The 55,975-nt window shown below is 35.1% G+C and carries 58 protein-coding genes, 5 tRNA genes, 1 other RNA gene, 3 pseudogenes and 1 other annotated feature; of the genes and pseudogenes, 66 read left to right on the forward strand and 1 reads right to left on the reverse strand.

What is annotated here, in order from left to right; genetic code table 11:
• The first annotated feature begins 607 nt into the window (after positions 1-607).
• The 24 genes from tadA (at position 608) to rsmI (ending at position 17,716) form a co-directional block, all read left to right on the forward strand.
• Positions 608-1,084: a tRNA adenosine(34) deaminase TadA gene (tadA, locus tag U473_RS12735; RefSeq protein WP_068726987.1), complete on the forward strand. Its 477-nt coding sequence runs from the start codon at positions 608-610 to the stop codon at positions 1,082-1,084.
• Positions 1,085-1,152: 68 nt separating this feature from the next.
• The gene (locus U473_RS12740) at positions 1,153-1,950 is read left to right on the forward strand and encodes an undecaprenyl-diphosphate phosphatase (protein ID WP_068726989.1); all 798 of its coding nucleotides are present in this window, start codon (positions 1,153-1,155) and stop codon (positions 1,948-1,950) included.
• 54 nt (positions 1,951-2,004) lie between these two features.
• Positions 2,005-2,096: transfer RNA gene (locus tag U473_RS12745), tRNA-Ser, on the forward strand.
• A 147-nt stretch (positions 2,097-2,243) separates the two neighbouring features.
• An RNA gene (gene ffs / locus U473_RS12750) (signal recognition particle sRNA large type) lies at positions 2,244-2,508 on the forward strand.
• A 135-nt stretch (positions 2,509-2,643) separates the two neighbouring features.
• Positions 2,644-4,065, forward strand: a complete 1,422-nt coding sequence (locus tag U473_RS12755; RefSeq protein WP_082732539.1) for an ATP-binding protein — start codon at positions 2,644-2,646, stop codon at positions 4,063-4,065.
• A 96-nt stretch (positions 4,066-4,161) separates the two neighbouring features.
• Positions 4,162-5,847 carry a DNA polymerase III subunit gamma/tau gene (gene dnaX / locus U473_RS12760; protein ID WP_068726991.1) on the forward strand — a complete coding sequence of 562 codons (1,686 nt, stop codon included), beginning with the start codon at positions 4,162-4,164 and terminating at the stop codon, positions 5,845-5,847.
• A gap of 13 nt (positions 5,848-5,860) precedes the next feature.
• Positions 5,861-6,172, forward strand: coding sequence for a YbaB/EbfC family nucleoid-associated protein (locus U473_RS12765; protein WP_068726994.1), 312 nt, complete (start codon positions 5,861-5,863; stop codon positions 6,170-6,172).
• A gap of 15 nt (positions 6,173-6,187) precedes the next feature.
• Complete coding sequence (gene recR / locus U473_RS12770; RefSeq protein ID WP_068726996.1) at positions 6,188-6,790, forward strand: recombination mediator RecR; 603 nt, start codon at positions 6,188-6,190, stop codon at positions 6,788-6,790.
• Between the two features lie 84 nt (positions 6,791-6,874).
• Positions 6,875-7,852 carry a CPBP family intramembrane glutamic endopeptidase gene (locus tag U473_RS12775; RefSeq protein WP_068726998.1) on the forward strand — a complete coding sequence of 326 codons (978 nt, stop codon included), beginning with the start codon at positions 6,875-6,877 and terminating at the stop codon, positions 7,850-7,852.
• 82 nt (positions 7,853-7,934) lie between these two features.
• Entirely contained in the window at positions 7,935-8,108 is a 174-nt protein-coding gene (locus U473_RS14400) for a DUF2508 family protein (RefSeq protein ID WP_161937337.1), read from the forward strand.
• Between the two features lie 33 nt (positions 8,109-8,141).
• A complete protein-coding gene (locus tag U473_RS12780; protein WP_068727000.1) occupies positions 8,142-8,420 on the forward strand; it encodes a pro-sigmaK processing inhibitor BofA family protein in 279 nt (92 codons plus the stop codon).
• A gap of 758 nt (positions 8,421-9,178) precedes the next feature.
• Complete coding sequence (locus U473_RS12790; protein WP_068727005.1) at positions 9,179-9,625, forward strand: hypothetical protein; 447 nt, start codon at positions 9,179-9,181, stop codon at positions 9,623-9,625.
• Between the two features lie 20 nt (positions 9,626-9,645).
• Positions 9,646-10,371: a hypothetical protein gene (locus U473_RS12795; protein ID WP_068727007.1), complete on the forward strand. Its 726-nt coding sequence runs from the start codon at positions 9,646-9,648 to the stop codon at positions 10,369-10,371.
• A gap of 54 nt (positions 10,372-10,425) precedes the next feature.
• On the forward strand, positions 10,426-10,617 hold the full coding sequence (locus U473_RS12800) for a sigma factor G inhibitor Gin (protein ID WP_308789529.1): 192 nt from the start codon (positions 10,426-10,428) through the stop codon (positions 10,615-10,617).
• Between the two features lie 89 nt (positions 10,618-10,706).
• Positions 10,707-12,170, forward strand: coding sequence for an aminotransferase class I/II-fold pyridoxal phosphate-dependent enzyme (locus U473_RS12805; protein ID WP_068727010.1), 1,464 nt, complete (start codon positions 10,707-10,709; stop codon positions 12,168-12,170).
• Positions 12,171-12,186: 16 nt separating this feature from the next.
• Positions 12,187-12,837, forward strand: a complete 651-nt coding sequence (tmk, locus tag U473_RS12810; RefSeq protein WP_068727702.1) for a dTMP kinase — start codon at positions 12,187-12,189, stop codon at positions 12,835-12,837.
• Positions 12,838-12,839: 2 nt separating this feature from the next.
• Positions 12,840-13,169: a cyclic-di-AMP receptor gene (locus tag U473_RS12815; RefSeq protein WP_068727013.1), complete on the forward strand. Its 330-nt coding sequence runs from the start codon at positions 12,840-12,842 to the stop codon at positions 13,167-13,169.
• Between the two features lie 12 nt (positions 13,170-13,181).
• A complete protein-coding gene (locus U473_RS12820) occupies positions 13,182-13,628 on the forward strand; it encodes a YaaR family protein (RefSeq protein WP_068727015.1) in 447 nt (148 codons plus the stop codon).
• A 31-nt stretch (positions 13,629-13,659) separates the two neighbouring features.
• Positions 13,660-14,631 (forward strand): DNA polymerase III subunit delta', encoded by a 972-nt coding sequence (gene holB, locus U473_RS12825; protein ID WP_068727017.1) that lies wholly within the window; start codon positions 13,660-13,662, stop codon positions 14,629-14,631.
• A 13-nt stretch (positions 14,632-14,644) separates the two neighbouring features.
• Entirely contained in the window at positions 14,645-15,457 is an 813-nt protein-coding gene (locus tag U473_RS12830) for a PSP1 domain-containing protein (RefSeq protein WP_068727019.1), read from the forward strand.
• A 19-nt stretch (positions 15,458-15,476) separates the two neighbouring features.
• Positions 15,477-15,818 (forward strand): DNA replication initiation control protein YabA, encoded by a 342-nt coding sequence (gene yabA / locus U473_RS12835; protein ID WP_068727704.1) that lies wholly within the window; start codon positions 15,477-15,479, stop codon positions 15,816-15,818.
• A gap of 41 nt (positions 15,819-15,859) precedes the next feature.
• Complete coding sequence (locus U473_RS12840) at positions 15,860-16,582, forward strand: tRNA1(Val) (adenine(37)-N6)-methyltransferase (RefSeq protein WP_068727022.1); 723 nt, start codon at positions 15,860-15,862, stop codon at positions 16,580-16,582.
• The gene (locus U473_RS12845) at positions 16,579-16,863 is read left to right on the forward strand and encodes a GIY-YIG nuclease family protein (protein WP_068727024.1); all 285 of its coding nucleotides are present in this window, start codon (positions 16,579-16,581) and stop codon (positions 16,861-16,863) included. The genes U473_RS12840 and U473_RS12845 overlap by 4 nt, the downstream gene beginning before the upstream one ends.
• Positions 16,841-17,716, forward strand: coding sequence for a 16S rRNA (cytidine(1402)-2'-O)-methyltransferase (rsmI, locus tag U473_RS12850; RefSeq protein WP_068727026.1), 876 nt, complete (start codon positions 16,841-16,843; stop codon positions 17,714-17,716). Before U473_RS12845 ends, rsmI begins: the two co-directional genes overlap by 23 nt.
• Before the next feature lie 61 nt (positions 17,717-17,777).
• Here rsmI and U473_RS12855 read toward each other — a convergent pair whose 3' ends face one another.
• Complete coding sequence (locus U473_RS12855; RefSeq protein WP_068727028.1) at positions 17,778-18,029, reverse strand: AbrB/MazE/SpoVT family DNA-binding domain-containing protein; 252 nt, start codon at positions 18,027-18,029, stop codon at positions 17,778-17,780.
• A 163-nt stretch (positions 18,030-18,192) separates the two neighbouring features.
• Here U473_RS12855 and U473_RS12860 point away from each other — a divergent pair, with 163 nt between their 5' ends.
• The 42 genes and pseudogenes from U473_RS12860 (at position 18,193) to U473_RS13065 (ending at position 55,967) form a co-directional block, all read left to right on the forward strand.
• Positions 18,193-19,467 (forward strand): HD domain-containing protein, encoded by a 1,275-nt coding sequence (locus U473_RS12860; RefSeq protein WP_082732543.1) that lies wholly within the window; start codon positions 18,193-18,195, stop codon positions 19,465-19,467.
• Between the two features lie 61 nt (positions 19,468-19,528).
• Positions 19,529-19,720 (forward strand) — a binding site (T-box leader).
• Between the two features lie 55 nt (positions 19,721-19,775).
• Complete coding sequence (gene metG / locus U473_RS12865; RefSeq protein ID WP_068727032.1) at positions 19,776-21,782, forward strand: methionine--tRNA ligase; 2,007 nt, start codon at positions 19,776-19,778, stop codon at positions 21,780-21,782.
• A 16-nt stretch (positions 21,783-21,798) separates the two neighbouring features.
• Positions 21,799-22,563 (forward strand): TatD family hydrolase, encoded by a 765-nt coding sequence (locus U473_RS12870; RefSeq protein WP_068727035.1) that lies wholly within the window; start codon positions 21,799-21,801, stop codon positions 22,561-22,563.
• An 82-nt stretch (positions 22,564-22,645) separates the two neighbouring features.
• Entirely contained in the window at positions 22,646-23,692 is a 1,047-nt protein-coding gene (locus tag U473_RS12875) for a 3D domain-containing protein (protein ID WP_068727037.1), read from the forward strand.
• Positions 23,693-23,754: 62 nt separating this feature from the next.
• Positions 23,755-24,300 carry a ribonuclease M5 gene (rnmV, locus tag U473_RS12880; RefSeq protein WP_068727039.1) on the forward strand — a complete coding sequence of 182 codons (546 nt, stop codon included), beginning with the start codon at positions 23,755-23,757 and terminating at the stop codon, positions 24,298-24,300.
• Between the two features lie 7 nt (positions 24,301-24,307).
• Positions 24,308-25,184: pseudogene (rsmA, locus tag U473_RS12885) on the forward strand (16S rRNA (adenine(1518)-N(6)/adenine(1519)-N(6))-dimethyltransferase RsmA).
• A gap of 92 nt (positions 25,185-25,276) precedes the next feature.
• Entirely contained in the window at positions 25,277-25,552 is a 276-nt protein-coding gene (gene veg / locus U473_RS12890) for a biofilm formation stimulator Veg (protein WP_068727041.1), read from the forward strand.
• An 87-nt stretch (positions 25,553-25,639) separates the two neighbouring features.
• Positions 25,640-25,825, forward strand: coding sequence for a small, acid-soluble spore protein, alpha/beta type (locus U473_RS12895; protein ID WP_068727043.1), 186 nt, complete (start codon positions 25,640-25,642; stop codon positions 25,823-25,825).
• Positions 25,826-25,931: 106 nt separating this feature from the next.
• Entirely contained in the window at positions 25,932-26,786 is an 855-nt protein-coding gene (ispE, locus tag U473_RS12900; RefSeq protein WP_068727045.1) for a 4-(cytidine 5'-diphospho)-2-C-methyl-D-erythritol kinase, read from the forward strand.
• A 70-nt stretch (positions 26,787-26,856) separates the two neighbouring features.
• Positions 26,857-27,672, forward strand: coding sequence for a pur operon repressor (purR, locus tag U473_RS12905; RefSeq protein ID WP_068727048.1), 816 nt, complete (start codon positions 26,857-26,859; stop codon positions 27,670-27,672).
• A gap of 112 nt (positions 27,673-27,784) precedes the next feature.
• Entirely contained in the window at positions 27,785-28,066 is a 282-nt protein-coding gene (spoVG, locus tag U473_RS12910; protein WP_068727050.1) for a septation regulator SpoVG, read from the forward strand.
• 138 nt (positions 28,067-28,204) lie between these two features.
• A complete protein-coding gene (glmU, locus tag U473_RS12915) occupies positions 28,205-29,593 on the forward strand; it encodes a bifunctional UDP-N-acetylglucosamine diphosphorylase/glucosamine-1-phosphate N-acetyltransferase GlmU (protein ID WP_068727052.1) in 1,389 nt (462 codons plus the stop codon).
• 21 nt (positions 29,594-29,614) lie between these two features.
• Positions 29,615-30,562 (forward strand): ribose-phosphate diphosphokinase, encoded by a 948-nt coding sequence (locus U473_RS12920; RefSeq protein ID WP_068727054.1) that lies wholly within the window; start codon positions 29,615-29,617, stop codon positions 30,560-30,562.
• A gap of 68 nt (positions 30,563-30,630) precedes the next feature.
• Positions 30,631-31,272, forward strand: coding sequence for a 50S ribosomal protein L25 (locus U473_RS12925; protein ID WP_068727057.1), 642 nt, complete (start codon positions 30,631-30,633; stop codon positions 31,270-31,272).
• 130 nt (positions 31,273-31,402) lie between these two features.
• Positions 31,403-31,960, forward strand: a complete 558-nt coding sequence (gene pth, locus U473_RS12930; protein ID WP_068727059.1) for an aminoacyl-tRNA hydrolase — start codon at positions 31,403-31,405, stop codon at positions 31,958-31,960.
• Positions 31,961-32,049: 89 nt separating this feature from the next.
• Complete coding sequence (locus U473_RS12935) at positions 32,050-32,277, forward strand: anti-sigma-F factor Fin (protein ID WP_399168139.1); 228 nt, start codon at positions 32,050-32,052, stop codon at positions 32,275-32,277.
• A gap of 100 nt (positions 32,278-32,377) precedes the next feature.
• A complete protein-coding gene (mfd, locus tag U473_RS12940; protein WP_068727064.1) occupies positions 32,378-35,917 on the forward strand; it encodes a transcription-repair coupling factor in 3,540 nt (1,179 codons plus the stop codon).
• Positions 35,910-36,518 (forward strand): SurA N-terminal domain-containing protein, encoded by a 609-nt coding sequence (locus U473_RS12945; RefSeq protein WP_068727066.1) that lies wholly within the window; start codon positions 35,910-35,912, stop codon positions 36,516-36,518. The genes mfd and U473_RS12945 overlap by 8 nt, the downstream gene beginning before the upstream one ends.
• The gene (locus U473_RS12950) at positions 36,514-36,846 is read left to right on the forward strand and encodes a peptidylprolyl isomerase (protein WP_082732544.1); all 333 of its coding nucleotides are present in this window, start codon (positions 36,514-36,516) and stop codon (positions 36,844-36,846) included. The genes U473_RS12945 and U473_RS12950 overlap by 5 nt, the downstream gene beginning before the upstream one ends.
• Positions 36,847-37,018: 172 nt before the next feature.
• Positions 37,019-37,558: a stage V sporulation protein T gene (spoVT, locus tag U473_RS12955; protein ID WP_068727070.1), complete on the forward strand. Its 540-nt coding sequence runs from the start codon at positions 37,019-37,021 to the stop codon at positions 37,556-37,558.
• 118 nt (positions 37,559-37,676) lie between these two features.
• Positions 37,677-39,317, forward strand: a complete 1,641-nt coding sequence (locus U473_RS12960) for a putative polysaccharide biosynthesis protein (RefSeq protein WP_068727073.1) — start codon at positions 37,677-37,679, stop codon at positions 39,315-39,317.
• A gap of 13 nt (positions 39,318-39,330) precedes the next feature.
• Positions 39,331-40,790: pseudogene (gene yabN, locus U473_RS12965) on the forward strand (bifunctional methyltransferase/pyrophosphohydrolase YabN).
• 17 nt (positions 40,791-40,807) lie between these two features.
• On the forward strand, positions 40,808-41,080 hold the full coding sequence (locus U473_RS12970) for an RNA-binding S4 domain-containing protein (protein ID WP_068727075.1): 273 nt from the start codon (positions 40,808-40,810) through the stop codon (positions 41,078-41,080).
• A 67-nt stretch (positions 41,081-41,147) separates the two neighbouring features.
• The gene (gene yabP, locus U473_RS12975; protein ID WP_068727079.1) at positions 41,148-41,435 is read left to right on the forward strand and encodes a sporulation protein YabP; all 288 of its coding nucleotides are present in this window, start codon (positions 41,148-41,150) and stop codon (positions 41,433-41,435) included.
• On the forward strand, positions 41,432-41,950 hold the full coding sequence (gene yabQ, locus U473_RS12980; RefSeq protein WP_068727081.1) for a spore cortex biosynthesis protein YabQ: 519 nt from the start codon (positions 41,432-41,434) through the stop codon (positions 41,948-41,950). The genes yabP and yabQ overlap by 4 nt, the downstream gene beginning before the upstream one ends.
• Before the next feature lie 27 nt (positions 41,951-41,977).
• Complete coding sequence (locus U473_RS12985) at positions 41,978-42,280, forward strand: FtsB family cell division protein (protein ID WP_068727084.1); 303 nt, start codon at positions 41,978-41,980, stop codon at positions 42,278-42,280.
• A 99-nt stretch (positions 42,281-42,379) separates the two neighbouring features.
• Positions 42,380-42,787 (forward strand): S1 domain-containing RNA-binding protein, encoded by a 408-nt coding sequence (locus U473_RS12990; protein ID WP_068727085.1) that lies wholly within the window; start codon positions 42,380-42,382, stop codon positions 42,785-42,787.
• A 154-nt stretch (positions 42,788-42,941) separates the two neighbouring features.
• A tRNA-Met gene (locus U473_RS12995) sits at positions 42,942-43,017 on the forward strand.
• Positions 43,018-43,138: 121 nt separating this feature from the next.
• Positions 43,139-43,215 (forward strand) — tRNA-Met (locus U473_RS13000).
• A 4-nt stretch (positions 43,216-43,219) separates the two neighbouring features.
• Positions 43,220-43,294: transfer RNA gene (locus U473_RS13005), tRNA-Glu, on the forward strand.
• Between the two features lie 106 nt (positions 43,295-43,400).
• A tRNA-Val gene (locus U473_RS13010) sits at positions 43,401-43,476 on the forward strand.
• A gap of 320 nt (positions 43,477-43,796) precedes the next feature.
• Positions 43,797-46,289: a stage II sporulation protein E gene (gene spoIIE, locus U473_RS13015; protein WP_068727087.1), complete on the forward strand. Its 2,493-nt coding sequence runs from the start codon at positions 43,797-43,799 to the stop codon at positions 46,287-46,289.
• Positions 46,290-46,367: 78 nt separating this feature from the next.
• The gene (locus tag U473_RS13020; RefSeq protein WP_068727089.1) at positions 46,368-47,084 is read left to right on the forward strand and encodes a vWA domain-containing protein; all 717 of its coding nucleotides are present in this window, start codon (positions 46,368-46,370) and stop codon (positions 47,082-47,084) included.
• Positions 47,068-47,685 carry a protein kinase domain-containing protein gene (locus U473_RS13025; protein WP_068727092.1) on the forward strand — a complete coding sequence of 206 codons (618 nt, stop codon included), beginning with the start codon at positions 47,068-47,070 and terminating at the stop codon, positions 47,683-47,685. Before U473_RS13020 ends, U473_RS13025 begins: the two co-directional genes overlap by 17 nt.
• Complete coding sequence (locus U473_RS13030) at positions 47,682-47,990, forward strand: hypothetical protein (protein WP_068727095.1); 309 nt, start codon at positions 47,682-47,684, stop codon at positions 47,988-47,990. The genes U473_RS13025 and U473_RS13030 overlap by 4 nt, the downstream gene beginning before the upstream one ends.
• Before the next feature lie 39 nt (positions 47,991-48,029).
• Positions 48,030-48,763 (forward strand): annotated as a pseudogene (locus U473_RS13035) (threonine/serine exporter family protein).
• 22 nt (positions 48,764-48,785) lie between these two features.
• On the forward strand, positions 48,786-49,235 hold the full coding sequence (locus tag U473_RS13040) for a threonine/serine exporter family protein (protein ID WP_068727097.1): 450 nt from the start codon (positions 48,786-48,788) through the stop codon (positions 49,233-49,235).
• Positions 49,213-50,592 (forward strand): tRNA lysidine(34) synthetase TilS, encoded by a 1,380-nt coding sequence (gene tilS / locus U473_RS13045; protein ID WP_068727099.1) that lies wholly within the window; start codon positions 49,213-49,215, stop codon positions 50,590-50,592. The genes U473_RS13040 and tilS overlap by 23 nt, the downstream gene beginning before the upstream one ends.
• Before the next feature lie 83 nt (positions 50,593-50,675).
• Positions 50,676-51,215 carry a hypoxanthine phosphoribosyltransferase gene (gene hpt / locus U473_RS13050; RefSeq protein ID WP_068727102.1) on the forward strand — a complete coding sequence of 180 codons (540 nt, stop codon included), beginning with the start codon at positions 50,676-50,678 and terminating at the stop codon, positions 51,213-51,215.
• Positions 51,216-51,284: 69 nt separating this feature from the next.
• Positions 51,285-53,222 (forward strand): ATP-dependent zinc metalloprotease FtsH, encoded by a 1,938-nt coding sequence (ftsH, locus tag U473_RS13055; RefSeq protein ID WP_068727104.1) that lies wholly within the window; start codon positions 51,285-51,287, stop codon positions 53,220-53,222.
• Between the two features lie 195 nt (positions 53,223-53,417).
• Positions 53,418-55,052 (forward strand): formate--tetrahydrofolate ligase, encoded by a 1,635-nt coding sequence (locus tag U473_RS13060; protein ID WP_068727706.1) that lies wholly within the window; start codon positions 53,418-53,420, stop codon positions 55,050-55,052.
• Between the two features lie 150 nt (positions 55,053-55,202).
• Positions 55,203-55,967 carry a type III pantothenate kinase gene (locus U473_RS13065; RefSeq protein WP_068727107.1) on the forward strand — a complete coding sequence of 255 codons (765 nt, stop codon included), beginning with the start codon at positions 55,203-55,205 and terminating at the stop codon, positions 55,965-55,967.
• The last annotated feature ends 8 nt before the right edge of the window (positions 55,968-55,975 follow it).

Genomic DNA, 55,975 nt, shown 5'->3' on the forward strand with positions numbered 1-55,975 from the left:
ATGCATATGAGTAAAATAATATATTAAGTATTTCCAAAAATTAAAAATTATTTCCCAATCAATTAAGAAAAGGTTTTGTATATTCCATCACACTCCGTCATCCGTGCCCTTCTATGAATAAAGTTTAAGGAGAGAAGAGCATTTCTGAAGGTCTTAACTTATGGAATATTCAAACCCCTAAATGACAATTGGAAGAAAGTTATACTCTCTCCCTTTCTTATCTTTTAAAAAAAACGCCGAAAAAATTCGGCGTTTTGGTATAAAAAGTAACAGGATTTTTATTTTTTAAAAAAGATTTACAATATGGAGTGAATAGAGTTTAGAAACAAAAAAATTGGGAAAAAGCTGGTCTAGGAGCTTTCTCCCAAAAGGATGGAGTAAGTATATGTGAAGGTAAGGCGGCCTTAGTTAAGGCAAGCTAAGCAAGTTAGCTTTTAGAAGAATAATTTTCTTCTTGATCTAAGAATAAAACGAAACGAAAAAGAATACAACAATTTTGTTCATTAGTTCACAAAGTGTTCAAAAGATATTGACGAATTTTTGGCAAAGTGTACACGATTATAAAATATTTTGGTTAGCCACATATAGAAAGTTAGGTGTTTATTCTATGCTTGATTCTGATATTGGATATATGAAAGAAGCTTTACTTGAAGCAAAAAAGGCTGAAGTCTTGGGAGAAGTTCCAATAGGAGCGGTGATTGTTAAAGATGGCACAATCATTGCGAAGGGACATAATTTAAGGGAAACGTTAAAAGATCCTACTGCTCATGCAGAAATCATTGCGATAAGAGAAGCAAGTAAAAGACTTGGCGGTTGGCGTTTACATGGTTGTACCTTATATGTAACGCTAGAACCTTGTCAGATGTGTGCAGGTGCATTGATTCAGTCTAGGGTTGATCGAGTCGTTTATGGAGCAAAGGATCTTAAAGCAGGGGCAGCTGGATCACTATTAAATTTGTTAAATGATGAACGATTTAATCATCAAGTTTCTATTGAATCAGGTGTTTTAGAAGAAGAATCTGCCCATCTTTTAAAAATCTTTTTCAAAAACTTAAGAAAAGGAAAAGAAGATTCTAAATCATAACCTCTTGTCCCTTATATATAAGATAAGGTATGATGAAAAAGTATTATTTGTTGGCTTGGAGGGGAATTATGGAGGAGCTTATTAGGGCGATCATACTTGGGATTATTCAGGGATTAACAGAGTTTTTACCTGTTAGTTCTACAGGCCATTTGTTACTGGCAAGGAATTTGTTTGGCTTATCTGAAGCAGGTTTATTTTTAGATACAATGTTACATTTTGGAACATTAGTTGCCGTTTTTATTGTTTTTTGGGATGATATCATTCAATTACTAAGAAAACCATTTAGTAAATTAGCACTTTTAATTATAGTAGGGACGATTCCAACCGCAATCATAGGCTTAACCTTTGAAGATTTTTTTGAGGAAATTTCAAAAACTGGGGTTACAGTTGGCTGGGAATTTTTATTTACTGGTTTTATTTTATGGCTTGCTGAGACTGCGAAGAAAAGAGGACATAAGAAGATAGACCATATCCAATATAAAGATGCCCTTATTATCGGGACCTTGCAAGGTGCAGCGATTTTACCAGCGATTTCAAGGTCAGGATTAACCATTGCTGGAGCTTTATACCGTGGTATCGAAAAAGAAACAGCAGCTCGGTTTTCCTTTTTAATTTCTATTCCTGCTATTTTAGGTGCTGTGGTGTTACAAGGTTTAAAATTATTCAGTGGTAAAGAGATAGAGTCTCTCCATGCAATTGGGGTGATTCCCCTTATAGTTGCAACTTTATCAGCTGCTTTGTCCGGTTATTATGCCATAAAGTGGATGTTGAGGGTTATTCAAAAAGGTTCTTTAAAGGTTTTCTCTATTTACGTGTGGATTTTAGGTATAGGGATTCTAATTGCACAATTTTTTGGGAAATGGTAAATTGTTCTACCTATTGAAATTAATTTATGAAGATGCTAAAATATCAAAGTTAGTGGAGAGGTGTCCGAGTGGCTTAAGGTGACGGTCTCGAAAACCGTTGTACGGTATTAGCCGTACCGTGGGTTCAAATCCCACCCTCTCCGCCATAGTTACATATGATAACCGAAACCTCCAATTAATGAGAGGTTTTATTTGTCTCCTAAGTCATTGATTTCCACTTGAATAAAGCAGAAGGAATCGTTATAATAAAATATGCACCTTTTAAAGGTCACTAAATTTTAATAACAAGTTTGTCGTGCTAGATGGGGAGGTAGCGGTGCCCTGTAACCCGCAATCCGCTATAGCGGGGTTGAATTCCTATTAGCGGGCATCTCCATGTAAGGTCTGACTTATGCAAGTGGTGTTGACAGTTGGGTCCTACGCAACGGAAACCCATGAACCCCGTCAGGTCCGGAAGGAAGCAGCGGTAAGTGGAATTTTTCGTGTGTTGTGGGGTTGCCTAGCTTGAGCTAACTACATGAGTTCGCTTGGATGGGATGTTCAATAATAGGTGCACGGCTTTACTATATAATCAATCATTTACACCTTTTGATAGGTGTTTTTTTTGTCCCCTTATATCAGAAAAGTATCACTTTGGAAAAAGAAGGATTTTAAATAGGTGAGGTCGAATTAGTAAATAAAAAGGGGGATTGAATGAAGGATGTAAATTTCAAATTACATATGAATGGGGAGAATTTCCTCCAATATATACACGAATCTCCAATTGGCTATTTAATTATTGATGGAAATGGATTAATTAAGGCGATCAACCCAATTTTACTTCATGCTACTTACTATAGTGAAGAAGAACTTCTAAATCAACCCTTTTCTAAACTTCTTTATTTTGAAGGAACAGCAGAGGAATTCATTAAGAAGCTTTCTAAGTTCCGATCTGAAAATTCTTTAAGATTATCATGGAAGGATGTCAATGGAAAACCATGTTATAGTAAAGTTTTGGTTTGGGAAAACAAGCAGGGAACAAAAATGTATGCAATCGCCTTTTTGGATATTCACAAAGAAAGATATCCCAGCTTAGTATCCCGTTTTGCAGAAAACTTTGTATCAGATATTAATATTGGCCTTATTGTGATTGACCAATCTTTTCATATCGTAGAGATTAGTTCTTTAGCTTGTAAGTTATTAAATGTTTCAAAGAATGAAGTGGTCAATAAATCGATTGACGAGGTATTTTTTGATGTTCCTGATGAACATCGAATTGTACAACGTACATTATTAAATGGAATTACTGTAAAAAATCAGGCAATCGCTTGGTCAAGTAACCAGCAAAAGTTTGACCTTTTAGTCGATTCAAATATTATTAGGGATGAAACGGGGCATATTGTCGGAGCCTATGTTATTTTTAAAGATGTTACTAATTTAAGGTCTTTGGAACAACAGGTTAGGCAAAGTGACCGGTTGGCAACAATCGGACAAATCGCTGCCGGAACTGCGCATGAAATAAGAAATCCCCTAACGTCCATCAAAGGTTTTTTACAAATATTAAAAACGGTTTTGGTAAAAAATCAGCTTAATAATGAAATAGAATATACTGATATCATGTTATCAGAGATTGAACGAATCAATAAATTGGTAAATGAAATCCTATTATTAAGTAAGCCTAAAGATGTGATTTATCAAGCGCTTGATATCAATACAGTATTAAAACAACTTTATCCTATTATTCAAAATGAGGGTTTATTACATGGTATTGAAGTAAACTATGATTTAACGGAATCCTTACCTCTGGTTATTGCGGATTCTGAATTATTAAAACAAGTCTTTCTAAACGTCTCTAAAAATGGAATCGAGGCAATGTCAGAGGGAGGAATATTGAATATTTCTACAAAAATAGATGAGGAAAATAAAAGGGTTGAGATTGCGATTCATGATAACGGTCCAGGAATTCCCAATTATATAGCAGATAAAATATTTGAGCCATTTTTTACAACGAAGCCTACAGGTACGGGATTAGGTCTCTCTATTTGCCAAAAAATCATACATGATCTAGGTGGATCTATTCGTGTCTCAACAAAAGGGTTCGGTACAACCTTCCAAATTTCCCTTCCTTTTCATTAAAAGTATTTCCCTTGCTTAAAGCGAGGGTTTTTCTTTTGAAAAGATCGATATTTACTTGTATAATGAATGAGATAATAAAAAATTGAGGTGTAGAAGATGGCCTATTTAGCGTTATATCGTGCTTGGCGTCCTCAAACATTTGAAGACGTTATAGGTCAAGAACATATAACCCAAACCCTTCAAAATGCACTAAGAGAAAACCGATTTTCCCATGCTTACCTTTTTAGTGGCCCAAGAGGAACGGGAAAGACAAGTACAGCAAAAATTTTTGCTAAGGCAGTAAACTGTGAATTAGGGCCTAGAGAAGAACCTTGTAATCAATGTAAAACATGTATAGGTATCACAAAGGGCTTTAATATGGATGTAGTGGAGATCGATGCTGCTTCTAACCGTGGTGTTGAGGAAATCAGAGACCTTCGGGAAAAAGTAAAGTTTGCACCTACTGAGGCAAGGTACAAGGTTTATATTATTGATGAAGTTCATATGTTAACTACAGAAGCATTTAATGCTTTATTAAAAACATTGGAGGAGCCCCCTAGCCACGTTATCTTTATTTTGGCAACAACTGAACCCCATAAATTGCCTCTAACCATCATTTCAAGATGTCAACGATTCGATTATAGAAGAGTTTCTGTCGAGGCGATGGTTACAAGACTAAGTTATATTTCTGACGAAAAGGGATATCAGATTACAAAAGAAGCCTTATCATTGATAGCCTTGCAATCTGAGGGTGGAATGCGTGATGCTTTAAGTCTTCTTGATCAGGTTTTAGCATTTAGTGGGGATGAAATTACAGTTGAAGATGTGTTAAGGGTAACTGGCAGAGTTTCATATCAGGAATTTTCACGGTTAGCCACAAGTATTCTTAAAAGGGAAACTACAAATGTATTACAACAAGTTTCTCAATTACTACAAGAGGGAAAAGATCCAGAAAAATTACTTGAAGATTTATTATTTTATTATCGTGACTTATTACTCTATAAATCAGCACCATCACTTGAACAAATCAAAGAAAAGCCATTGATTGATGATCAATTTCCCCAAGTGGCAAACAGTTATAGCAATGAACAGTTATTCCAAACGATTGAAACGCTAAATCAATATTTAAATGAAATGAAATGGACGAATCAATCACAAATCATTTTAGAACTAGCTTTAGTTAAGGTATCTACCTCTCATCAAAACCAAGATGGACAGTTAAATAGTAAAGAACTAGATGAATTAAAAAGCAAAATAAAAGAATTAGAAAGTAAGCTAGAGCATATTCACCAAGCAGAGGCTATTGAAACAGTAAAGGTTGATCATAGACCTATAACACCTTCGCAGCATCATCCAACAAATGGGCAAGTTGTTAAACGTCTATTGCAATGGAAATCTTCTTTTTCAGAAGAACGATATCAAAAGCTATTACAAGTGTGGCCCAAAATCCTACAGACTGTAAAACAGAGGAAAATTACGGTGCATGCTTGGCTCGTAGATGGGGAGCCAGTTGCGATCTCTTCTGACACTATTGTTATTTCTTTTAAAAACATGATGCATCGCGATACAACAGATAAGCCTTCACATCGTCAATTAATTGAGCAGATTATTCTAGATGTTTTCGGTCAGCCTTTTCATATTTATAATATCATGCAAAAAGATTGGCAACGTTTCCTGGAAGAAAACCAAGATGAAGGTACTCAATCCCTACAGGAAGAACAGGGAGATTCTGACGAAGATGATGAAATCGTAAAGAAAGCGATTGAGCTTTTTGGAGAGGATTTAATTGTAATCAAAGATTAGGAGGACGAAAGAAATGAAAAATATGAATCAAATGATGAAACAAGTTAAAAAAATGCAACAACAAATGGAGAAAGCGCAAGAGGAATTGAAAAATAAAACGGTACAATCCAGTGCTGGTGGAGGAATGGTGACAGTTGTGGCTAATGGTCACAAAGAGATTGTTAGTATTGAAATCAAACAAGAGGTAGTTGACCCTGATGATATCGAAATGCTTCAAGATTTGGTGATGACTGCGGTTAATGATGCATTAAAGCAAGCTGATCAATTAATCGCACAGGATTTAGGGAAATATACCAGCGGTTTAAATATTCCAGGAATTTTCTAGGAAAAAGGAGTACTTATGCAATATTACTATCCAGAGCCTATAGCAAAATTGATTGATGGATTTTCAAAGCTTCCAGGTATAGGCCCAAAGACAGCACAACGTTTAGCATTTTATGCGATAACCATGCAAGAACAAGATGTATTAGATTTAGCAAAAGCTTTAGTACATGTTAAAAAAGACTTACATTATTGTTCTGTTTGCCAGAATATTACGGATGTAGACCCTTGTCATATCTGCCAAGATAAAACAAGAGATCGGTCTGTCATTTGCGTTGTTCAAGATCCTAAAGATGTTATCGCGATGGAGAGGACGAGAGAATTCAATGGAATGTACCATGTTCTCAATGGGGTTATTTCTCCAATGGAAGGCATTGGGCCTGAAGAATTAAAAGTAAAAGAATTATTGGTTCGATTAGGGGATGAACAAGTAAAAGAATTAATTTTGGCTACTAACCCTAACATAGAAGGGGAGGCAACAGCAATGTATCTATCTAAGCTAGTTAAACCATTTGGTTTAAAAGTTACTCGAATTGCCCATGGATTACCTGTAGGTGGCGATCTGGAATATGCAGATGAGGTTACCTTAACAAAGGCGCTTGAGGGAAGAAGAGAATTGTGAATCTTTTAAGTCAAAATTAAAATATAAAAAGGCAGGTTTTTCCTGTCTTTTCTTTTGTATGTAAAATAATCAGGAGGTGAGCGAGTGACAGAATTATCTATAAATCCTATGATTGACCATCGTAAAGGAAAATTAGACAAAATAGAAAACTTTATGGCCATTTTATTGCTTTTGGGTTTTATTTTAGGGATTATTTTGCAATATTCCACTTTAGAGTTTATCCCAACTAATGATGATAACTGGCGTATAGAGATTTTAGCAGAGCAATATTACCAATCATTTCATCATATCCTATTATTGTTGTCTCTGATATTAACTATTTTACCTTCATTTTTCTTTATTCCTACCTCTCTCCGTATACAATCCCAGTTCATGGGAAGCAGAATCTATAGAGGTAGGGATTTTTTAAGGTTTATTGGTTGGTCGCAATCCCTTCTGGGTATCTTTTATTTCGTTTCATTTTTTATACCGAGCTACATGTTAGAAAATCAAATATATTTATTATTTGAGCCTTTTATTGCCCATATATTTATGTTATTCGCATTTCTTTTGACTGTATTTCATAAAAGACAAGGGATTGGGTTGCAAACAGGCTTTTCTTGGTTTAAGGCACTTATTTTTATTATTGTTATCTATCTTTCGATTGGATTATTTATTGATCTTTTAGTTACAGAACCGATAGCTAAACTATTTGATTTGGAATTGGTATCATGGCGGGAAGACCAAATTTCTCAAGAAATTTTAGGCGCTAGTCAAAATGGTTGGTTAGGTTCTATTTTTGAAATTTTAATGATTGGTTTATTGGTGCCGATTGCAGAAGAAATTATGTTCAGAGGTCTTATACAAACCATTATTCATCGAAAGCTGGGAAAATGGGTTGGGATGATCCTAACCGCATTATTGTTTGCTCTCATTCATGTTGATCTTTCATTATTAGCACCTTTATTTGTGATTGGGATGGTATTAAGTTGGCTAAAAGTTTATTTTAATAGTTTATGGCCTCCTATTATGTTTCATATTTTAATGAATAGCATTTCTACATTTATCTATTTAATTCAATAGCATATTCATCCTCTTTCTCATCTATATATGTAATAGGAGAAGGAGGGGCCGATATGGACATAGCTAAAAAAACAAGGAACTGTTGGATGAAATACAAGAAGCAAAAGATGAATGGAAACGAGCACTCATGCAATTTGAATACGCAGAACATCCAGATGCAATTGATTTTTCAGCATTTTATATCAAAGCAGCCGAAAGAAGATATATGTACCTTTTAAACAAATATAAACAGTGGATGAGTGAAAATGGTTTATAGGTTAGAAAAAGGGAAGCAGAGGAGGGGTCAAATATGGTTGGCTTAGGTTTAGGTTGGTGGTTTTTAATCCTAATTGTTGGCCTTACGATTGTCGTATTTTTTGGACAAACTTTGTTAAGATTACTCAAATGGGGATGGTTTGCCCTTATTCGGGTTGCGATTGGCGCTTTATTAATCTTTCTTTTTAATTTAATCGGACAACTTATAGCTTTTCAAATCCCATTAAATCCAATCACGGCGGTCATAAGTGGGGTGTTAGGAATACCAGGCGTATTAGCTTTGGCAATCATCAAATGGCTTATCATCCTCTGATAAACAAACTTAAGGAGCTAACCCTTTGGTTAGCTCCGCGCTGCTCTTACTTCTTTTATTTCTGATTCAATTTTTTCTTGTTCATTATGGGATAATTCCTTTCATTCGGCTTTATTGTATTCTATCTGTTTTATATACGGAGATCCCAAAAGGCTCATACTTGATAAGGATATTACTATTTTTAAGTAGAGTTACTTTAATGAAAAGAAATAAGCGAAATATAAATAAGGATAATACAAAAATAATTGAAAATAATATAGAAAAACTAGGAAACCAAAGAATAAACCATATGGAAGAAAAGCAACCTATAAAAAGATAACTTAATTCAAATTGATAGTATTCATGTAACGTTAACATCTTAGCAGGGGTTAAGCCAAACCAAGGAAGATAAGGGAACCTTAATTTGATCCCTTTTTTAAAAAAATGTAGATACCATATACCCCAAAAAAGGTAGAGAAGATAGTAGATCATCAGCAAAAGAAACATCTCTGCCCATGCGATGTAGGTTACCATCAGAATTGTTGTCAGTAATCCTTCAAATAACATGGTTAAGTATAAGGTTAACCATATGGGTTTTCTACGAAAACGAAAGAGGAGCTGATAATTGAAAACAATTCGATCGTCCATTAACAATCTCCTTATCCTTTTTACTCTTTTTTATATTTTATCTTAAATTGAGTGGTTCGTTCACTCATTTTTTTTAAAGACACGATACAATATTTTCTTGACATCATAGAAAGGAGAAAAGAAGTTTCACCATGAATCAAGTCAAAGTGCCGATCGCAAACATGAAAAACGGTAAGGAAAAGCTATCGATAGGTATATTAGTTAAAGATGAAGACCATATCAATTTAGATGAAATGCTAAAGAATGATATTTTATCTCATTTGCAAATCAACCTGTTTAATATGAAGTATCAAAATACAGAAATAGTCAATCAAGAACTCCTTACACTTTTTTTAAAAGAATCTTCCATTTTAATGCTACATCTAACGGAGAAACAACAGCTTCTTTCCTATATAAAGAAATGGAGTGATCATCATACAAATGGTTTGCTTATTTTAAGTTCTCCTATAGAGATTGGGATGGCAAACCATATTTATCATTGGTTACAGAGGAAGGGGAAAAAAATTGAAGTGGCTGTATTGCCAATGCTCTCTTTTTTTTCCAAAGCAATCAGAAACAACTCAATTTTTTCCTATTAGGGGGAAAATCCAATGGTTCGATGACGAGAAAATTTAGAAGGGAAATAGCTAAATTAAACATCCCCTTTTTGTTTACAAGTTGCAAGGAGACGGAGCTTATTTCTATTGCTTTAGATTTTTATTATGCATTCAGAAAAGCGTTTATCTTAGATTTAGAGCAGATAGCCGTAGAGCAAAAGGTAGATGTTGAAGTACTTAAAAAAGGTTTAAAAATGATCCCTGAATATGATTACTTTCCACCTTATCATGAAGAACAGACAAAAAAGTTGATCCAAACTTTAATCTTATTACAAAGAATAGAAAAAAAACCAAACTTGTTTGTACGTTTAATATATAAAAAGATAAAAGAGGATTTCATGTGGCCTATTCAACAAATTGTAGAATTAAAAAGAGTACATTCTATCAATAGGGTTACTGTATATGGATACAATGAGGATATATTAGTTAGGTTAACTCACTTGCCTTTTCAGCAGATTATGGTCTTTACTCCCATCTCTCATAAAATTCATAAGAGAATTGTATCTCCTAAAATTGAATACATCAGTGACCTTTATCAAGCTGCTCAACAAACAGATTTGATCTTATTTTTAAGTAGCTTAAATGTAATCTCCACCATTTCATTGCAACGTTTGGGAAACTATGTTTCTAAAAAAATAATCATTGACCCTTTGAACCTTTTCGAGATCGATGAAATGAAGGCGTTAAAATGGACGTATATTTCAAAAGGAAGGGTGAAATATGTATAATCTAAGATTTCATGGAAATAATTGTGCAAAAGAGAGTAGAGGAGGCATGCACTATTGGATACAAAAGTTAAAACAAGTACTTATATATGTATCATGTGTGGGCGAAGAAAAAAGAAAGGAATTAAGATTCATAGTGGATTTATTTGTAGTCATTGTGAAGAAGAGATTGTTCATACAGATGTAAGTGATGAGAAATATCCCTTTTTTATCCAACAAATGAAAAAAGTCTGGATAAATAATGGGTGATAGGCGGAGACTTGGTAATCAGTTTCTGCCTTTTTTATGATAAAATAATGACAAGAATAGATATTCACATTGATATCAAAGGAGTTAATATGAGCAAAGTAAAGGCTCCATTATTTGAAAAGTTGTTATCTCACTATCAGAGTAATCCGGTATCTTTTCATGTACCAGGTCATAAAACGGGACAAGGATTTCCTTCTTTTGGGAAAAAAGTTTTCCAAGACCTGTTAAAAATCGATATGACTGAAATTTCAGGGTTAGACGATCTGCACCAACCTAATGGGGTCATTTTAGAAGCAGAGAAAAAAGCAGCCTCATTATTTAAAGCAGATCAAACGTTTTTTCTCGTCAACGGAAGTACAGCTGGAAATCTAGCCATGATCCTTGCGACTTGCCAGCCGGGGGACAAAATCATTGTTCAAAGAAATGTTCATAAATCTGTTATTCATGGAATGATATTAGCAAGAGCAGTACCTGTTTATATTGACAGCGAAATGATTCCCTCATTAGGTATACCAGGAAGCATCTCACTTCATACTTTGAAAGAAGTTCTTAAGAACCATTCAGATGCAAAAGCGATCTTTTTAATGAATCCAAATTATTATGGGATTGGTATTGATTTGACAGAAATTATTAATCTAGCTCATCTTTATCAGATACCTGTTTTAGTTGATGAAGCTCATGGGGCACATTTTGGTTTTCATCCTGATTTCCCCAAGTCTGCTATACAAATGGGGGCAGATGTTGTTGTACAATCGACACATAAGATGTTGTCTGCGATGACAATGGGTTCTATGCTCCATGTTAAAGGGACATTGATAGAGATTGACCGTTTAAAATTTTTCCTTTCCATGGTTCAAAGTTCTAGTCCATCTTATCCAATTATGGCCTCTTTAGATTTGGCAAGACAAGGGATAGAAGAACATGGAGAAACATTATGGAAAGAAATTTTACAAGGATTAGATTGGTTTTTAGAACAGACTCATTCCTTTCAATCTATTAGGTTACATCATCGAATCGCTAGTTACTACTATCAGGATCCATTGAAATTGATTATCCATGGCATAATAGGGAATATATCAGGCTTTGTTATTCAAGAATTGCTAGAGGAAAAGGGGATTTATCCAGAACTATCTGACTTATTCAATACATTGTTAATTACTAGTTATGGAACAACAATAGATGATTTAAAACGTTTATTGATCGTATTAAAAGAGATTGAACAACAACTCCCATTATTATCCAAAAAAAGCAACGAGAAGGATTTTACAAAGACTTTCACTGATTATCCCAAAAATAAGTTTAATGAAAGTAAGGTTTCTTTAGAACAAATATTATATGGTAGATCTACCACTGTACCTTTAGAACAAGCTGCTGGGAAAATTGCTGCGGAAATGGTTATCCCTTACCCTCCTGGAATTCCAGTGGTACAATTAGGTGAAGAAATGACTCAAGAAATGATAAATTACCTGATTGCATTAAAAAATCAAGGGGCAAAATTTCAAGGTGTTTTAGACCATCAATTGAAAAATATCAAAGTATTAGAAGGAAAATGATTTGGAGGAAACCAATTTGAAAGGTATTTTCGTAAGCTTTGAAGGTCCTGATGGAGCAGGAAAAACGACCCAACTTCATCTTTTAGCTGATTATCTAATAAGTAAGGGTTATGATGTGGTGACAACGAGAGAGCCTGGTGGGACTTTTATCAGTGATCAGATTAGACATATTATTCTTCATCCTGAACATAAAGAATTAAAAGATCAGACAGAAGTATTACTGTATGCTGCGTCAAGAGCGCAATTAGTACAAGAAAAGATCATTCCAGCTTTGAACGAGGGGAAGATCGTTCTATGTGATCGGTATATCGATGCTAGTATTGCATATCAAGCATATGGCTTAGGAATTGAGCGTCAAACCGTTCAACTTATCAATCTTTTTGCTACCTCACATTTGTGGCCTGACCGGACTTATCTTTTAGATATTAAACCAGAGGTTTCAAAAAGTAGGTTAATGAACAGAGGAGTAGGGGAATTTGGAAATGGCTTAGATCGAATTGAACAGAAGCAACTTGAATATCATAGGCGTGTCTATCATGGGTTTTTAACATTGGCAGATGAAGATCCAAAACGTATATTAAAAGTAGAAGCAGATCAAGCAAAAGAAGGAATATTTCAGGTGATTAAAGAAGATTTTATAAAAATACTTAAAAAGAAGGAGGAATAGAAATGAAATTGGTTATTGCGATTGTGCAGGATAAGGATAGCCACCGATTATCTAATGCGTTAGTAAAAGAAAATTTTAGAGCGACCAAATTAGCCAGTACAGGAGGGTTTTTAAAGGCAGGTAATACAACTTTTTTTATCGGTGTAGAAAATGAAAAGGTTGATCATGTATTAAAAATTATCAAAGAAAATTGTAAATCAAGGGAACAATTGGTTTCTCCGGTATCTCCATTAGGAGGGAATGCTGATTCCTATGTACCTTATCCTGTAGAAGTGCAAGTAGGTGGAGCTACAGTATTCGTCTTACCAATTGAAACATTCCATCAGTTTTAAAGGGAAAAGTCTATGAAAATCGATAAGGGGATACAAAAATCGACCACCTATAGAGCAAGTAACCGTCTAAATGTAGATGCGCAAGCCATGCAACAGAGTTTTTCTGATTTGATGCACTCACAAAATAAGCAATATTCTAAAGAAATGTTAACCAAGTTGCTAGCGGAAATTGATGAAACAGGGAAAAAGATTGCCTTATCAAGAAATTTAAAAGATATAAAAGCATACAAACAATTAATTAAACGGTTTATGGATGAAATCATACATTCAGCTATTCATTTAGATGAACAATTAAGTTATGATTACCACGGGAGAAGTAGAAGATATAAAATCATTAGAGAGATCGACAAAAAATTATTAGAACTTACCAAAATGGCATTAGATAAAGAGGAAAAACAAATTGATATCTTAGATAAAATTGGTGATATTAAAGGATTATTAATTAACTTGTATTATTAAGGTGAAAGATTAAAAAGTTAGGATGAAGGAAATGTCCTTGTATGATGTATTAGGTCAAAACAGGATTGCTGAATTACTAAGCAATAGTATTAAAAAACAACGAGTTTCTCATGCTTATATTTTTACAGGGATAAAAGGTGTAGGGAAAAAAAAGATGGCCATAGAATTTGCCAAAGCATTGAATTGTACAGTTAATTCTTCAGATGCTTGCGGCCATTGTTCAAATTGTATTCGTATCGAACATGATAATCATCCTGATGTTGTAAGGATTAGTCCAGAAGGCCAATCAATCAAAATAGAGCAAATTCGTCAATTACAAAAAGAATATCATTATAAATCAATGGAATCAAAAGTTAAAGTTTACATGATCGAACAAGCAGAACAAATGACACCTCAGGCTGCGAATCGTTTATTGAAATTCTTAGAAGAACCTAATTCACCAACAGTAGCGATACTCATAACGGAAAATATCCACCAACTGCTATCAACGATTCGTTCAAGATGCCAGATCGTTCAGTTTGCACAACTTGATCCAAATAGCATTGTCAAAATTCTAGAGCAAGAGGGATTTAGAAAAAGTGAAATCATACTTTCTACCCACCTTACTCAAAATTTAGATGAGGTAAGAACTCTTTTAAGCACAGAAGAGTTTGCGCAAATGAGAAATCTAGTGATACAATGGAGCGAGGATATGACTTCTAGGAAATATCAAGTATTACTATCAATCAATGACAAAATCATGCAAAGTGACTATATAAAAGAACATTTACCACAATTTCTTGATTTACTAATACTATGGTATCGCGATATCCTAAATATAAGACTTAAACGCAAGGATTTAATTATATACAGAGATTATTATGACCAGCTTAGGATGCAGGCATTACATGGTTCAGAAGATCAAATCATAGAGCACATTGAATTGATCTTAGCAACAAAAAGAACTCTGTCTTCACATGTAAACCCGCAACTTGCTTTAGAAAAGATGGTCTTGTCTTTATAGGAGGGATTTATTTTTGTATTCTGTAGTAGGTGTTCGATTTAAAAAGGCGGGAAAAATCTATTACTTTGATCCTGAGGATTTGTCAGTAGAAAAAGACCAGTTTGTGATTGTAGAAACTGCGCGGGGAATTGAATATGGTCAGGTTGTAATAGGAAGAAAAACCGTTGGAGACGAGGATGTTGTTCTACCCCTTAAGAAAGTGATGCGAATTGCTAATACCGAGGACGCACTACAAGTAGAGCAAAATAAAATAGATGCCAAAGAGGCTTTTCAAGTCTGTTATGATAAAATTGTAAAACATGAACTAGAGATGAAATTAGTCGATGTAGAATATACATTTGATCGGAATAAAATCATTTTTTATTTTACAGCTGACGGAAGAATAGATTTCCGAGAATTGGTCAAAGATTTAGCCGCTGTTTTCAGAACCCGAATTGAGTTAAGACAAATTGGAGTTAGGGATGAGGCTAAAATGCTAGGGGGAATTGGTCCATGTGGTCGAATTCTCTGTTGCTCATCTTTTTTGGGAGACTTTGAACCAGTATCTATAAAAATGGCCAAGGATCAAAACCTATCATTAAATCCGACTAAAATATCTGGATTATGTGGCCGATTGATGTGTTGTCTTAAGTATGAGAATGATAACTATGAGAGTGGCAAAGAAGAACTTCCTGATATAGGAAGTGAAGTAATGACCCCGCTAGGGCTAGGTCGAGTAGTTGGGCTTAATATTTTAGAACGCAAAGTACAAGTAGAGATTAGTGCAACACAGAATGTAGAAGTAATGGCTTTAGACGATGTTGTAGTGGGGGAATTTGAATTTTAAATTATTTGGGGTTGATATTGTGGAAAAAAAAGAGATTTTTTCACAGGTAGCTGAGATTGAAGAAAAAGTCGGGGAATTATACCAAGAATTGGGACTTTTAAAACAAAAAATTGTCACCCTTTTAGAAGAAAATCATCATTTACACATCGAGAATGAGCAATTACGTCAGAGGCTGGAGGAAAAATATCCATCATCTGATCCATCAGAAAAGACTGTGAAAGAAAAGACTAGGATTGGCGAGGGATATGACAATTTAGCTCGTTTATATCATGAGGGGTTTCATGTCTGTAACCTTCATTATGGAAGCCTGAGAACTGAAGGAGATTGCCTCTTTTGCTTATCATTTTTAAGTAAATCTTAACGACTCTCATCATTAGAGAGTCTTTTTTGTAGGTGAAGGAAATGGAAAGGCTAGATGATTTGTTAAATAATGATTTAAAGATTATCCAAAGTAAAGATATATTTGCTTTCTCAATGGATGCAGTCCTATTAGCTCATTTTGCAACGATCCCAAAGAAAGGGAAGATCATTGATCTTTGCACTGGGACAGGTGTTATTCCTTTATTGATGTCTACAAAAACCAAAACAGAGATATATGGAGTGGAAATTCAAGAAAAGTTAGTCGATATGGCCAATAGGAGCGTGCAAATCAATCATTTAGAGGGACAGATAAGAATACACCATGGAGATTTAAAAGAAGCTCCTAGGTATTTTGGAAAAGAAACCTTTGATTTAGTAACAGTCAATCCTCCTTATATGCCTATAAATGGACAGGATCATAATATAAATGAACATTTTGCGATCGCACGTCATGAAATTACTACGAATTTAAAAGCAGTGATAAATACAAGTGCTCAGTTATTAAAAACAGGGGGAAGGCTTGCGATGGTTCATCGACCATCAAGATTAGGAGATATTATCACAACATTGCGAGAAGAAAAATTAGAACCAAAAAGGATACGATTTGTTCACCCTTCTTTGCAGAAAGAGGCTAATATGGTATTAGTTGAAGCAACAAAGTTCGGGGGAAAAGAATTGCACATTTTACCACCACTGATTGTTTATGCTGAAGATGGAAAATATGAAAAAGAAATTCAGCAGATTTATTTCGGTGATGGGAAATGAATGTGAAAAAGGATCATTATGTTTATATTCTTCAGTGCGGCGATCATAGTTTTTATACTGGCTATACGACTGACATTAAACGGAGATTAGCGAAGCATCAAGAAGGAAAAGCATCAAAATATACAAGGAGTCGGCTTCCTGTGCGTTTGATATACTATGAAAAAGGAGATAGTAAATCTTGGGGTTTAAAACGCGAATTAGAAATAAAAAAATTAAATCGAAAGCAAAAAGAAATGTTAATTAAAGAAGGGTTAATCAATGAATATCCAGAAAAGCTATAAGGTTGAACCTCAAAAGGGATGTCTCTATTTAGTAGGAACACCGATAGGTAATCTGCAAGATATGACCTATCGTGCTATTCAGATCTTATCCGAGGTAGACTTAATCGCTGCAGAAGATACAAGGCAAACGATAAAACTATTAAATCACTTTCAGATTCAAAAAAAGCTATATAGTTATCATGAACATAATAAGGAATCCAGTGGTGCTGAACTTCTTCAATTATTGGAAAAGGGAAGAAATATTGCTTTAGTTAGTGATGCAGGTATGCCAGCTATTTCAGATCCAGGCTATGAGTTAGTTAGATCTAGTGTAGAAAGAGGGATACCGGTGATCCCGATTCCAGGGGCTAATGCAGCATTAACGGGGCTAATCGCCTCTGGGTTACCTACGCAGCGATTTGTTTTTTTAGGTTTCCTATCTAAAGAAAAAAAGGTTTTATCCCAGCAGCTTGAACAAATAAAATCTTACCAGGAAACTTTGATTATCTATGAAGCACCACACCGAATTGAGAAGACCTTAAAAATGATTCTTGCGGGTTTAGGTGATCGAAATCTAGTACTTATTCGAGAATTAACAAAAAAGCACGAAGAATTTATAAGAGGAACTGTTTCCGAAGTGATGCAATATTTAGAAGAACATCCTCCAAAAGGAGAATTGACCCTTATTATTCAAGGTTCTAGTGGAGAGGAAATAGAGAGGGAAACTAATCAATGGTGGCAATCCTTATCCATTCTTGAGCATGTGGAACATTACATAAAACAAGATAAACAACCAAAGGAGGCGATCAAATTAACCGCAAAAGATCGTAATCTTAACAAGAGGGAAGTATACCAACAATACCATAAACTATAAAACATGAGCTAAAAAAAACAAAAGCTTCTTTTATGGTCGAAGCTTTTGTTTTCGCCTTCATTTAATTTTGTGCGTTTGGCATTTCGCTTAAGCATTCACTACATACAATTTTGTTTTTAAAATGGAATACATTCTCTGCATTTCCACAGAAGATGCAAGCTGGTTCGTATTTTTTTAGAATAATGCGTTCGCCATCTACGTAGATTTCTAAAGCGTCCTTTTCACTAATTCCTAATGTTCTACGTAATTCAATTGGAATAACTACACGACCTAACTCGTCTACCTTGCGGACAATACCTGTAGATTTTAACATTTTGTTACCCTCCTTTATCAATTTTTTAAATTAAGGATAATATCGTCATATTTCGACAAAATTTCTATAAACATAGAATACCAAGGATTGCCAAAACAGTCAATACATTTTTGCATTTTTTGTAAAATTTTTTGTTATTTTCTTAATCATGAATAAAGAGGTGATGGATTTGAGGATGGATGAAGAAAAAGTATTTAAAGATCCAGTCCACCAGTACATCTATGTTCAAGATCGTTTAATATGGAATTTAATTGATACAAAGGAATTTCAAAGATTACGTCGGATTCGCCAACTAGGGACTACTTACTTTACTTTTCATGGAGCTGAACATAGCCGGTTTTCGCATTCGTTAGGTGTCTACGAAATCACTCGGAAAATTATTTCTCGTTTTGAACGAAACCAATATATAGAGTGGCCAAAAGAGGAGAGACTTATTTCTTTAGTAGCGGCACTACTCCATGATGTAGGCCACGGTCCTTTTTCCCATTCAATAGAAAAGGTATTAAACACGAATCATGAGGAATGGTCCAAAAGTTTAATTTTAGGTGAAACTGAAATTAATTCTTTTCTTCGCCAAATTGATTCAACATTTCCCTCTCGTGTAGTTGATGTCATTAACAAAAAATACGAGAAACCTATTGTGATGGATTTAATCTCGAGTCAATTGGATGCGGATCGAATGGATTATTTATTAAGGGATGCCTATTATACAGGAGTTAATTACGGGTTTTATGATTTGGAGAGAATCTTAAGGGTACTTAGGCCATATCAAGGAAGACTTGTAGTAAAAGAAAGCGGAATGCATAGTGTTGAAGATTATTTGATGTCTAGATATCAGATGTACTGGCAAGTTTATTTTCATCCGGTAACGAGAAGCGGGGAAATTCTACTAAGAAAAATTTTCCTTAGGGCAAAAAACCTTTTTGAAGAGGGATATACCTTTTCAACTCTCTTTCCTCCCATCGTACGATTATTCCAAGGACAGCTTCATGTTGATGATTATCTTATTCTAGATGAACCTATGTTTTTTACTCTGTTTTATTTTTGGAGTCAAGAAAAGGATCAGATTCTAGCGGACTTGACAGAACGGTTTTTACATCGAAGATTATTTCAATACATAGATTTTAACCCTAATGATCAATCTAAACTAGAAGCTATCCTTGAATTTTTTCATAAAAATAACATTGATCCTACCTACTATTTAGAACTTGATTCACCATCTGACTTATCATATGACATTTATCGACCTGGCGATAAAAAAGAAATGTCGCCAATATATCTTTTAAATCGACAAGGAGAGACCATTGAGATTTCGACAAAATCAGATATTATTGCCGTCATCACAGGGAAAAGGAAAACAGAACATAAAATTTTTTTCCCGGAAGATTTGTTAAAAGAGAAGTCGATTTTATCCCAATTTCAACTATTGACACGATGAATGGAATTATGTATATTTTGGGAAAGAAAATGATATAATGAGCGATAATAACAAAAAATAAGGAAAATCAATGAAGGGATGAGTAATTCATCACCACTTTCACAGAGAGCTGGGAAGGCTGAGAACCAGTATGTTGGGATGAATGAAGATGGTCCTGGAGAAATGATACTATGTCGAATGACACTTAAAAGAGCCTATGCTAATGCATAGGAATTTGGGTGGTACCGCGTGAGTATAAACTCCCGTCCCAAGCTGGATAGGAGTTTTTTTATTTAAAGCAGTTTTTTCAAAAAAGGGGTTGAAGGACTTTGAGTAAAAAAACATTTTATATTACGACACCGATTTATTATCCAAGTAATAAATTACACATCGGTAATGCTTATACAACGATTGCTGCTGATGCGATGGCTAGATATAAAAGGCTCCGTGGCTATGATGTGTATTATTTAACTGGAACAGATGAACATGGGCAAAAATTACAAAAAAGAGCCGAGGAAGAAGGCTTAAAGCCAATTGAGTTTATCAATCCAATTGTAGAATGGATTCAAGATTTATGGCAAAAACTTGATATCTCATATGATGATTTTATTAGGACAACGGAAGAACGTCATGAAAAAGTGGTACAAAGGATTTTCAAAAAGCTTTTAGAAAATGGAGACATCTATCTTGGAGAATATGAAGGATATTATTGTGTACCTGATGAGGCATATTGGACTGAAAGGCAACTAGTTAAAACAGACGAAGGCTATTTATGCCCTGATTGTCATCGACCTGTGCAACTAGTGAAGGAGAAAAGCTATTTCTTTAAAATGTCAAAATATCAAGATCGGCTATTGCAATATATTGAAGAGCATCCAGAGTTTATTCAACCGGAATCACGGAAAAACGAAATGATTAACAATTTCCTAAAACCGGGTTTAGAGGACTTGTCGATTTCTAGGACAACGTTTGATTGGGGAATAAAGGTACCGGAAAACCCAGAACATGTGATCTATGTTTGGATTGATGCCTTAACCAACTATATTACTGCTATCGGCTATTTATCCGATGATCCGGAAGAACGAAAGAAATTTGAACGCTACTGGCCAACAGATGTTCATTTAATTGGGAAAGACATTCTACGATTCCACACCATTTATTGGCCAATTATTTTAATGGCATTAGAATTACCATTACCTAAAAAAGTATTTGGACATGGATGGATTTTAATGCCAGATGGGAAAATGTCAAAGTCAAAAGGGAATGTGATCGATCCAAAATTCCTAATTGACCGTTATGGTTCAGATAGTATTCGTTATTTTCTTTTACGAGAAATTGCTTTCGGTAGTGATGGAGTATTTACGCCAGAAATTTTCATTCAGCGTTTAAATGTGGATTTAGCTAATGATTTAGGTAACTTAGTCAGTAGGACAGTAGCGATGATAGAGAAATACTTTGATGGGTTTGTCCCAACTCCAGAAGCATTAACCTCTCTGGATGAAGATCTAAAACAAGCTGCGATGGAAACCTCACAAAAGGTAGAGGAATCATTAGATCAGATGCTCTTTAGCCAGGCTTTACAGCAGATATGGCAACTCATCAATCGGACGAACAAATATATTGATGAAACTTTGCCTTGGTCACTTGCAAAGGATGAGGCTAATAAAGGGCGGCTAGGGACGGTTTTATATCAACTGGTAGAAAGTATTCGTATTACTTCTATCTTGATTCAGCCTTTTATGACGAAAACGCCTCAAAAAATATGGGAGCAACTAGGTTTGGATGTTGTGTCAACCAATTGGGATTTAACTAAATCTTGGGGTATCGTTCATCCAGGAGCAAAAGTAGAGAAAAAAGAAGCGTTATTTCCACGCCTTGATATGGAAGAAGAAATCAAAGCAATTGATGAAACAACGGCTGCTGCACGAAAGCAAGCAGAAGAGAATGCAAAAAAATTAAACCAATCAGCGAACACAAATGGAGGAGATACCAAGATGGAAAATACGACAATAGATCAAATTACAATTGATGATTTCTCTAAAGTTGAATTACGAGTAGCAGAAGTGATTGAAGCAGAAAAAATACCAAATGCAGATAAATTGCTTAAAATTCAATTAGATCTTGGTTATGAAAAACGTCAAGTGGTGTCTGGTATCGCTAAGTATTACCAACCTGAAGATTTGGTTGGAAAGAAAGTTATCTGTGTAACCAACTTAAAGCCAGTAAAATTAAGAGGTGAAGAATCCAAAGGAATGATTTTGGCAGCATCGCAAGGGGATCAGTTGGTGCTTGCTACTGTTTCCGATGATATTCCAAATGGAGCCAAAGTCAAATAACGGTTAGGTGATTCTTATGTTAGTGGATACACATGCACATTTAAATGATGAAAAATTTAATGAAGATCGAGCTGAAGTGATCAAACGGGCGAAAGAAGTAGGTGTTGAAACGATTATTAACATCGGTTATAACCGAGAAACGATTCTTTCAACGATTGAATTAGTTGAACAATATGATTTTATTTTTGGGGCTGTTGGTTGGCATCCTAACGATGCACATGAAATGAAAGAAGAAGATTTTGACTGGTTAAAGGAAATCACCCAACATCCAAAAATATTAGCGATTGGTGAAATTGGTCTAGATTATTATTGGGATTTTGCTCCTAAAGAAGTGCAACAAGAAATTTTTCGAAAACAGATTCAATTAGCAAAACAAGTGAACTTACCGATTATTATTCATGACCGTGATGCTCATCAAGACATTTGTTCAATCCTTAGAGAAGAAGGTGCTAAGGATGTGGGAGGAATCATACATTCTTTCTCTGGTAGTATGGAAATGGCAAAGGAATGCATTGATTTAGGCTTTTATATTTCCTTTAGCGGACCAGTCACTTTTAAAAACGCAAAAAAACCTAAGGAAGTAGCAACCCATATACCTATTGACCGGATACTGCTTGAAACCGATTCTCCCTATTTAACCCCTGAACCATATCGTGGGAAAAGAAATGAGTCGGCATATGTCAAATTTGTTGCAACAAAAATCGCCGAATTACGAGGAATGGATGTCGAAGAAATTGCACAAATTACGACAAGAAATGCTAAACGGATTTTGAAATTCTAATGGATTTAAGGGATGGAAAATATTGGTTTGACATTTTAGCTATCATTGAATAAAATGTTGAACTGCTAAAGGGGGAGATGTAATGGGAAAACTGTCTTTAAAAGCAGGCAACCATTCTTCTTCTGTCATTCCTTCTTTTCCTAATACAAAATATAAAAAGACACTCTTTATCATTGTTTTTTTGGCTATTTTAGCATTCAGTTTCGTAACTTTTTATCAGTTGATGCAAAAAGAAGTTATTCTCGTTGTAAATGGAAAAGAAAAAGAAGTTTCTACTTTCAAAGGAACAGTGAAAGAATTGTTAGATCAGCAGCAAATAAAAATAGGCGCTCATGATCAACTTTCTGTTCCTCTTCAGTCACCGTTAAAGGATGGGCAGAAGGTAATTGTAAATACTGCTAAATTAGTAATTGTACAGGTAGATGGTAAACAAATTGATCATTGGACTACTGCAAAAACGATTGATCAGGTGATAAATCAACTAGGCATTCAACTTGGTTCATTAGATAAAGTTTACCCAAGCCTTAACACAATAGTTCAATCAGAAATGGATATTAAAATTTCAAGAATCACAAAGAAAATCGTAACAGAAGAAGAGAATATTAAATATGGATTAGTTAAAAAGGCTGACCTGTCTTTAGAAAAGAACCAAGAGAAAGTATTGGTTAAAGGCCAAGATGGAAAAATTGCCAAGGTTTATGAAATTACCTATGAAGATGGAAAAGAAGTAAAGAGAGAACTGCTAAAACAGGATATTGTCAAAGAAAAGAAAGATCAAATCATTGCTTATGGAACAGCTTCTGCTACTGTTTCTAGAGGTGGTTATATTCTCAGGCCAATTAAAGTTCTTAAAAACATAAAAATGACCCATTATGGTTCCGGAGTTTATACCTATACAGGAACAACAGCAACTGTTGGGAGAACGATTGCTGTTGATCCAAAGATTATTCCACTAGGTTGGTGGGTTTGGATTGATGGAGTTGGATTAAGAAAAGCAGAAGATATAGGCAGTGCGATTAAAGGAAATAAAATTGACCTTTATGTAGGTAATGATCAAAAAGCTAGTCAGCTTGGGGTAAAAACTGGTGTAACCGTGTATGTTTTAGGACCGGAAAAGCCAACAAAATAGTGAACAACTAACAGGGGGAGTTTTCCCCTGTTTGTTTGTATGAGGAGCTATAGGAGGGAACAATGAAGATTAAGGAAGTAATCGTAGTTGAAGGAAGAGACGATACGGTAGCGATACAAAGAGCGGTTCAGGCCGATACCATTGAAACAGGAGGATCTGCAATATCTCCTCAAATCATTGACCAAATCAAAAAAGCCCATCAGAAGAGGGGAGTTATTGTTCTGACAGATCCAGACTATCCTGGAGAAAGAATAAGGAAAATCATCAGTCGGCAAGTTCCGGGAGTAAAACATGCATTTATAATAAGGGAAGAGGCGACTAAAAAAGGAGATATTGGGGTCGAGAATGCCTCTCCAAATGTGATTCGCAAAGCATTAAATGATGTAAAATCTGAATGGATAGATGCAAAAGAAACAATCCCATGGAATCGATTAGTTGCAGAAGGATTAGTGGGTAATGACCTAGCAAAACAGAAAAGAATCGAACTAGGAAAAGTATTAGGAATTGGTTATGCAAATGCAAAACAGCTTCACAAAAGACTAAATATGTTTCAAATCTCAGAAATTGAATTCTCTAACGCATTAAAAATGATAAAAATGAAGGAATGAATCAATGATGGCGGTCAATATATCTAACCCAGCAGAAACGATGAATATTTTAAAAAAGTATGGTTTTACCTTAAAAAAAGTTTAGGGCAAAACTTCCTCATTGAACCTAACATCTTAACAAAAATTGTTGAAAAGGCAGAAATTGACCTAAACACCGGAGTGATCGAAATTGGCCCTGGAATCGGAGCTTTAACGCAAAAAATTGCAGAGAAGGCTGGAAAGGTAGTTGCAATTGAAATTGACCAACGATTAATTCCGATTTTAAAGGAGACTTTATCTTTCTATGATCATATAAAGCTCATTCATGCTGATGTATTAAAAACTAATTTAAATCAACTTATTATAGAGGAATTGAAAGAATACTCTTCAAAAAAATAGTGGCCAATTTACCCTATTATGTCACAACACCCATTTTAATTAAATTGTTAGAGGATAGATTAGGAATCGATTCGATTACGGTAATGGTACAAAAGGAGGTTGCAGAAAGAATCAATGCAAAACCTGGGGGTAAAGAGTATGGTAGTTTAACATTATTAATTGAATACTATGCTCAAGCAAGTATTGCCTTTTATGTTCCAAGCTCAGTCTTTATTCCTAAACCCAACGTTGATTCAGCCATTTTACATTTAAAAATGAGAAAAGAACCGCCAATTAAAGTAAAGGACGAAGATTTTCTCTTTAAATTGATACGAGCTAGCTTTTCCCAAAGAAGGAAGACACTATTTAACAATCTAATCCATAATCTTTTTGGGAAAGAAAGGAAAGCAGAAGTAGAGGAAATCTTAAATTCAGTAGGGATCGACCCAGTAAGAAGGGCAGAAACGTTAACTTTATCCGAGTTTGCTAAATTAAGCGATGAAATATATTTTCGAGAAATATATTGACAACATATTTGTCCCACTGCTATAATAATTTGTTTATTTGACATACTATTCTATATGTGTTATAATTCACATATAGAGAGGTGGTAGAACAAATGGCGAATAATACCTTAAATGCCATCAAACGTAGTTTAGATGATTACGTTGGCGAAAAAATTATGCTAAAAGCTAATGGAGGACGTAGAAAGACCATTGAGCGAACTGGCATTTTAGAAGAGACCTACCCTTCAGTTTTTATTATAAAATTAGATGAAGAACAACATTCCTTTAAAAGGGTATCATACAGTTATGCGGATATTCTTACCGAATCTATTGAATTAACTGTATGTAAAGATGATGGAGAAGTAAAGATTACTTATAGTCAAAGATAACAAAGTAGGGCACGAAGGTGTTCCTACTTTTAATTTTGATTAATTTACATATACTAAAAGTGTCCACAAACTAAAGGAGGTTATATGATGGGCCGAAGAAATCGCGGTGTGATGTCTGAACAGTTTAAAGAGGAACTCGCAAAAGAGCTTGGTTTTTATGACACTGTGCAAAAAGATGGTTGGGGTGGAATCACGACTCGTGATGCAGGAAATATGGTGAAAAGAGCCATAGAAATTGCTGAGCGTAGTTTAGCGGAGCAAGGTCGATCATAAAATGTGGATAAGGCTAGGGAAAGTTTTCCCTAGCTTTTTCTTTATACTCTTCATTGTAAATGTTACAATGGATTGATGAACAGGCTAAGATAAAGTAGGTGATGGTATGAAGATATGGGAGAAAGCTCCTGCAAAAATAAATTTAACTCTTGATGTATTAGGAAAAAGAGATGATGGTTATCATGAAGTTGAAATGATTATGACTATGGTTGATTTATCCGATAGAATTCTATTAGAAGATCTTGAAGATGATCAGATTATCTTAGAGACTAACTCAGGAATTATACCTAATGATGAACGGAACCTAATATATAAAGCTGCCCATTTATTAAAAAGCACCTATCAAATAAAAAAAGGAGTGCGAGTCTTTCTAGAAAAGAATATTCCTGTTGCCGCAGGTTTGGCAGGTGGAAGTAGTGATGCTGCTGCCACATTAAGAGGTTTAAACCGCTTATGGAATTTACATTTAACTTCTAATGAATTGATGGAACTGGGTGGAAAGATCGGTTCAGATGTACCTTTTTGTATTGTTGGTGGTACGGCTCTTGTAAAGGGGAGAGGGGAAAAAGTCACCCCTATTGTTTCGCCTCCTCCTGGTTGGGCTATTTTGGCAAAATTACCAATTAGTGTATCGACCACCGATATTTATGGAGCTCTAAATTGGCAAGATATTAAAGAACATCCAAATACAGATCAGATGATTATAGCATTAAAAGACCATAATTTTGATGGAATCACAAAAAACCTTTTTAATGTATTAGAAGAGGTTACCTTTCGACTTTACCCTTCTGTAAAGTATTTAAAAGAACAAATAGAAGGATTTGGGGCGGATGGCGTTTTAATGTCTGGGAGTGGACCAACTGTTTTTGCTTTAGTTAATAAGGAATCAAGGTTAAATCGGATCTATAATGGATTGAGGGGTTTTTGTAAAGAAGTGTATGTCGTTCGTTTACTAAGGTAAAAATAACTTGATGAATACCGTACAATAATATTATAATCTTCCTAAATTATTCGTTTTTTTGGAGGTCTTTATGAAAAAACTAAGGCGAAGCGCTAGAATTGTTGACCTAACTCAACAGTTTTTACATCAACCTAACACCCTTATTTCCTTATCATACTTTGCTGAAAGATATCATTCAGCTAAATCTTCAATCAGTGAGGATATTGATATTATTGACGAAATATTTCAAGAGGAAGGCATTGGTCAACTCCTTACTTTAGCAGGGGCAGCAGGTGGGGTAAAGTTTATTCCGTCTATACCTAAGGAAGAAGCAAAGACGGAAATGCTAAGAATCTGCCAAGCATTATCTAGTGTGGAAAGACTTCTTCCGGGTGGTTATTTATATATGTCAGATATTTTAGGAAATCCTAAATTATTAAAACAATTGGGCAGGATGTTTGCTTCTGCATTCTCTAATCAAGAAATTGATACGATCATTACTGTCGAAACAAAGGGAATCCCCTTGGCCCATGCAACAGCTAGTTATTTAAATGTTCCTGTGGTTATTGTACGCAGGGACAGCAGGGTAACAGAGGGGTCGGTTGTAACCATTAATTACGTGTCAGGCTCTACTAAAAGAATTCAAACCATGTCATTGGCTAGAAGGGCTTTAAAAGAAGGATCTAATGTCCTTGTAATCGACGATTTTATGAAAGCTGGCGGGACAATTAAAGGTATGATTGGACTCTTGCAAGAGTTTAATGCCCATTTAAAAGGAATTGGTGTTTTTGTAGAATCAGGAGAAACGGAAGAAAGATTAATTAAAGATTATATATCATTGGCTAGATTAACAGAAGTGAATGAAAGAGAGAAACTAGTAAATGTTGAGCTAGGCAATTTTTTCTAGTATAAATGATAAAAATTTTTCCTCTTTTTTGTCATTTTCTAGAAGGAATTTTATAATAGATAGCGAAATAATTATCAAGCTCGTTATTTATGGAAAAAGGTGGTGAAAAGACATGGAGGTTACTGACGTAAGACTTCGCCGCGTCAACACGGAAGGGCGTATGAGAGCGATTGCATCAATTACGATTGACAATGAATTTGTTGTTCATGATATTCGAGTGATTGATGGGAATAATGGAATGTTTGTAGCCATGCCAAGCAAAAGAACCCCGGATGGTGAGTTTCGTGATATCGCTCATCCAATCTCTTCTGCTACAAGAGAAAAAATTCAATCCGCCGTACTTGCTGAGTATGAGCGTATTGGTGAAGAACAGGAAATGGTTGCCGGGGCATAATTTAATAATGAATGAAAAGAGTTCTTTTTTAAGAGCTCTTTTTTTTGGTTAAAAATTCAATCTTGTATTTTCCTTGAATTCAATCATCAATTAAGATATAGTCATAGTGGAATAATTGTGCGTAAATGGGGGATAACCATGTCTGATTTGTATGCAGTGGTATTGGCCGCAGGCCAAGGCACAAGAATGAAATCAAATCTACCTAAAGTATTACATCAAGTCAGTGGTAAACCAATGGTTGGTCATGTTGTTGACCAGTTAAAAGAAATGGGTATTAAAGAAATTGTTGTAGTGATTGGACACAAATCAGAACAAGTAAAAACTTACTTGGGAGATCAGGTTCAATATGCGATTCAAGAGCAACAACTTGGAACAGCTCATGCAATTATGCAGGCAAGTCCTATACTCAATGATAAAAAAGGAACAACCTTAGTTATTATGGGGGACACTCCTTTAATCACCCAAGATACCTTAAAGACGCTTTACTCAGAACACGAAACGACTAATGCTGCTGCAACCATTTTAACTACCGAAATTGATCCACCAACTGGATATGGTCGGATTATCCGAGATCAAGAGGGTCATGTATTAAGAATTGTTGAAGAAAAAGATACCTCTATAGAAGAAAAGGCCATAAAAGAAATCAATACAGGAACTTATGTCTTTGATAATGTAAAATTATTTAATGCCCTCTTAAAAGTGAACAATGATAATAAACAGGGGGAATATTATTTAACAGATGTTATTGAAATTTTACAATCAGAAGGAATGATTGTTTCTGCCTATAAAACGGATAATTCAGATGAAACGATCGGTATTAATGATCGTATCGCATTAGCAAAAGCAGAAAAAATATTAAGAAATCGAATTATCGAACACCATATGCGTGAGGGTGTAACTGTTATTGATCCTGATCGAACCTATATTGAAAAAGATGTAATGATTGATCCAGACACGATCATTTATCCTGATACGTATCTAAAAGGTAAAACGACGATAAAGGGAAATTGTATCATCGGGCCTGGTGCAGATTTGACAGATGTCATGGTTAGCCAAGATGTTGTCATTACCCATTCCGTTATTTTCTCATCAAAGATAGAGGAAAAAGCTAAAATTGGGCCTTTTGCTTATATTCGCCCTGGTTCCCATATTGGGGTTGGGGTGAAAGTAGGCGATTTTGTGGAAATAAAGAACTCCAAACTAGGTAAAGGAACAAAGGTGTCTCACCTTTCTTATATTGGCGATGCAACTTTGGGAGAAGATGTAAATATTGGCTGTGGAACGATAACGGTTAACTATGATGGATTTAAAAAGCATCGCACTGAAATAGGGGATCATTCATTTATTGGTTGTAATACGAACCTTGTTGCTCCTGTTTCTGTAGGTCATGATGCTTATGTAGCAGCTGGATCTACAATTACTGATCATGTACCAGACTTTTCATTAGCGATAGCGAGGGAAAGACAAACGAATAAAGAAGGATATGTTAAAAAAATAAGAGAAAAAAATCAGCAGGATACGAAATAGAACATTCTTGGGGGTATAAAAATGCCATATAGTGATTCTACATTAAAAGTGTTTACGTGTAACGCAAATCCGGATTTAGCACGTGAGATTGTTGAACATATTGGAATTCCATTAGGGGATGCTGAAGTTTTACGTTTTAGTGATGGAGAGATACGCGTTAAATTAAATGAAAGTGTTCGAGGTGCTGATGTATTTGTGATCCAGTCTACATCCTCTCCAGTGAATGAACATCTTATGGAACTTTTAATTATGGTAGATGCTTTAAAAAGAGCATCAGCTAAAAGCATTAACGTGGTAATCCCTTATTATGGATATGCAAGACAAGATCGAAAGGCAAGAGCAAGGGATCCAATTACAGCTAAGTTAGTTGCTAATTTGATTGAAACAGCAGGGGCTCACCGAATGATTTCAATGGATTTACATGCTACTCAAATTCAAGGATTCTTTGATATTCCTGTAGATCATTTATTAGGGGTGCCTATTTTAGCTGATTTCTTTGCCAAGAAAAATTTAAAAGATATTGTTGTAGTCTCCCCTGACCATGGGGGAGTAACGCGTGCAAGAAAAATGGCTGAACGATTAGGGGCGCCGATTGCAATTATAGATAAGCGTAGACCAGAACCAAATGTAGCAGAAATTATGAATATTGTTGGTAATGTAGATGGAAAAGTAGCCATTTTGATTGATGATATTATTGATACGGCCGGGACTATTGCTCTTGCAGCAAATGCTTTAAAAGAAGCCGGTGCAAAAGAAGTTTATGCTTCCTGTACACACCCTGTCCTATCAGGTCCAGCAATTGAGAGGATTCAAAATTCCCAAATAAAAGAATTGGTGGTTACGAATACGATTCCTTTATCAACGGAGAAAAAGAACGATAAAATTAAAACATTATCTGTGGCTCCTTTAATTGGTGAAGCTATTGTTCGGGTCCATGAAGAGTTATCCGTAAGCAAATTATTTGACTAAAAATGGTTTAGTTCCCTCTTGATTAGGAAATAATAGAAATTAGTTTATAAAAGATTAGGAGGGGGAACATGGAACCAATCAATTTAGAAGTGATTGTAAGGGAAATAGGGGCAGATTCAATCTTGCACCATTTAAGAGAAAATGGCTATATACCAGGTGTTTTATATGGTAATGGTTTTTCAAATCAACCCATTCAAATTGAGGAAAGTACACTTAAAATACAATTAAAAGAACATGGAAAAAGTGGAATTTTCCATATTTTAATGGGAAATGAGCAAATTCCTGTCAAAATCAATGAAATTCAAAGAGATCCTATTGACCAAAAAGTCATTCATGTTGATTTACAGCGTGTCCAAATGAATAAGCTGATTAGTACTTCTGTACCATTACATTTCTTCGGCAAATCAATGGGTGAAAAGAATGGTGGAATTGTCCAACAGCAGATAAGAGATATTGAGGTAAAAGCCTTACCTGCTTATATTCCAGAATTTATCCAAGTGAACATCTCTGACCTAGACATTGGTGATGCCTTATATGTTAGGGATTTAATGGTACCCGATGGTGTTGAAATTCAACATGATCCTGATTCGGTTCTTTTAACTATCATTCCACCAAAAATGATTGAAGAGGATCTATTGGAAGAAAGGCCTGTTCATGAACCAAAGATTGTAGATCCTAAGGATGGTCGAGGAATAGACGCCGCAAAATAGATGAGAATGTCTATGATTCTTATAAACGTAGCCTATAATGGGGTTACGTTTTTTCTTTATTGCAAATAAGTTTTCCAAGTAAATCTGTTTTGTTAAAATGGGCTTAGGTCTAAAAATAGGAGGACATAAAATGAAGTTAGTTGTTGGTTTGGGAAATCCAGGAAGACAATATGAAAATACTCGGCATAATATTGGATTTATGGTAATTGATGATTTGTTAGAAACTACTGATTTAATATCTACAACAACAAAATTTAATGCAAACATTACTGATGCTAGATTGGATGGAGAGAAAGTTCTTTTTGTAAAACCACTTACTTATATGAACCTTTCAGGAGAGGCTGTCCGCCCAATTCTAGATTGGTATAAGATTGATATAAAGGATATGGTTGTTATTTATGATGATTTAGATCTACCATTAGGTAAATTAAGGTTTAGAGAAAAGGGAAGTGCTGGAGGACACAATGGCATTAAGTCGATGATTCAGCACCTAGGGACAGAAGAATTTAAGAGAATTCGAATTGGAATTGATCGACCAGAGTATGCTTCAATTATTGATCATGTCTTGACTAAATTTTCAAGTGAGGAAAAAGAGGTCATAAATGAGAGTATTCAGAAGGCTGCACTTGCAATTAAAGACTGGATTAGTGGGACAGAATTTAAAATGTTAATGAATAAATACCATTAAATTTTGAATCATTGTATGGACTTTATCCTCTCAGGGGAATAATAGAATTAAAAATGACTAAATGATTAGGATTTGGAGGCCATACACTGATGATTCAATATGTATGTAAGCATTGTGGGCAACATCTTGGAAGTATAGATGATAGAATGTTTAGTGAAGAAGAATTAGGATTGCATTCCTTGACCCCTTCTGAGAGGGAAGGTATAATAACCTATGAACAAAATGGCGATAAGACCGTTCAGGTTATTTGTGAATATTGCCAAGAGGCACTAGAATTACATCCTGAATTATTGCTTATTTCAAATCCATTGCAATAACTAAAGTTAGTATAAAGCCTTCGCTTTCTAGCTAAGGCTTATTTTTCATGATAAAGAAGAGGTCATATTATTTTATGAATTTAAGGAAAGGGGGAACAGTATGGAAATTATCTTACAAAAGTTTGCTAGAAGTAAGGAATTTCAGTCCATTCTTTCAGGTTTAAACGCTGGCATGAAAGAGCAACTGATTACGGGGTTGAGTGGATCAACAAAACAAGCAATGATTGCTTCACTTTTTCAAGAAGTAAATAAGACGCTGATTGTAGTCACCCATAATTTACTTCAAGCTCAAAAAGTTTATGATGACTTATTAGAATTAGTAACAGAAAAACAACTGTATTTATACCCAGCAAATGAATTAACTTTAATTGATATTGATGCTCAGAGTCCAGAGACACTAGCCCAAAGAATTCATGTTTTACAGAGTTTAGCTGATGGAAAAAAGGGAATCTATATCATTCCTTATATTGGGCTAAGTAAGTTTCTTCCACCTAAAAGTAGCTTTGTTGACTCCATGATCTCAATAGAAATAGGGAAAATTATCGATTTAAACCGTCTATTAAATAACCTCATTTTTTTAGGTTATAAAAGAACTGACATTGTTGAAAAACAAGGAGAATTTAGCGTTAGAGGCGGAATCATAGATATTTATCCACTTACATTAGAAAACCCAGTACGAATTGAATTGTTTGATGTAGAGATTGATTCAATCCGTACTTTTGATATTGGAACGCAAAGGTCTATTGAAAAGTTGAAAAATGTTGACATTCCTCCGGCAAGGGAATGGATCGCAACGAAAGAAGAATTCATGAAGGCTGCAACTCGAGTAGAAGAATACCTTAGCGAGCAGTTGAATCGTATAAAAGATTCAGTGATAAAGGAAAAGTTAATTGCAAACGTATCTTGGGAGATAGAGCAATTAAAAGAAAAACAATATTTTAATGGCTTTTACAAATATGCTTCGGTTTTATATTCCCAAAAATATACTCTGTTAGATTATTTTGAAAAAGATAGTCTAATAGTTTTTGATGAAGCAAATCGAATGATAGAAGTTGCAAAACAGACTGAGAAAGAGGTAAATGAGTGGAAGACAGCCTTATTACAGCAAGGGGAATTTTTACCCCAATTAGAAGTATATCAATCCTATCTTGATATAATCGTTGGACATCGTAAACAGGCATTATACTTATCTTTATTTTTGAGACAGATTCCACATGCGAATCCTGAAAATATTATCAATTTTGTAAGCAGAAATATGCAAAACTTCCATGGACAGATGCATTTACTTAAAGGTGAACTTGAAAGATGGAGGAAATCTAATACTAGTGTCATCTTTTTAGCCTCAGATGCAGAAAGGGTTAAGCGCTTACAGCGTGTGCTGGATGACTATGGCATGGAAGTAGATATTGTTCCTAATACTATCCGTGAAATATCACTTAGACCGATTATTTTACAAGGGAATTTACAGTCAGGTTTTGAAATGGCTGAAATTCGTTTGGCAGTGATTACAGAAGGAGAAATCTTTTCTCAAAAGCAAAGAAAAGCAAAGAAGGTCTCCCAAACGGCCAATGCTGAACGTATCAAGAATTATACTGACCTACGGGTAGGGGATTATGTTGTCCATGTGAATCACGGAATAGGGCGGTATATTGGAATTGAGACTTTAGATATTAACGGTATTCATAAGGATTACCTTCATATTAAATATGCCGGTAATGATAAACTTTATGTGCCGATTGATCAAATTGATTTGGTTCAAAAGTATGTAGGTGGGGAAGAAAAGGAGCCGAAAATTTATTCTTTAGGTGGAACAGAATGGACCAAAGTTAAAAATAAGGTGAAATCCTCTGTTCAGGATATTGCTGAGGACTTGATCAAATTATATGCAAAAAGACAAGCAACTAAAGGCTTTTCTTTTCCTAAAGATAATGAATTTCAACATGAATTTGAGGCTTTATTCCCATATGATGAAACACCTGACCAGCTAAGAAGCATCGAAGAAATTAAACAAGATATGGAAAAAGAGAGACCGATGGATCGACTTCTTTGTGGTGATGTAGGATATGGTAAAACGGAAGTAGCGATTCGTGCTGCTTTTAAAGCAGCAATGGCAGGGAAGCAAGTTGCGGTATTAGTTCCTACAACGATCTTAGCACAACAGCATTTTGAGACATTTAAGGAACGCTTCTTGGAATATCCGATTAAGATTGAAGTGATAAGCCGATTTCGTACGAAAAAACAGCAAACAGAAGTAATTAAAGGAATTAAAGATGGAACTGTCGACATCGTTATAGGTACTCATCGGTTATTATCTAAAGATGTCCAATTTAAAGATCTTGGTCTGCTTATTGTAGACGAGGAACAACGGTTTGGAGTAAAGCATAAAGAAAAATTAAAGGAATTAAAAACAAATGTTGATGTACTTACCCTTACCGCAACCCCGATTCCTCGTACATTACACATGTCGATGTTAGGGGTAAGAGATCTATCAGTCATTGAAACACCCCCTGAAAATCGTTTCCCTGTTCAGACATATGTGGTAGAATATAGTGCAGCAATGGTCCGTGAAGCAATAGAAAGGGAACTTGCTCGTGGAGGACAAGTTTATTTTCTTTATAACCAAGTAAAATCCATTCAACAAATGGCCGATCAAATTAGTATGTTAGTTCCCGATGCAAAAGTGGCAGTGGCGCATGGGCAAATGTCTGAATCTGAATTGGAACGTGTGATGTTAGACTTTTTGGAAGAAGAATATGATGTTCTTGTTAGTACAACAATTATTGAGACGGGTGTAGATATTCCAAATGTAAATACCTTAATCATCTATGATGCGGATAAAATGGGGTTATCCCAACTATATCAGCTAAGAGGAAGGGTGGGTAGATCCAATAGGATTGCTTATGCCTATTTTACTTATCAAAGGGATAAGGTATTATCGGAAGTTGCAGAAAAAAGATTACAAGCGATTAAAGAATTTACTGAACTTGGTTCAGGGTTCAAAATAGCGATGAGGGATTTAGCGATAAGAGGGGCAGGGAACCTTTTAGGAGCAGAACAACATGGTTTTATTGCTTCAGTTGGTTTTGATCTATATAGTCAAATGTTGAAAGAAGCCATTGATGACTTGAAAGGGGAAGTTAAGAAAGAGGAGAAAATTGAGCCGCAAATTGAATTGGAAGTCGATGCATATCTACCGACTGATTATATAACAGACTCGATGCAAAAAATTGAGATGTATAAAAGGTTTGCAAATATCAGGAAATTAGAAGAGGTTCAAGATCTAGAAGATGAACTATTAGACCGTTTTGGTGATATCCCTCAACCTGTACAAAACTTATTAGCTGTTACTAGAATTAAGACTTATACTTATCTATACCGAATAGAAAATATCATCCAAAAGGGCAAAGAAGTCACGATGCAAGTACACCCTGACCAAAATCAAATCATAGATGGTTATAAATTATTCAAAATAGCAAACGAATTTGACCATCGCATTAAACTTTCTTCAGGACATCACATTGGCATTAAGGTTAACTTGAAAAATTTAACCTCTGAACAAGGAATTCAATTAATTGAACAATTCCTTGCTCGTTATCGAGAAGCGTTCAAACAGGAAGGAGTTCTTTATACACATGAATAAGAAAAAAGGTTTGATTCTCTTATTAGCGGTTGTTTTTATCTTCAGCATTGTAGGTTGTAGTAATCAAGCGCCTGATACAGGAAAGGTTAAACAAGATGTAGTGGCAGAATATGATGGAGGAACAGTAACAAAAGATGAATTTAATACTTTCCTTCAAGTAACTACCTTTTTTAATCCTCAATTAGAAGGGACGATTAACCAACCTGAATCGCAAAGACAAGCATTAGAACAATATATAGGTCAAAAATATCTTGCATCAAAAGCAAAGAATCAAAAAGCTGACGATAAGGAAATAGAAGATTTACTAAAGGCAATCAAAGGAACAATGGGTTCTGAAGAAAATTATAATAAAAAATTAGCGGAATTAAAGATCACTGAAAATGACCTTGTCGATTATGTAAATCGATACCAAGCGATTCAAAATTACATGGAAGAGAAGTCAGCGAAAACATTTAATGAGGAAAAGGAAAAATTAGAAAAACAATATAAAGAAAATAAAGAAGAATATACGATTGCAACAGTAAGCCATATTTTAATTGCCACAAAGGATCGATCGGAGGAAGAAGCAAAAAAAGGGCAGAAGAAGTATTGGCTAAATTAAAAAAGGAGAAGATTTCGCGAAATTAGCCAAGGAATATTCGGATGACCCTGGTAGTAAGGATAATGGGGGAGTGTATGAAAATGCCCCAGTATCTTCTTGGGTTCCTGAATTTAAAAAAGCAGCATTAACATTACCTGTTGGACAATTAAGCGACTTGGTAAAAACAGAATTTGGCTATCACATTATAAAAGTGATCAATCGCCAAGTACCAACTTTAGAACAACTTTCTGATCAACTAAAAGGGCAAGTTATTGCTCAAGAATATAATCAGTTTATGACGAACGAATTACAAAAGATCATTAAGAAAATCAACTTACCCGAAAAGTAAAAAAACTTTTATCGAAGTTTAACTTTCCAATGCGGTAGAAAGCTTAGAACCTTTACTTGTATAATAATTTGGTAACAGAAGAATACTATGGACAAGAACGGAAGAAAAATATTATAGATATTCAATAATTGTTCAACTTTGTTACTATATACAAGAAAGTGAGGCATCAAGAATGAAAGCAACAGGTATTGTTCGACGAATTGATGACTTAGGAAGGGTTGTTATCCCAAAGGAAATTAGAAGAACCCTAAGAATCCGTGAAGGGGATCCATTAGAAATTTTTGTTGATCGAGATGGAGAAGTGATATTAAAGAAATATTCGCCAATTGGCGAACTTGGGGACTTTGCAAAGGAACTTGCTGATTCCTTATACGAAAATTTAAACCACGTTGTCTTAATTTCAGATCGGGATACGATCATTGCAGTAGCCGGTGTTAGCAAAAAAGATTATATGGAGAAATCTATTGGGAAAATTGTGGAAGAAAGTATGGAGCAACGCAAAACCTTAGTGGAAACGAACTCTGGAGAAGTTAGTATAGTAAAGGATTCCCTCGAAAGCTATACTTCTTATGTCATAGCACCTATTGTCGCTAGTGGTGACCCGATAGGAGCAGTCATTTTGATTGCTAAAGATGACACTAAAATGGGTACATTGGAAATCAAAATGGTGGAAACAGCTGCGTCATTTTTAGCAAAACAGATGGAACAATGATCAAATATGAAGTAGGTATTGAAGCAGGCATCGCCTGCTTCTTCAATTTTAATGGGTGAATAAAACAGCTTGTGTTATAATAATTTAGACATTTTATAGTTTATGAGGAGAGAGAAAGATGCATTCTAAGGGGCAATCATTTATCAAAGGGGCTGCCATATTAGGTATAGCTGCACTTATATCCAAACTATTAGGTGCAGTTTATCGAATCCCTTATCAAAATATTACTGGAGATGTAGGATTAGCAGTTTATAATAAAGTTTATCCGATCTATAGTATGTTATTGATTATTGCAACGGCTGGTTTTCCTATTGCCATCTCAAAAATGGTTTCTGAACGTTTAGCGTTAGGGGACAAGCGAGGAGCAAAACGTATTTTTAGGATTTCAGCATATATTCTTAGTATGACTGGTATTCTCTTTTTTATTATTCTTTATTTCGGATCCGACTTATTAGCTGTCTTAATGGGAAATCAACAGCTTTCTATTGCGATAAAAAGTGTCTCCTTTGCCCTTTTAATTGTTCCTTTAATGGCAGCCATTAGAGGCTATTATCAGGGTCATCAATATATGGTACCTACTGCTTATTCACAAATTGTTGAACAAATCGTTCGAGTGATCACAATCTTAGTCTTATCCTATTGGTTTATAAAGAATGACTATGGGGTCTATTATGCAGGTGCAGGGGCTGTTTTTGGAGCATTTTCTGGGGCCATCTTTGCCTTTGCTGTTCTATTATTATTTTGGAAAAAGACGAATCGTATGACGGACGAGATCTTTTTATCTCATGGGCAAGTTGAAATCCAGCAATTTAGCCAACAACCAGTAGTTGGAATTATAAAAAAGATATTATATTATTCCATTCCTATCGCTTTAGGATCATTAATCTTGCCTTTATTTGGTGTCGTTGATTCCTTTTCTGTTTCTAACTTACTTCAAGCATTAGGATTTGAAAAAAACCAATCAGAATATTGGTTTGGGATCTATACAAGAGGTCAACCCTTGGTCCAGTTTACAGCGTTTTTTGCAACATCTTTATCTTTAGCATTGGTTCCTTCTATATCTGAAGCGTCAGCAAGAAAGAATCATCAATTGATTCAAGAACGTACCGATTTGGCTTTAAGACTAACCTTACTTATTGGTCTTCCAGCTTCTGTTGGACTTGCCGTGATTGCTGAACCGGCAAATATTTTACTTTATGAAAACAATGTAGGGACCAAAACATTAGCTATTTTAGCCTTCACATCCATGTTTTCAACCTTAGGAATTACTTCTTCAGGTATATTACAAGGAATTGGGCAAGTGATCTTACCAGCAAGAAATCTTTTTATTGGTGTAATCATTAAATTAGTGCTTAACCTCATTCTCATTCGTACCTTTGGTATCGACGGCGCAGCTTTGGCCACTGTTAGTGCATATGCGGTTGCGACGTTTTTAAATCTAATTGCTGTAAATCAATATACAGGTATCAAAATTGGTTTCTTGAATTTCTTTGTAAAACCAACCATAGCAACTTTGATGATGGGGGCAATCGTATGGATAGCAAAGGAATTTTTAGAGTTAGCGATATCTCCTTTTATCCCCAAAGAACGGTTGTTGATGGCGGTCGTTTCTATCGTTTCTGTAAGTTTAGGTATCATTGTCTTTGCCTTTAGCCTCTTTATTTTTGGAGCGATTACTAAAAAGGATTTAATCAACACTCCTAAGGTAGGAAAGAAACTAATTACTTTTACGGAGCGATTGAGAATATTAAAAGATTAAAGGAGTCTCTTTTATGAATGAGAAAATAATCATTATAGGACTGGGTTCTGGGAATGAAGAACAGTTGTCTCTAGGGACCTACAAATTATTAAAGAGTAGTGATCATCTTTATTTAAGGACGAAAATTCATCCAGTCGTTTCTTTTCTGGATCAAGAGGGAATTAATTATAAAACGTTTGATGATCTTTATGATACAAATCAGGAATATGACCAGGTTTATCAAAAAATAGCAACACATTTATTAGAAGAGGTAAAAAGGGTGGATTCGATTGTTTATGCTGTTCCTGGACATCCAATGGTTGCAGAGAAAAGTGTACAATATTTATTAGAACTAGGAAAGGCAAAGGGAATCGAAATTGAAGTAAAGGGGGGAGAAAGTTTTTTAGACACCCTATTTTCAAGTTTACATATTGACCCAATAGATGGCTTTATCTTTTTAAACGGCGAAACCATCACTAGAAATGATTTAGATCCCTCTAAAAATATTGTGATTGGCCAAGTTTATAACCAATTTGTTGCATCCGATGTAAAATTAACTTTATTGGAACTTTATCCTGAGGAGATGACAATCTGGATTGTTAGCAATCTAGGAATGGGTAGTAAAGAGATTATCAAACCAATTTCCCTCTACGAATTGGATCACAAACCAGAAGATTTTCATCATCTAAGTTCAGTTTTTGTTCCAATGACAGAGGATGAACAGGTTCAACAAAAAACATTTTCTAGGTTAGTTGAGATTGTCCAAACGTTAAGGGGCCAAATGGCTGTCCTTGGGATAAAGAACAGACACATCAATCGATTAGGAAGTATCTCATTGAAGAGGCTTATGAACTTTTAGAGACGATTGATGAATTAGATATGGATCATATGATTGAAGAATTAGGAGATGTTCTATTGCAGGTGATGCTTCACGCACAAATAGGGGATGATGAAGGATATTTTAATATCTATGATGTGATTATGCAATTAAATCAGAAGCTTGTAAGAAGACATCCTCACGTATTTGGAGATGAGAAAGCAGAAAAGGCAGAAGAGGTTCTTAAACGTTGGAATAAGATAAAGGAGCAGGAAAAGGAAAAACAGGGTGTGATCCATTCCTCTATCTTACAGGGTATTCCAAAAGATTTACCGGCGATCTTACGTGCCTACAAGTTACAAAAAAAGGCGGCTAGTGTTGGCTTCGATTGGCCAACGATTGAACAAGTTTATCAAAAAATTGCTGAAGAAATTGATGAACTTAAAGAGGCAAATGGTGAATCGGCAAAGGATGAATTAGGGGATGTAATGTTTGCGGTTGTTAATCTAGCTAGATTTATGAAGATAGATCCAGAAGAAGCGCTAGAAAAAACAAATCGAAAATTCATGAAAAGATTTTTCTATATCGAACAAAAATTAAAAGAAAAAGGAATTCCGATCGAACATGCTTCATTAGAAATCATGGATCAATATTGGGAAGAAGCTAAAAAAGTATAGTTAGAGAGGTTGATTAAATGAGATTAGATAAATTTCTAAAAGTTTCAAGGTTGATTAAACGTAGGACAATCGCTAAGGAAGTCTCTGATCAAGGTCGTATTGAAATTAATGGACAGGTTGCTAAAGCTAGCTCAAATGTGAATGAGGGAGATCTGCTCTCTATTCGATTTGGCCAAAAGAAGTTAACAGTTCAGGTAAACAAATGTGTGGAGACCTCAAAGAAGGAAGAAGCTTTAGAGATGTATACAGTGATAAAAGAAGAAAAGATTACAGAACAAGAAGGTTTATAATCAGCCTTCTTTTTTTGTTCTAAAAATTTTGCCAAGCCATAAGATGTAGTAAAAGGGGGTTGATAAAATGGAGGATAGATCAAGAAAAGGGCTTAAACATGAAGTGATGGTTGTAGATAGAGAAGTCATGCAAGTTACAGGTGTAAAGGATGTAGAGAGCTTCGATAGTGAAGAGTTTTTATTAAATACGGAATTCGGATACTTGCATATTCGTGGGCAAAATTTACATATTAAAAATCTAAATTTAGAACAGGGATTTGTTGCAATTGAAGGTTTAGTCTATGAGATGGGATATTTAAACGATGGATACTCTTCGGAGAAGGCTAAAGGATTCTTTGGCAAGTTGTTTAAGTGACACTAAACGAGCAATTTATCACAACAATTTTAATGATAGGTAGTGGATTTTTTGTTGGAATGATCTTTGATAGCTATCGGGTGCTAAAAAAGGAAATAGATCTACCTCAGTGGATCGTCTTTATTTTTGATGTAAGTTTTGGTGTTTTTTCTGCTCTTTTCATCTTTCGTTTGTTATTATGGAGTAATGATGGACAACTTCGTTTATCAATATTATTAACATTTATAATCGGTTTATGGTTCTATTATATTACAATAAGTAAGATCATTTTAAAATTTTGGAGTAAGTTGTATCATCTAATCAAAACCATATGGGTCTTGGTGATTCATGCAATCAATATTCTTGTGATTAAACCAGTCATTTTAATTTATAAGTTGTTTATTTCAATACTTACCTTTCTTTTTGCAATGTTTATACCTATCTTGAAGTTTATACAAAAGCTTTCAACTAGAGTTAAGCAAAAAGCAGGATTTTCCTCCTTTTTGAAGAAACTATTTATGCGTAAGAAGAATTAGCCTAATTTTTAATGGAGGATAACTGTCATGTCAAAAAAAAACCAAATCAATCATGCGAGTAGAAAAAGAATACATGCAATTATTCTTCTTTTAATGACTTTTATAGCTTGGGCGGGGTTTACCGGCTACCATCAGTGGAAAGATATTAAAGTAAAAAAAGCTAAACTAGTGGAATTGCAGAAACAAGAGCAACAAGTGGCTGAAACAAAAAGGGAATTAGAAAAGAAAGTAATGCTTTTGCAAAACAAGGAATACATAGCAGAGATGGCACGAAAATATTACTTTTTATCTAAGCCTGGAGAGTTTATTATTATTACCCCTGAGGAATAGATTGGTAAACGATCATTATTGACATGTTTTCTGAGCATCAGTTATAATCTCATTAGTCTATTCTTTATTCTTTATTCTTTAAGGAGGAAGTTTTAATACATGTCAATTGAAATAGGCAGCAAAGTTAAAGGGAAAGTAACAGGAATTACCCATTTCGGTGCGTTTATTGAGCTGCCAAGTGGTGAAACCGGTTTAATTCATATTTCCGAAATTGCTGATAGTTATGTAAAGGATGTAAATGAATTTTTAAAAGTAAATGACATGATTACGGTTAAGGTGATTAATGTCGAAAAGGATGGAAAGATCGGACTTTCTTTAAAGAAAGCACAGGAAAAACCAGTAGAACATACACCGAAAGAAAGACCACAAAAATCTACACGTCGTCAATCAAATGAAAGTTTTGATGACAAGTTGAACAAGTTCTTAAAAGATAGTGAAGAACGACTTTCTACATTACGCAAAAGCACCGATTCTAAACGAGGGGGTCGTGGCGCCCGTCGCGGTTAAATTATATATGCGGTATTATACTTTGTGGCTATTTGGTCACAAAGTATAATTATTTCCTGCCAGTGATAATGATTCCCTTCATAAAAAAGTATGTTTTTGAAAAAGACAGTTGACTTCCTTTTCAAAGTTATTATATAATAAATATTGTGACTGACGCGGGGTGGAGCAGTTGGTAGCTCGTCGGGCTCATAACCCGAAGGTCGCAGGTTCAAGTCCTGTCCCCGCAACCAATTAAACCATTTGTACTACGTCGATTGGCATCCTTGATCAAATGAAATCGGAGTGCCTGTGGTACAACCAATTAAACCATTTGTACTACGTTGATCCATAATGGGATCATTTATTATATATGGCGGCGTGGCTCAGCTGGCTAGAGCGTACGGTTCATACCCGTGAGGTCGGGGGTTCGATTCCCTCCGCCGCTACCATACTGGCCCGTTGGTCAAGTGGTTAAGACACCGCCCTTTCACGGCGGTAACAGGGGTTCGAATCCCCTACGGGTCACCACAAGAAGAAGACAGAGGTAAGAGATCAGAGGTCAGAGAGAAAGAAAGGACTTCGAAGAAAAACATTCAATCTGACATCCGACTTCCGGCATCTGAAATCTGTATTTGGACGATTAGCTCAGCTGGGAGAGCACCTGCCTTACAAGCAGGGGGTCGGCGGTTCGATCCCGTCATCGTCCACCATTTTAATACTTACATAAACCACGCTTAGGCGTGTTTTTTTTTAAAGATTAAGAAAGTATAACTTTCTTCCATTTCCATCTTATGCTTTTATGAAAAAATATTTTAGGAAGTTTTGTCGGAAATGGTACCTATTCTAAGTAAATCGACAGATATTTGCGGGAGCATTTGTTCTTAAACCCCTTAAGTTTGTATAAACCCTTGTCGGTTAGGTAGATTTTGTCGTAATTTTTTTAAAAGCTGTCTCCTTGTTTTGACAAATTTTGTTTACCTTTCTGTTTATAATAAATGACACAATAGGAAATCGGGTGGTGTTATTTTTTATGTTTAAAAAATTTATTTTAAAGAATGGTTTATTGGTTCAATCAGAGACAGTTTCTACGTATTTAAATCAAATATGTGATCTGTTGCACCAAAAAGTAATGGGTTTTTTTTATCTCCTTTTTAAAAGATGGGAATTCGGTTATTTGGTAATGGGTTTTTTATTAGGTAGAGCGGTTATTCTGAATGATATGTCTCCCTTTGCCATTCCTTTCTTCGCTTTAATGTATCATTTGAAAAAAGAGAAGTTATTATATATTAGTTTAGCCATCTTATTTGGTACAAATCTTACAGATAGCCGTCATTCAGCTATTATCTTTTCGGGTATGGTGATCTATTTCTTTGTTCAAAAATGGTTAGTTACAAAAAACAAAGCAGACTTATCCTATGCTCCATTTCTTGTTTCGCTCTCTATGGCCATTCCCCAAGGGACAAACCTTTTTTATCAACAAGTTAATGAAATCTATCCTTGGGTAATGGCTGGGATCGAAACAGCCTTAGGGTTTATCTTAACCTTAATCTTCGCCCAATCTTTGCCTATTCTTATCTACCAAAAGGATCAAGTCTCTTTAAATCAAGAAGAGATTATTGGGTTAATTATTCTTTTAGCTTCGACGATGACTGGAACTGTAGGTTGGACTATTCAGGATTATTCCATTGAGCATATCATCTCTCGCTATCTGATTTTAATATTTGCTTTTGTTGGTGGTGGTGCGATTGGTTCATCTGTTGGTGTTGTTACCGGATTGATCTTAAGTTTGTCTAACACAAATGCTGTTTATCAAATTAGTTTGTTAGCTTTCTCAGGACTTTTAGCAGGTTTATTAAAACAAGCAAATAAATTAGGTGTTGCATTCGGTTTAGTGATCGGTACAACGATTTTATCCATTTATTTAGGAGACCAAAACGAGATTTGGATTTCTTTTGCTGAATCAATGATTGCTTTAGTTTTCTTTGTTTTAACCCCTAAGTCATTGATCAAGCAAATCGCTACATTTATTCCTGGTACAAGTGAATACCATCTTCATTATCAAGAGTATGTTTCAAAAATAAGATCAGTTACTTCAGGGAAGATCGATCAGTTTGCAAATATGTTTACCCAATTAGCAAATAGTTTTAAAGAAATCTCAGCGCCTATGAGGATTGATCAAAGTGAACAAATTGACCACTTTATGAGCCAGGTGGCGGAAAAACATTGTCAAACTTGTTGGAAAAGAAATAAATGTTGGAATGAGGAATTTTTTAAAACTTATCGAATCATGACGGAATTGATGACAATCATCGAAACAAAAGGAAAAATAACGAAAAAGGATATTCCCAGTGAGTGGGCGAACCATTGTGTAAAATCGAATCAAATCTCTTTTCATTTAATGGATGTTTATGATAGTTATAGTGACCATTTATATTGGAAAAATCAATTAGAAGAAAGTAGACAATTAGTCGCCCATCAATTATACGGTGTCTCTCAAGTGATGAAAGATTTAGCTCAAGAAATACAAAAAGACAGTAAAGATTTGGGTGTACAGGAACAACAAATCCATCAAGCCTTAGAAAGGTTAGGTCTGTCTGTACGCCAAGTAAATATTATTCGACTAGAGGAGGGTAATGTCGAAATAGAAGTGACTCAACCAAATTGTAATGGAAGGGATGAGTGTACCAAGATTGTTGCTCCATTAATTTCAGAGGTGCTCAATGAAAATATCATCGTAAATAACAAGGAATGTCAATTCAAGAAAGACGGCTCATGTAAAATGTGTTTACGATCTGCAAAAACCTATGAAGTAGATACAGGATATGCAGGAGCAGCAAAAGGAGGAAAATGGTTATCTGGTGATAGTTTTAGTACAATCGAGGTTAGCAACGGGAAATATGCTGTTGCTTTAAGTGATGGCATGGGAAATGGTGAGCGTGCTCGAACAGAAAGCAAAGCGACTTTGGAGTTGTTAAAACAGTTATTACAATCAGGAATTGAAGAAACGATTGCAATAAAAACGATTAACTCTGTATTACTATTACGTTCTCAAGAGGAAATTTTCTCGACTGTCGACTTGGCAATTGTGGACTTGTTTAATGCAAAAACCAAGTTTCTTAAGGTAGGATCGACGCCTAGTTTTATTAAACGCGGTGATGAGGTCATCATGATATCTGCTAATAATTTACCAGTAGGCATTATCCAAGACATTGACATTGAGAGTATCGAAGTAGCACTTCAACCTGGGGATTTATTGATTATGATGACAGACGGCATCTATGACTCACCAAAACGAACGGCAAATAAGGAGTTATGGATGAAAAGAATGATACAGGAAATTGAATCCGATCTTCCGCAGGAATTTGCCGACTTATTATTAGAAAAGGTAGTTCGATATTTGCAAGGGGAAATTACAGATGATATGACTGTGGTTGTCTCCAAAATTGACAAGTATCAACCAGAATGGGCAACAATAAAAATTCCTGGACTGTCCAAAATTGAAAGGGAAAGAATGGTCAATTAGAAAACATTGTGTTTTAAGTGATTACGTATAACTGCTCCCCTTTGTGGAAATGAATGGTATTAAAGAGGGGGGAGCAAAATGAATGAAACTTTAGTTTTCAATCAAATTACTTTAATTACAGATGGTTGTTCGAACCAAGGCTATTCACCGATTGAAGCTGCCAGACAAGCTTATGAAAAGGGAATCATTATAAATGTGATAGGGATCACTGATGGAGGTCAAATTGGAAAACAAGGTACTCTTGAAATTGAAGGGATTGCAAAGGCCGGAGGCGGACTGAGCCAGATCGTTCCTGTAGAAAGGGTAAAGAAAACAGTTCAATTTGTAACTAGACAAGCAATGAACAAAACAATTACCCAAGTTGTTAACGCACAACTCGTACAAATTTTAGGGGAGAATGATTTAGTTGAAATCTCCCCTAATCAAAGGTTAAAGGTTGCAAATATGATGGATGAAATGGCAGAACATAGTCATCTTAAGGTTTTATTATTAATTGACCAAAGTGCAAGTATGCTAAAAAAAATGGAAAAGGTACAAGAAGCAATCGTTGACTTCCAATTAAGTTTATTGTCTAGAGCTGGGGAGAGCTCAATTTCGATTGTTATCTTTCCAGGCAATCCTGATCTCCTTGATATTAAAATTCCTTGGACGAAAGATATTAAGAAGGTAGATACCATATTACATCAAATGGTACCACAGGGAAATACACCTACTGGATCAGCTATTTTAAAAAGCATTGATCTATTTTATCAATCAAAACATAAACAAGGGTTGCTTGATGAATATGTTGTTTAATCGTTCCCATAAAGAAACTTTTCGTTCAGGTAAGGTGATTAAGGGTAAATGGAATGGTAGACAGTATATTGTGAGGCGGTCACTTGGATCAGGGGAAAATGGCACGGTTTATTTGGTTCAATCATCTGAAAAACTATATGCTTTAAAAATAAGTCCTATCTCAATTGATCTCGGTTATGAAATTACAGTGATACAGCGTCTTAGTGAAACCCAAGGTCCAAGCCTTGGGTTTTCCGTATTTGACATTGATGATTTTATTGATGATGATGAACATTATTCTTTTTATGTAATGCCTTATGTACAGGGTATCTCTATTAAATATTTCTTTTATGGAAAAAGTGAGAAGGATTATTTAAAAATATTTATAAAAATGCTTAAATTATTAGAAGTGATTCATAAAGAAGGGTGGGCATTTGGCGATTTAAAACCTGAGCATTTTTTAATTGATCCTGACTTAGGAAAACTCTCAATGATTGACTTTGGAGGTGTAACAAAGTTTGGTGAAGGAATTAGGCAATACACAGAAATATATGATAGGGGAAGCTGGGGGCAGGGACTAGAAAGGCTGACCCACATTACGATTTATTTTCTATCGTCATGATTTTATTACAACTTACTTTAGGTGAACAGAAATTTTATCAAATTTATCGATCACATCGTAGTTTTCATGAACTTTATGATATAATACCTAATATTCATGCTTTGAAAAATTTGTCACCTATTTTAATAAAGATTCTAAATGGGACTTATACATCAGCTGGTTTAGCAATTGAAGAATGTTCAAAATTTTTAGGTGGCTCTAAGAATACGACAACTAAGAAACCATGGAATTGGATTGAATGGCTATTTACTTCATCGATCATCTTTTTTATTCTTATGTTTGGACGATTGATTTACTTGTGGTAAGGGGGAAGCCCTTTTGTGAAAGAAAATGTAGCTGATATTATGGAAGTCTGTTTATTAGCCGGAAAAATCATGTTATCAAGTGGCGCGGAAACTTATCGTGTTGAGGATACGATGAATCGCATTGCAAAAGCCTACTCTGTTTATGAAACAAATAGTTATGTGACGCCTACGGGTATATTTCTAACCATTCAAGGTAGAAATAAAGAAGATGTCCAAACTAAATTTATGCGTATTTCTGAACGTTTAATTGATTTAAATAAAGTTGCTTTGGTCAATGATATTTCACGTAAGATCAGCTCAGGAATCATGTCGATTGACTTAGCATACGAAAAATTGTTAGAAGTTGAAAAGGAGGAGCCACTTTATCCATTATGGCTTCAAATATTGGCCGCTTCAGTTGCGAGTGCTTTTTTTCGTTAATGTTTGGAGGAGGTTGGCAAGATGTAACTCCAGCATTATTTGCAGGCGGTATTGGTTTCATCCTTTTTATTTATATTCATCGTATAGTACAAGTTAAATTTTTTGCAGAGATCTTAGCTGCTTTCATCATTGGGGCAATCGCTTATCTTTTTTATTATTTTGGGATGGATATTCATTTAGATAAAGTGATTATCGGATCGATTATGCCATTAGTACCAGGAGTGCTTATAACAAACGCAGTTAGAGATCTTATGGCTGGCGATTTAGTATCTGGCTTGGCGCGCGGGGCAGAGGCCTTTTTTACAGCCTTTGCGATCGGAGCTGGAATTGCAGTATTTATTGCAATGATTTAGTGGATTAGGGTATGGTGTGAACATGAATTTTGAAACATTTTATACAAGTTTTTTTGCAACGATGGCCTTTGGTATTATTTTTAACGTTCCTAAGAGGTCAATGATTAGTGGTGGAATCATTGGAATGTTAGGATGGGCTCTTTATATTTGGCTAACAGGACAATATCATTTTGATATGGTTTTTGCTACCTTGATCGCTGCATTTTTTGTTGCTACAGTAAGTCAATTATTGGCAAGGTATCACAAGATGCCAGTAACTGTGTTTAGTGTTTCGGGAATTATTCCTTTAGTACCAGGTGGATTAGCTTATGATACTATGCGCCATTTTGTAGAAAATGATTATTCAATCGCAATTAAATATGCAACAAAGACATTGTTGATATCGGGAGCAATTGCCTTTGGACTTATTTTTTCAGGGGTTATTTCTCAAATCTTAAGAAGGAATGACAATGCAAATGTTAAGGAAGATTAAACAAACAATTGAGGCTTATCAAATGATAGAAACTGAGAAACCTATCATTATCGGTTTATCTGGAGGACCAGATTCTATGGTCCTATTAGATGCCCTCTCTAAAATCACTTCTAATCCTTTGGTTGCAGTTCATCTTAATCATCAATTAAGGGGAAAGGAATCTGATGATGATGCTCAATTTGTTTTGGAACAGTGCAAGAAAAGAAACATTCCTATTGAAATAAGCACAGTGAATATCGCTGATTATATGAAAGAAACGGGTTTGGGAACTGAAGAAGCTGGTAGAGAAAAAAGATATCAATTCTATTATGAAGTAGCACAAAAACGGAACGCAGATATGATTGCCTTAGGGCATCACTTGAATGATCAAGCGGAAACAGTATTGATGAGAATCATTAGAGGGACAGGCGTTCACGGGCTTGGTGGAATTCCTTATGTTCGTGTATGGAAAGGCTTAAAGATTATACGGCCACTATTAGATATAACAAGGCAAGAAATTGAAGATTATAGTCATACTTTTGCTATTCCCTATAGAACAGATAAGAGTAATTTTTCTACAAATTATTTTCGGAATCAAATCAGACTAGAAATCATTCCTTACTTAAAAAAATATAATCAACAAATCAATAATCATTTACATCATTTAGGGAAAATTACTCAAGATGAAGATAAATATGTACAAAAGTTAGCAGAAGAAGTTTTGGAAAAATGTATCATTGAGAAGAATACTCATTCATATACTTTAAATACTATTTTATTACAAAAATTGGAGATTGCTTTACAAAGAAGATTGATTCATCTAATATTAAGTTATCTGATTTTATCAGAAGAATTTGGTTATAAGCATATTGAAGATATTCTTTATCTCATTAGACAGAAAGAACCTTCCAAGTCTTTAGATTTGCCTGGGATACGCGTTTATCGAAACTATGATCAGATCGTTTTCACTACCCAAATAGTAAAAACAGGAACCCCATCTTTTTATATCGAAATGGAAGTTCCTGGGGAGGCTATATTATCTCTCATTGGAAAGCGTTTTAAAACGATTCTTTCTGATCGGTTTTTAGAGCTTGAAGGAATATGGGCAGTATTTGATTATGAAAAATTAAATAGCAAAGAACCTATCATCATTCGCTCTCGGATGCCTGGGGATCGAATGACGGTATTTGGAATGCAAGGAACAAAAAAAGTAAAGGATCTTTTTATTGATGAAAAGGTCCCAAAATCTAGTCGTGATTTACAACCAATTATAGAAATTGATCGCGAGATCATTTGGATTCCCGGTGTAAAACGTTCTAATATCGCTTTAATTTCTGAACAAACAAAGAAGTTTTTATACATCATCATGACAACATGACTGATTATATATACATAATATAAACAATGTTAAATACCATAAGGTATTATAAATGATCACCAAATTTTTATAGGAGGATGGATATGGAAAATGACATCAAAGAAATACTAATCACAAAAGAAGAAATTGAGCAAAAGGTCAGTGAATTAGGATCTATTTTAAGTAAAGAATATGAAGGAAAGACCCCATTGATGGTTTGTGTGCTCAAAGGGGCGACGCTTTTTATGTCGGATCTAGTCAGACATATGAATATTCATGTAGAAATGGATTTTATGGCTGTCTCAAGTTATGGAGCTTCTACTGAATCTTCTGGTGTGGTACGTATTTTGAAGGATTTGGATACAACAATTGAAGGAAGAGATATTATTATCGTTGAAGACATCATTGATAGTGGTCTTACATTAAGTTATTTGGTTGATCTTTTTAACAGAAGAAACATCAACTCAATAAAAATCGTTACCTTATTAGATAAACCGCATAGAAGAAAGGTCTCATTAACCCCGGATTTAAGTGGGTTTGTTATCCCTGATGAATTTGTGGTAGGTTATGGTTTAGATTATAATGAAAGGTACCGTAATTTTCCATATATTGGCGTACTTAAACCAGAAGTGTACTCCCGTTAAGTATGTCTATTGTGGGGACTTTTTCTTTTATGATAAAATAATGAAAGTGTTCATGAGAGGAGGTAAGAGATGAACCGCTTTGTAAGAAATACCGGATTTTATTTACTAATTTTCTTACTGACAGTTGGAATTGTTAGTTTTTTTACAAAACCTGGTACAACAACAGAGCAAATCAGTTATACCCAATTTAAAACTGAATTAGCTGAAGGCAAATATAGCGAGATTACTGCTCGTCCAGATGGAATCACTTACCGAATAGAAGGTGTGTATAAAGCCGGTGCAGATAGTAAAAAGCAGTTTTATACAAATGCACCCTTTAGTGAAGGATTTTTAGCAGATCTTACCAATGCCCCTGTTGATAAATTGACCTTTTTAGAGCCTAAAAGAGATTCGATTTGGATTACTTTTCTAACATCGATTATTCCTTTAGTTCTTATCTTTCTTCTTTTCTTTTTCTTACTAAATCAGGTGCAAGGCGGCGGTAGCAAAGTTATGAACTTTGGTAAAAGCCGAGCCCGTTTATACAATGAAGAGAAGAAAAAAGTTACCTTTAAAGATGTAGCTGGCGCTGATGAGGAAAAACAAGAACTTGTTGAAGTGGTTGAGTTTTTACAAGATCCGCGTAAATTTGCTTCATTAGGCGCAAGAATTCCAAAAGGAGTTTTACTTGTTGGGCCACCAGGAACAGGGAAGACGCTATTAGCCAGGGCTGTAGCAGGTGAAGCAGGTGTACCTTTCTTTAGTATTAGTGGTTCTGACTTTGTGGAAATGTTCGTCGGTGTAGGTGCATCTCGTGTACGTGACTTATTCGAGAATGCAAAGAAAAACTCTCCATGTATTATTTTTATTGACGAAATTGATGCCGTTGGTCGTCAACGTGGTGCTGGTTTAGGCGGTGGTCATGATGAAAGGGAACAAACATTAAACCAGTTGCTTGTAGAAATGGACGGATTTGGGGCTAATGAGGGAATTATAATCGTCGCGGCAACAAACCGACCAGATATATTGGATCCTGCCTTATTAAGACCAGGGCGTTTTGATAGACAAATTACTGTTGATCGACCTGATGTTAAAGGTCGCGAGGAAATATTAAAAGTTCATGCTAGGAATAAACCATTAGCTGATGATATTAAGTTAGATGTGATTGCTCGAAGAACTCCAGGGTTTACAGGTGCTGATTTAGAAAACCTTCTTAATGAAGCAGCTCTATTAGCAGCTAGGAAAAATCTTAAAGCAATTACAATGCTTGAAATAGATGAGGCCATTGACCGCGTAATCGCTGGTCCGGAGAAAAAGAGCAGATTGATTAGTGAAAAAGAGAAGAAAATCGTTGCTTACCATGAGGCTGGTCATACCATTGTTGGATATCATCTTGAGCACGCTGATCAGGTACACAAAGTAACTGTGGTACCAAGAGGAAGTGCTGGGGGATATACGGTGATGTTACCTAAAGAAGATCGTTATTTCATGACCAAACCTGAACTACTTGATAAAATTACCGGGTTGTTAGGGGGTCGAGTAGCTGAGGAGATTGTGCTTGGAGAAGTAAGTACCGGAGCTCATAATGACTTTGAACGGGCAACAAGTATTGCACGTAGAATGGTAACAGAATTTGGTATGAGTGAAAAGTTAGGCCCGATGCAGTTTGGGCATGGCCAAGGTCAAGTATTTCTAGGCAGAGATTTTAATCGCGAGCAGAATTATAGTGATAAAGTGGCATATGAAATCGATCTTGAAATTAGAAGATTTATTGAGGAAAGTTATCAACGTTGTAAACAAGTTCTTGAAGAGCATAGAGATGAACTTGAACTAGTTGCGCAGACATTGATGGTAAAAGAAACCTTAGATGCTGATCAAATTAAACAATTAATTGAAAACGGAAAGCTTGATGATGAAAATATAGATCATCAAGTAAAGGTTCAAATTCAGCACAAAGAAAACCGTTCTGATCAAGAACTAAACTTTAAAGACGAAATGACGATCGATCAAGATAAAAAAGAAGAATAAAGCTTAACTATAAAAAGGAGCCATTTTGCTCCTTTTTTTGCCAAATGATTGAGCTTTTTAAAAATGTTATATATGATACAATTATGGAATGGTGTTTAATATTAAGGGAAACGAATAAATTTTGATCCAAGGGGGATTTTGTAAGTGAATGAAAAACCAATTCTAACAGATATTGAAATCGCCCAAAAGGCAGAAATGAAGCCTATTTTTGAAATAGCAAAAGAAATAGGTATCTTAGAAGATGAAATTGAATTATATGGGAAGTACAAAGCCAAAATTTCTCTAGATTTATTAAATCGCTTACATAACAAAAAAGATGGGAAATTAGTTTTAGTTACTGCCATAAGTCCTACACCTGCTGGAGAGGGAAAATCGACAGTAACGGTTGGCCTAGGGCAAGCTTTTAATAAAATTGGTAAAAAGGCTATTATTGCGTTAAGAGAGCCATCTTTAGGTCCAAGTATGGGGATTAAAGGCGGGGCTGCTGGAGGTGGTTACTCACAAGTCGTTCCGATGGAAGATATTAACCTTCACTTTACTGGGGATATACACGCAATTACAACGGCACATAATGCATTATCTGCGATCATCGATAATCATATTCAACAAGGGAATGAATTACAAATTGACCCAAGAAGAATCATTTGGAAACGGGTTCTTGATTTAAATGATCGTGCTTTAAGGCAGATAGTGATTGGATTAGGTGGTCCAATCCAAGGAATGCCAAGACAAGATGGATTTGATATTACTGTTGCCTCTGAGGTAATGGCAATCCTTTGTTTATCTAGTGGGTTAAAGGATCTCAAAGAAAGACTGAGCAAGATTGTGGTGGCCTATACCTTTGATAAAAAACCAGTTACTGTGGCAGACTTAGGGGCACAAGGGGCAATGGCACTACTATTAAAAGATGCAATTAAACCAAACCTCGTTCAAACATTGGAAAACACTCCTGCTTTTGTACATGGTGGTCCCTTTGCGAATATTGCTCATGGGACAAATAGTATATTGGCAACAAAAATGGCATTAAAACTTGCAGATTACACGATTACTGAAGCTGGATTTGGAGCAGACTTGGGCGCAGAGAAATTCTTCCATATTGCTTCAAGATATGGAGAATATAAACCAAGTGCTGTTGTGATTGTGGTAACAGTTAGAGCATTAAAAATGCATGGAGGAGTAGCAAAAAGTGATTTGAAAATAGAAAATGTTGAAGCTTTAAAAAGAGGTTTCGAAAATCTTCAAAAACATATGGAGACGATTCAAGCCTTCGATTTACCTTACGTCGTTTCCATTAATCAGTTTCCAACCGATACAGAAAATGAATTACAGGAATTAAAAAAACTGGTTGAAGGAGAAGGAGTTCTAGTTGCTATTTCAGAAGTATGGGCAAAAGGTGGAGAAGGTGGAATAGAATTAGCTGAAAAATTGATTGAGGTTATAGAAAAAAATGGGAAAGAGCATCAGGAATTGTATCATATTGAAGATCCTATTGAGGTAAAAATCGAATCTATTGCTAAAAAAGTGTATGGAGCTGATGGTATCGAATTTACTAGCTCAGCCAGAAAACAAATTGAACAATTTAAAGAAAATGGTTGGGATAAATTGCCTATTTGTATGGCAAAAACCCAATATTCTTTATCAGATGATCCTTCAATGTTAGGTAGACCAACAGAATTTAAAATTACTATTAGGGAATTAAAGCCTTCTTTAGGGGCAGGTTTCATCGTTGCCTTAACAGGAGATATCATGACAATGCCTGGACTTCCTAAAAAACCGGCTGCATTAAATATGGATATTGATGAAAATGGAAAAATTACAGGATTATTTTAAAGGCTAATTTTTGATGGATTATTCATAAAGTAATGTAGCTAAGGGGTTGTACTTTAAACAACCTCTATTTTTTTATTTTTAATTGATAATCATATGTACCGTTGGTAAGATTAAAAGATAGTAAATTTACATAGAAAAGGTGAACGTCAAATGATCCTAGTGGTCGACGTAGGGAATACAAATATAGTTTTGGGTGTTTATCAAGAGGAAAATTTATTACATCATTGGCGAGTAGCTACAGATCGTAGTAAAACAGAGGATGAATACGGAATGTTGTTCAAACAATTATTTCAGCATGATCATCTTCTTTTTTCAGATATACATGGTGTTATTATTTCATCTGTAGTACCACCACTAATGTTTGCATTAGAAAAAATGGTAAAGAAGTATTTTAGACTAACACCTATTATTGTTGGCCCTGGAATTAAAACTGGGATTAAAATTCAAATAGAAAACCCAGCAGAGGTAGGTGCAGATCGTATCGTTAATTCGGTAGCTGCTATTGAAATTTATGGAACCCCTTTAGTGGTCATTGATTTTGGCACAGCAACAACCTTTGACTATATTGATGAAAATGGGGTTTACCAGGGAGGGGCAATTGCTCCAGGTATAGGAATCTCTACAGAAGCTCTTTATCAAAGAGCAGCAAAATTACCAAGAATTGAATTAGTCAAGCCTAAAGAGATTGTTGGAAAAAATACGATAACAGCGATGCAATCTGGAATTATTTATGGATTTGTTGGACAAGTTGATGCCATTGTAGAACGTATGATTAAACAAAGTCCTAAAAAACCAAGAATCGTAGCAACTGGCGGGTTGGCTGGCTTAATTGCTACGGAATCAAAGACGATAGAAATTGTAAATTCATTATTAACCTTAGAAGGATTAAGAATGATATATAACAGGAATATCTAAGGAGCGAT

Source organism: Tepidibacillus decaturensis, from assembly GCF_001561915.1.
GTDB classification, from domain to species: Bacteria; Bacillota; Bacilli; order Tepidibacillales; family Tepidibacillaceae; genus Tepidibacillus_B; species Tepidibacillus_B infernus.

What these genes read in the sequence shown, in the direction of transcription:
- tadA (WP_068726987.1), top strand. Translation starts at nt 608, where the DNA reads ATGCTTGATTCTGATATTGGATATATGAAAGAAGCTTTACTTGAAGCA.
- U473_RS12740 (WP_068726989.1), top strand. Translation starts at nt 1,153, where the DNA reads ATGGAGGAGCTTATTAGGGCGATCATACTTGGGATTATTCAGGGATTA.
- U473_RS12755 (WP_082732539.1), top strand. Translation starts at nt 2,644, where the DNA reads ATGAAGGATGTAAATTTCAAATTACATATGAATGGGGAGAATTTCCTC.
- dnaX (WP_068726991.1), top strand. Translation starts at nt 4,162, where the DNA reads ATGGCCTATTTAGCGTTATATCGTGCTTGGCGTCCTCAAACATTTGAA.
- U473_RS12765 (WP_068726994.1), top strand. Translation starts at nt 5,861, where the DNA reads ATGAAAAATATGAATCAAATGATGAAACAAGTTAAAAAAATGCAACAA.
- recR (WP_068726996.1), top strand. Translation starts at nt 6,188, where the DNA reads ATGCAATATTACTATCCAGAGCCTATAGCAAAATTGATTGATGGATTT.
- U473_RS12780 (WP_068727000.1), top strand. Translation starts at nt 8,142, where the DNA reads ATGGTTGGCTTAGGTTTAGGTTGGTGGTTTTTAATCCTAATTGTTGGC.
- U473_RS12790 (WP_068727005.1), top strand. Translation starts at nt 9,179, where the DNA reads ATGAATCAAGTCAAAGTGCCGATCGCAAACATGAAAAACGGTAAGGAA.
- U473_RS12795 (WP_068727007.1), top strand. Translation starts at nt 9,646, where the DNA reads ATGACGAGAAAATTTAGAAGGGAAATAGCTAAATTAAACATCCCCTTT.
- U473_RS12805 (WP_068727010.1), top strand. Translation starts at nt 10,707, where the DNA reads ATGAGCAAAGTAAAGGCTCCATTATTTGAAAAGTTGTTATCTCACTAT.
- U473_RS12815 (WP_068727013.1), top strand. Translation starts at nt 12,840, where the DNA reads ATGAAATTGGTTATTGCGATTGTGCAGGATAAGGATAGCCACCGATTA.
- U473_RS12820 (WP_068727015.1), top strand. Translation starts at nt 13,182, where the DNA reads ATGAAAATCGATAAGGGGATACAAAAATCGACCACCTATAGAGCAAGT.
- holB (WP_068727017.1), top strand. Translation starts at nt 13,660, where the DNA reads ATGTCCTTGTATGATGTATTAGGTCAAAACAGGATTGCTGAATTACTA.
- U473_RS12840 (WP_068727022.1), top strand. Translation starts at nt 15,860, where the DNA reads ATGGAAAGGCTAGATGATTTGTTAAATAATGATTTAAAGATTATCCAA.
- U473_RS12845 (WP_068727024.1), top strand. Translation starts at nt 16,579, where the DNA reads ATGAATGTGAAAAAGGATCATTATGTTTATATTCTTCAGTGCGGCGAT.
- rsmI (WP_068727026.1), top strand. Translation starts at nt 16,841, where the DNA reads ATGAATATCCAGAAAAGCTATAAGGTTGAACCTCAAAAGGGATGTCTC.
- U473_RS12855 (WP_068727028.1), bottom strand. Translation starts at nt 18,029, where the DNA reads ATGTTAAAATCTACAGGTATTGTCCGCAAGGTAGACGAGTTAGGTCGT.
- U473_RS12860 (WP_082732543.1), top strand. Translation starts at nt 18,193, where the DNA reads ATGGATTTGAGGATGGATGAAGAAAAAGTATTTAAAGATCCAGTCCAC.
- U473_RS12870 (WP_068727035.1), top strand. Translation starts at nt 21,799, where the DNA reads ATGTTAGTGGATACACATGCACATTTAAATGATGAAAAATTTAATGAA.
- U473_RS12875 (WP_068727037.1), top strand. Translation starts at nt 22,646, where the DNA reads ATGGGAAAACTGTCTTTAAAAGCAGGCAACCATTCTTCTTCTGTCATT.
- rnmV (WP_068727039.1), top strand. Translation starts at nt 23,755, where the DNA reads ATGAAGATTAAGGAAGTAATCGTAGTTGAAGGAAGAGACGATACGGTA.
- veg (WP_068727041.1), top strand. Translation starts at nt 25,277, where the DNA reads ATGGCGAATAATACCTTAAATGCCATCAAACGTAGTTTAGATGATTAC.
- U473_RS12895 (WP_068727043.1), top strand. Translation starts at nt 25,640, where the DNA reads ATGGGCCGAAGAAATCGCGGTGTGATGTCTGAACAGTTTAAAGAGGAA.
- ispE (WP_068727045.1), top strand. Translation starts at nt 25,932, where the DNA reads ATGAAGATATGGGAGAAAGCTCCTGCAAAAATAAATTTAACTCTTGAT.
- purR (WP_068727048.1), top strand. Translation starts at nt 26,857, where the DNA reads ATGAAAAAACTAAGGCGAAGCGCTAGAATTGTTGACCTAACTCAACAG.
- spoVG (WP_068727050.1), top strand. Translation starts at nt 27,785, where the DNA reads ATGGAGGTTACTGACGTAAGACTTCGCCGCGTCAACACGGAAGGGCGT.
- glmU (WP_068727052.1), top strand. Translation starts at nt 28,205, where the DNA reads ATGTCTGATTTGTATGCAGTGGTATTGGCCGCAGGCCAAGGCACAAGA.
- U473_RS12920 (WP_068727054.1), top strand. Translation starts at nt 29,615, where the DNA reads ATGCCATATAGTGATTCTACATTAAAAGTGTTTACGTGTAACGCAAAT.
- U473_RS12925 (WP_068727057.1), top strand. Translation starts at nt 30,631, where the DNA reads ATGGAACCAATCAATTTAGAAGTGATTGTAAGGGAAATAGGGGCAGAT.
- pth (WP_068727059.1), top strand. Translation starts at nt 31,403, where the DNA reads ATGAAGTTAGTTGTTGGTTTGGGAAATCCAGGAAGACAATATGAAAAT.
- U473_RS12935 (WP_399168139.1), top strand. Translation starts at nt 32,050, where the DNA reads ATGATTCAATATGTATGTAAGCATTGTGGGCAACATCTTGGAAGTATA.
- mfd (WP_068727064.1), top strand. Translation starts at nt 32,378, where the DNA reads ATGGAAATTATCTTACAAAAGTTTGCTAGAAGTAAGGAATTTCAGTCC.
- U473_RS12945 (WP_068727066.1), top strand. Translation starts at nt 35,910, where the DNA reads ATGAATAAGAAAAAAGGTTTGATTCTCTTATTAGCGGTTGTTTTTATC.
- spoVT (WP_068727070.1), top strand. Translation starts at nt 37,019, where the DNA reads ATGAAAGCAACAGGTATTGTTCGACGAATTGATGACTTAGGAAGGGTT.
- U473_RS12960 (WP_068727073.1), top strand. Translation starts at nt 37,677, where the DNA reads ATGCATTCTAAGGGGCAATCATTTATCAAAGGGGCTGCCATATTAGGT.
- U473_RS12970 (WP_068727075.1), top strand. Translation starts at nt 40,808, where the DNA reads ATGAGATTAGATAAATTTCTAAAAGTTTCAAGGTTGATTAAACGTAGG.
- yabP (WP_068727079.1), top strand. Translation starts at nt 41,148, where the DNA reads ATGGAGGATAGATCAAGAAAAGGGCTTAAACATGAAGTGATGGTTGTA.
- U473_RS12985 (WP_068727084.1), top strand. Translation starts at nt 41,978, where the DNA reads ATGTCAAAAAAAAACCAAATCAATCATGCGAGTAGAAAAAGAATACAT.
- U473_RS12990 (WP_068727085.1), top strand. Translation starts at nt 42,380, where the DNA reads ATGTCAATTGAAATAGGCAGCAAAGTTAAAGGGAAAGTAACAGGAATT.
- spoIIE (WP_068727087.1), top strand. Translation starts at nt 43,797, where the DNA reads ATGTTTAAAAAATTTATTTTAAAGAATGGTTTATTGGTTCAATCAGAG.
- U473_RS13020 (WP_068727089.1), top strand. Translation starts at nt 46,368, where the DNA reads ATGAATGAAACTTTAGTTTTCAATCAAATTACTTTAATTACAGATGGT.
- U473_RS13025 (WP_068727092.1), top strand. Translation starts at nt 47,068, where the DNA reads ATGAATATGTTGTTTAATCGTTCCCATAAAGAAACTTTTCGTTCAGGT.
- U473_RS13030 (WP_068727095.1), top strand. Translation starts at nt 47,682, where the DNA reads ATGATTTTATTACAACTTACTTTAGGTGAACAGAAATTTTATCAAATT.
- U473_RS13040 (WP_068727097.1), top strand. Translation starts at nt 48,786, where the DNA reads ATGAATTTTGAAACATTTTATACAAGTTTTTTTGCAACGATGGCCTTT.
- tilS (WP_068727099.1), top strand. Translation starts at nt 49,213, where the DNA reads ATGCAAATGTTAAGGAAGATTAAACAAACAATTGAGGCTTATCAAATG.
- hpt (WP_068727102.1), top strand. Translation starts at nt 50,676, where the DNA reads ATGGAAAATGACATCAAAGAAATACTAATCACAAAAGAAGAAATTGAG.
- ftsH (WP_068727104.1), top strand. Translation starts at nt 51,285, where the DNA reads ATGAACCGCTTTGTAAGAAATACCGGATTTTATTTACTAATTTTCTTA.
- U473_RS13060 (WP_068727706.1), top strand. Translation starts at nt 53,418, where the DNA reads ATGAAGCCTATTTTTGAAATAGCAAAAGAAATAGGTATCTTAGAAGAT.
- U473_RS13065 (WP_068727107.1), top strand. Translation starts at nt 55,203, where the DNA reads ATGATCCTAGTGGTCGACGTAGGGAATACAAATATAGTTTTGGGTGTT.